The 57,671-nt window shown below is 38.8% G+C and carries 33 protein-coding genes and 3 pseudogenes; 25 read left to right on the top strand and 11 right to left on the bottom strand.

Annotated elements, in window-relative coordinates; all coding sequences use genetic code 11:
* The first annotated feature begins 188 nt into the window (after positions 1-188).
* Positions 189-1,205 (top strand): protease SohB, encoded by a 1,017-nt coding sequence (gene sohB, locus I6F45_RS11295; RefSeq protein ID WP_197119209.1) that lies wholly within the window; start codon positions 189-191, stop codon positions 1,203-1,205.
* Between the two features lie 96 nt (positions 1,206-1,301).
* Here the strand turns inward: sohB and I6F45_RS11300 are convergent, their stop codons facing one another.
* On the bottom strand, positions 1,302-2,636 hold the full coding sequence (locus I6F45_RS11300) for a dicarboxylate/amino acid:cation symporter (RefSeq protein ID WP_007582590.1): 1,335 nt from the start codon (positions 2,634-2,636) through the stop codon (positions 1,302-1,304).
* Positions 2,637-2,829: 193 nt separating this feature from the next.
* Between I6F45_RS11300 and I6F45_RS11305 the strand changes: the two genes are divergently transcribed.
* Together I6F45_RS11305 and topA are read left to right on the top strand one after the other, a co-directional pair.
* Entirely contained in the window at positions 2,830-6,153 is a 3,324-nt protein-coding gene (locus I6F45_RS11305; protein ID WP_165741797.1) for a hypothetical protein, read from the top strand.
* Positions 6,154-6,401: 248 nt separating this feature from the next.
* Positions 6,402-9,110 (top strand): type I DNA topoisomerase, encoded by a 2,709-nt coding sequence (topA, locus tag I6F45_RS11310; protein ID WP_165727402.1) that lies wholly within the window; start codon positions 6,402-6,404, stop codon positions 9,108-9,110.
* Positions 9,111-9,426: 316 nt separating this feature from the next.
* Here the strand turns inward: topA and I6F45_RS11315 are convergent, their stop codons facing one another.
* Complete coding sequence (locus I6F45_RS11315; RefSeq protein ID WP_007582596.1) at positions 9,427-9,669, bottom strand: hypothetical protein; 243 nt, start codon at positions 9,667-9,669, stop codon at positions 9,427-9,429.
* 239 nt (positions 9,670-9,908) lie between these two features.
* On the opposite strand from I6F45_RS11315, the gene I6F45_RS11320 reads away from it, so the two are divergent.
* The gene (locus I6F45_RS11320; RefSeq protein WP_165741611.1) at positions 9,909-10,454 is read left to right on the top strand and encodes a TIGR00645 family protein; all 546 of its coding nucleotides are present in this window, start codon (positions 9,909-9,911) and stop codon (positions 10,452-10,454) included.
* 92 nt (positions 10,455-10,546) lie between these two features.
* Here the strand turns inward: I6F45_RS11320 and I6F45_RS11325 are convergent, their stop codons facing one another.
* Positions 10,547-12,169, bottom strand: a complete 1,623-nt coding sequence (locus tag I6F45_RS11325; protein ID WP_165727403.1) for an alpha-glucosidase family protein — start codon at positions 12,167-12,169, stop codon at positions 10,547-10,549.
* A 662-nt stretch (positions 12,170-12,831) separates the two neighbouring features.
* On the opposite strand from I6F45_RS11325, the gene I6F45_RS11330 reads away from it, so the two are divergent.
* The 6 genes from I6F45_RS11330 to I6F45_RS11355 all read left to right on the top strand — a co-directional run bounded on the left by I6F45_RS11330 (position 12,832) and on the right by I6F45_RS11355 (position 24,944).
* Entirely contained in the window at positions 12,832-15,615 is a 2,784-nt protein-coding gene (locus tag I6F45_RS11330; RefSeq protein ID WP_165740487.1) for a TonB-dependent receptor, read from the top strand.
* A 109-nt stretch (positions 15,616-15,724) separates the two neighbouring features.
* Entirely contained in the window at positions 15,725-17,215 is a 1,491-nt protein-coding gene (locus I6F45_RS11335) for a tryptophan halogenase family protein (protein ID WP_165740484.1), read from the top strand.
* 2 nt (positions 17,216-17,217) lie between these two features.
* Positions 17,218-19,068, top strand: coding sequence for a glycoside hydrolase family 13 protein (locus I6F45_RS11340; protein ID WP_165740482.1), 1,851 nt, complete (start codon positions 17,218-17,220; stop codon positions 19,066-19,068).
* A 90-nt stretch (positions 19,069-19,158) separates the two neighbouring features.
* Entirely contained in the window at positions 19,159-21,018 is a 1,860-nt protein-coding gene (locus I6F45_RS11345; RefSeq protein ID WP_197160506.1) for an alpha-amylase family glycosyl hydrolase, read from the top strand.
* Complete coding sequence (locus I6F45_RS11350; RefSeq protein WP_010555040.1) at positions 21,011-22,516, top strand: MFS transporter; 1,506 nt, start codon at positions 21,011-21,013, stop codon at positions 22,514-22,516. The genes I6F45_RS11345 and I6F45_RS11350 overlap by 8 nt, the downstream gene beginning before the upstream one ends.
* Before the next feature lie 10 nt (positions 22,517-22,526).
* Positions 22,527-24,944 carry a glucan 1,4-alpha-glucosidase gene (locus I6F45_RS11355; RefSeq protein ID WP_165740479.1) on the top strand — a complete coding sequence of 806 codons (2,418 nt, stop codon included), beginning with the start codon at positions 22,527-22,529 and terminating at the stop codon, positions 24,942-24,944.
* 338 nt (positions 24,945-25,282) lie between these two features.
* On the opposite strand, the gene I6F45_RS11360 is transcribed toward I6F45_RS11355, so the two are convergent.
* The 3 genes and pseudogenes from I6F45_RS11360 to I6F45_RS21390 form a co-directional block, all read right to left on the bottom strand.
* The gene (locus I6F45_RS11360) at positions 25,283-27,190 is read right to left on the bottom strand and encodes an alpha/beta hydrolase family protein (RefSeq protein ID WP_197160507.1); all 1,908 of its coding nucleotides are present in this window, start codon (positions 27,188-27,190) and stop codon (positions 25,283-25,285) included.
* A 73-nt stretch (positions 27,191-27,263) separates the two neighbouring features.
* Positions 27,264-30,449 carry a TonB-dependent receptor gene (locus I6F45_RS11365; protein ID WP_197160508.1) on the bottom strand — a complete coding sequence of 1,062 codons (3,186 nt, stop codon included), beginning with the start codon at positions 30,447-30,449 and terminating at the stop codon, positions 27,264-27,266.
* 318 nt (positions 30,450-30,767) lie between these two features.
* Positions 30,768-31,112 (bottom strand): annotated as a pseudogene (locus I6F45_RS21390) (substrate-binding domain-containing protein); the annotation flags it as partial.
* 756 nt (positions 31,113-31,868) lie between these two features.
* Between I6F45_RS21390 and I6F45_RS11370 the strand changes: the two are divergent.
* A complete protein-coding gene (locus tag I6F45_RS11370; RefSeq protein ID WP_197160509.1) occupies positions 31,869-34,796 on the top strand; it encodes a TonB-dependent receptor in 2,928 nt (975 codons plus the stop codon).
* 206 nt (positions 34,797-35,002) lie between these two features.
* Here I6F45_RS11370 and I6F45_RS11375 read toward each other — a convergent pair whose 3' ends face one another.
* Positions 35,003-36,019, bottom strand: coding sequence for a LacI family DNA-binding transcriptional regulator (locus tag I6F45_RS11375; RefSeq protein ID WP_165727413.1), 1,017 nt, complete (start codon positions 36,017-36,019; stop codon positions 35,003-35,005).
* Between the two features lie 291 nt (positions 36,020-36,310).
* Here I6F45_RS11375 and glk point away from each other — a divergent pair, with 291 nt between their 5' ends.
* The 6 genes from glk (at position 36,311) to I6F45_RS11405 (ending at position 43,529) form a co-directional block, all read left to right on the top strand.
* A complete protein-coding gene (glk, locus tag I6F45_RS11380) occupies positions 36,311-37,303 on the top strand; it encodes a glucokinase (protein WP_165740594.1) in 993 nt (330 codons plus the stop codon).
* A 38-nt stretch (positions 37,304-37,341) separates the two neighbouring features.
* Positions 37,342-38,355 (top strand): LacI family DNA-binding transcriptional regulator, encoded by a 1,014-nt coding sequence (locus I6F45_RS11385; protein ID WP_165740595.1) that lies wholly within the window; start codon positions 37,342-37,344, stop codon positions 38,353-38,355.
* Positions 38,356-38,691: 336 nt separating this feature from the next.
* Positions 38,692-40,542, top strand: a complete 1,851-nt coding sequence (edd, locus tag I6F45_RS11390; RefSeq protein WP_165740596.1) for a phosphogluconate dehydratase — start codon at positions 38,692-38,694, stop codon at positions 40,540-40,542.
* 33 nt (positions 40,543-40,575) lie between these two features.
* Positions 40,576-41,196, top strand: a complete 621-nt coding sequence (gene eda / locus I6F45_RS11395; protein WP_002959756.1) for a bifunctional 4-hydroxy-2-oxoglutarate aldolase/2-dehydro-3-deoxy-phosphogluconate aldolase — start codon at positions 40,576-40,578, stop codon at positions 41,194-41,196.
* Between the two features lie 9 nt (positions 41,197-41,205).
* Complete coding sequence (gene gap / locus I6F45_RS11400) at positions 41,206-42,210, top strand: type I glyceraldehyde-3-phosphate dehydrogenase (RefSeq protein WP_165727417.1); 1,005 nt, start codon at positions 41,206-41,208, stop codon at positions 42,208-42,210.
* A gap of 194 nt (positions 42,211-42,404) precedes the next feature.
* The gene (locus I6F45_RS11405; RefSeq protein WP_165740598.1) at positions 42,405-43,529 is read left to right on the top strand and encodes a sterol desaturase family protein; all 1,125 of its coding nucleotides are present in this window, start codon (positions 42,405-42,407) and stop codon (positions 43,527-43,529) included.
* A 93-nt stretch (positions 43,530-43,622) separates the two neighbouring features.
* On the opposite strand, the gene I6F45_RS11410 is transcribed toward I6F45_RS11405, so the two are convergent.
* The 4 genes from I6F45_RS11410 to I6F45_RS11425 form a co-directional block, all read right to left on the bottom strand.
* The gene (locus I6F45_RS11410) at positions 43,623-44,912 is read right to left on the bottom strand and encodes a leucine-rich repeat-containing protein kinase family protein (protein WP_197160510.1); all 1,290 of its coding nucleotides are present in this window, start codon (positions 44,910-44,912) and stop codon (positions 43,623-43,625) included.
* 79 nt (positions 44,913-44,991) lie between these two features.
* Complete coding sequence (locus I6F45_RS11415) at positions 44,992-45,705, bottom strand: YebC/PmpR family DNA-binding transcriptional regulator (RefSeq protein WP_024592923.1); 714 nt, start codon at positions 45,703-45,705, stop codon at positions 44,992-44,994.
* 265 nt (positions 45,706-45,970) lie between these two features.
* Positions 45,971-48,049 (bottom strand): M13 family metallopeptidase, encoded by a 2,079-nt coding sequence (locus tag I6F45_RS11420; protein ID WP_197160511.1) that lies wholly within the window; start codon positions 48,047-48,049, stop codon positions 45,971-45,973.
* A gap of 555 nt (positions 48,050-48,604) precedes the next feature.
* On the bottom strand, positions 48,605-50,383 hold the full coding sequence (locus I6F45_RS11425) for an ABCB family ABC transporter ATP-binding protein/permease (RefSeq protein ID WP_197160512.1): 1,779 nt from the start codon (positions 50,381-50,383) through the stop codon (positions 48,605-48,607).
* 108 nt (positions 50,384-50,491) lie between these two features.
* Here I6F45_RS11425 and I6F45_RS11430 point away from each other — a divergent pair, with 108 nt between their 5' ends.
* From I6F45_RS11430 to I6F45_RS11460, 8 genes and pseudogenes are all read left to right on the top strand, one after another.
* Complete coding sequence (locus I6F45_RS11430; protein ID WP_197160513.1) at positions 50,492-50,953, top strand: hypothetical protein; 462 nt, start codon at positions 50,492-50,494, stop codon at positions 50,951-50,953.
* A gap of 110 nt (positions 50,954-51,063) precedes the next feature.
* The gene (gene secD / locus I6F45_RS11435) at positions 51,064-52,902 is read left to right on the top strand and encodes a protein translocase subunit SecD (protein WP_197160515.1); all 1,839 of its coding nucleotides are present in this window, start codon (positions 51,064-51,066) and stop codon (positions 52,900-52,902) included.
* Entirely contained in the window at positions 52,895-53,839 is a 945-nt protein-coding gene (gene secF, locus I6F45_RS11440) for a protein translocase subunit SecF (RefSeq protein ID WP_197160517.1), read from the top strand. Before secD ends, secF begins: the two co-directional genes overlap by 8 nt.
* Positions 53,840-54,025: 186 nt before the next feature.
* A complete protein-coding gene (locus tag I6F45_RS11445; RefSeq protein ID WP_197160519.1) occupies positions 54,026-54,502 on the top strand; it encodes a GreA/GreB family elongation factor in 477 nt (158 codons plus the stop codon).
* 149 nt (positions 54,503-54,651) lie between these two features.
* Positions 54,652-55,728 carry a hypothetical protein gene (locus tag I6F45_RS11450; protein WP_197160521.1) on the top strand — a complete coding sequence of 359 codons (1,077 nt, stop codon included), beginning with the start codon at positions 54,652-54,654 and terminating at the stop codon, positions 55,726-55,728.
* On the top strand, positions 55,728-56,234 hold the full coding sequence (locus I6F45_RS11455) for a hypothetical protein (RefSeq protein ID WP_197160523.1): 507 nt from the start codon (positions 55,728-55,730) through the stop codon (positions 56,232-56,234). Before I6F45_RS11450 ends, I6F45_RS11455 begins: the two co-directional genes overlap by 1 nt.
* A gap of 84 nt (positions 56,235-56,318) precedes the next feature.
* Positions 56,319-56,595 (top strand): annotated as a pseudogene (locus I6F45_RS21620) (hypothetical protein); the annotation flags it as partial.
* A 201-nt stretch (positions 56,596-56,796) separates the two neighbouring features.
* Positions 56,797-57,292, top strand: a pseudogene (locus I6F45_RS11460) (transposase); the annotation flags it as partial.
* Positions 57,293-57,671 lie beyond the last annotated feature (379 nt).

A 57,671-nucleotide genomic window follows, 5' to 3' on the forward strand; every position in this document is an offset into this window, starting at 1 on the left:
AGAACGAGTGAAACGTTATATTCTTCCAGAAAAAAGAAAACGGCCCAAAAGTAGGACCGTTCGAATTTCAAAAACTCGGTACACCATTAAGTCAAAGCATGCTTAACTGAATGGTGTTAACTGAAAAGTGGCTTTTTTTTGCTTTAAAGCATGCTAAATTAGCTGAAATTTATAAATGGAGAAACCAGTTGGAATTTTTATACGAATACGGTTTGTTTTTTGCTAAAACAGTTACTTTTGTTATCGCTATCGCAGTTGTTTTAATGCTAATAGTTGGCGCTGCAGTTAAGCCAAAGGCCAAAAAAGGTGAAATACAAATTGATGATATATCAGAGCAGCTAGTTGAACTTAAAGAAAGTTTTTTACAAAATACGTTGGGTAAAAAAGAGCTTAAAGCGCATCAAAAACAACTTAAATCAAAGAGTAAAAAAGCAGATAAAGATGAGCCTAAACCTCGTTTATATGTAATTGACTTTGTGGGTAGTATGGACGCTCACGAAGTAGAAAGCTTACGAGAAGAAATAACGGCTATTATCTCTATTGCCGATCCAAGTAAAGACAAAGTACTTATTCGTTTAGAAAGTGGTGGCGGTGTTGTACATGGCTACGGACTTGCTGCATCTCAGTTACAGCGTATTAAAAGTGCGGGTATTCCTCTAAGTGTTGCAATTGATAAAGTGGCAGCAAGTGGTGGTTACATGATGGCGTGTGTCGCGGACGAGATACTTGCAGCGCCTTTTGCAATAGTTGGATCTATTGGTGTGATAGCTCAAATACCTAACTTTAATAAAATATTAAAGAAAAATGATGTTGAATTTGAGCAAATAACAGCAGGTGAATTTAAACGCACACTTACTTTATTTGGTGAAAACACAGATAAGGCCCGTGAAAAATTTCGTGAAGAAATTGAACAAACACATGGTTTATTTAAAACGTTTGTAAGCACTCAACGTCCAAGCTTAGATATAAACTTAGTTGCGACAGGTGAGCATTGGTTTGCAACTCAAGCAATTGATAAAGGCTTGGTAGATGTTATAAAAACAAGTGATGATGCATTGCTAGAGCAGCAACATGAGCGCCAAATTTATAAGATTAAATACAAAGTTAAAAAAGGGTTGAGCGATAAGCTAGCTCTTGGCTTGAGTAGTGGTGTAAATAAAGTGGGAATAAACTTACTTTCTAAGTTTAAGTTGTTAAATCCTTAGATTAGAATCTTTTTCAGGATTCAGTTAAATTATTTTTACTCGAAAAAAACCTTGATGGATTGCATCAAGGTTTTTTTATAGCTGTATAAATGTAGCTTATGAGTCAATAGATTTATGATAATCTTCTAAGTCTTTAGCTGCATTAGGGTCGTTAAAAATGCTCTCATCTAGCTCACCTTCAGACTTGGCAACAACACAGGTAACCATACAATCGCCGGTTACATTAACTGCTGTACGTGTCATATCAAGTAATCTATCTACACCGATAATAATTGCAATCCCTTCTACAGGTAAGCCAACTTGGTTAAGTACCATTGCCAGCATTATTAAACCAACACCAGGTACGCCTGCTGTACCTACAGAGGCAAGTGTTGCTGTTAATATAACCATTAAATAATCAGATATTGTCAAATCGACACTAAACACTTGTGCAATGAACACGGTAGCCACACCTTGCATGATGGCAGTGCCATCCATGTTAATGGTAGCACCCAGTGGGATAGTAAATGAGGCAACCGAGTTATTAGCACCTAACTTTTTAGTAGCAGTTTCAAGTGTAATAGGCATAGTTGCGCTTGAGCTCGAGGTACTAAATGCAAATAAGCATGTGTGCTTCATTTTTGCTAAGAAAATAAGCGGGTTTAAGCCCGTTAATATTTTTAAAAGCAATGTGTAGTTTACAAAAGCATGTAATAACAGTGCAAGCACTACAACGCCAAAGTACTTCGCTAAGCTCACAATTAAGTTAAGCTCAATTGTTGTAAACAGTTTTGCCATTAAAAAGAACACGCCATAAGGGGCAATATTCATTAAAAGCGTAACTAGTTTTAAAATCACAGTGTTTAAATCTTCAAATACGGTAGCAACACGTTTTCCTGCTTTACCACTTAATGCCATTGCTACACCAAATAAAAGTGCAAACACAATAACTTGAAGCATATTGCCTTTGGCCATTGCTTCAAAAGGATTTGTAGGAAACATATCTATAATTACACGTGCAAGGGTAGGTGCTTCTTTAGCATCGTAGGTTGCATTAGATGGCAAGCTTATACCTTCACCCGGGCTAAATAATAAGGCAAGTGTAATCGCCACTGTTATAGCAATAGCTGTAGTTAATAAATATAAACCAATAGATTTACCACCTAGGCGGCCTAGTTTTTTAGGGTCACTTAAGCTACAGGTACCACAAACAAGCGATACAAAAACAAGAGGCACAACTAACATTTTCAAGCTGGCAATGAATATTTGACCACCAACATGGAAAATACCATCAACAAAAAAGGCTTTAATTGGCAAAGAGAATAACCCAAGTGGTATTAGATAATCGTCTTCACCAGCTAATATAGCCTGAAATATAAAACCTACAGTAACCCCAAGCGCCATACCAATCATGATGCGAGTGGTTAAACTCATTGAACGGATTTTTGACATATTTCCTGATCTACATTTTATAAATTTGCCATAGACTACCAGCAAGGAAATATTTACTACAGAAAAAGTTAGTATTTATTTAAAAATATTTTGCACAAAAAAGTAATAAAAAACTGTGATTTTAGACTAAGTTATAGGTTAATATTAAGTGTAAATTAATTTTAATTATAATAACAACGCTAGGGAGAGGTTCATGCCTTTAATGCGACTGCTCGGCATTTCATTGCTAAGTTTTTTACTCACAGCCTGTGGTGGCGGTGGGTCACTTGAAAAAGACGGTTCTATAAGTGATGGTGATTCCACTACAGAGGCTGCTACATACTCGGTTTCATTAAAGGGGTATTCTCAAACAGACGCAACAGAGTCAAATTCTGTTACCGCTACCTCCTCTTTAGATTTACGCGCAATTCTTACTCAAGACGGTGTAATTGTTGCGGGTAAGCGCATTACGTTTACATTAGAAGATGAGATTGGTGAACTGTCTCCATCAAGTGCATTAACTCAAAACGATGGTATTGCAACGGTTGAACTTACAGCCGGTGCTCAAGCCGGTGCTGGAGAAGTAACCGCTACCTATACAGTCGATGGTGAATCTTATACAAGTACTTTTGCTTTTCAATCAAGCGGTGGGCAGGGTGATGATACTGGTGTTAGTGGGTCAACAACTCTAACAGTAAATATTGTCGATGAAAATGGTGCTAAGTATTCGGATACAAACCCGGTTACAACTGACAACTTAGGCACGGTTACAGCGACTTTAAAAAATGATGGAGTTGCACTTAGCGAGCAGCTTGTTACTTTTACTACAAACTTCACAGGTAAAATAACGCCAGACTTAGGAACTGCAATTACAAACTCAGCGGGTGAAGCAAAAGTAACTCTCTCTAGTGGTAGTTTTAAAGGCGCAGGTCAAGTTGTTGCAACTTATAATCCTACTAACTCAACAGAAGTGAGTAATACAGCTGTATTTTATTCATCAGGTGATTCTGCACCAGTTGATCTGGCACAATTCTCTATATCAGTAAAGCTCTTAACAGGCTGTAACGCAGGCTGGGACGATAATCGTTCTAGCGTAAAACTTGACCCTACACAAGCAGCATCGGGTTGTACGGTAGCTAATACTATCTCTTCATCAGAACTAGGTGAATTATTTGTTGAAGTCATTGATGAGCAAAGTGGTGAAGGTAGTAAAAATTCGCTAGTTAATATTTCAACAAATTTAGGTTCTGTTCTCCCTTCATCTGGGACAGCCCTTACTGATAACTTTGGTATTGCTTTACTAAAATTGCAACCTGGTAATACTGGTGGCGCAGGTACTGTTACTGTAACGTCTGTAGGTGAAAGTAATTCAACTAATTTTGCTGTAGGTATTGCTGATTTAACCCTAGAGGTTGATAACGGGCTAAATAAAGATTCTTCAGGAAATGTTATTCCTTTAAAAGCAGGTGGTAGTACAGTTATTGAAGTAACACTTTTAGATGAAGATGGTAATTTATACTTAACTCCAACAGATGTTGAGTTCAGCTCAACGTGTGTAATTAGCGGCGACTCAGTAATTGATGCATCAGTAAAATCATCAAGTGGTATCGCAACATCAACATACCGAGCTACAGGTTGTAGTATTGACGATGATATTAATATCACGGTTGAGACAGGCGGTAAAAACTTTACTGCTACTACGATTATTCCTGTGGAAACATCAGCGGTACAATCAATACAGTTTGTTGATGTCAGTGAAACATTTATTGCATTACCTCCAGGTGAAGGCGGCGCCCCGACTCAATCGATCGTTAGATTTAAGCTAATAGATGCGGATGGTCTTGCATCTACGCAGCAACGTATTGATTTCAAGTTAACAGATTCAGTGGGGGCAGCTAAACTGTCACTTAGAACAAGTGATACAAATAATGAAGGCTTTGTTCAGACAACGGTTGAATCTGGCATAGTGCCTGGTCCATTAGTGGTAAAAGCGTGTTTTATTTCTAAAGAAGATGTTAATAATTTACCTGAAGGTGATGATTTAACGTGTTGGGTTGATGATGTAGAACTGTGTACATCAGAACCAAGCAATGAAATTTGTCCAGACGGAACACTTACTTTAGTACCATTGAGCGAGCAGATAAGTTCTGTATCGGCTCAATTAACGCTCGCTTCAGGCGTAACAGACCAAAACAGTTTTGATGCAAGCCCAAATACGTTCAATACTAACTCACTTAATTATAACGGTGTTTTAAATGATATTACGGTATATTTTGGTGACCAATTTAATAATTATAACGGTGACGGTGTAGAGGCAACTATTTTAGCTGAAGCTGGTGTCATTGGCTCATCTAGCAATGAAGTTACTTGTAAAACTGACGATGCTACTTGTGTTGTAACCTGGCGCTCTCAAGGAGACCGTCCATTTTATGATTACAAATGGGGTAACCGAATTGGCGATATTGACGGGGACGCAACAACTACAGAAGGTATTAATCCAAAAACAGGTATTATAAATTGTGACCCATATTTTGGTATTGCAGCTCCTTGTATAAATGGTATTACACGCGCTAAAAATAATGCTGATGGCGTTGTTATGGGAGGACGTGTAAGTGTTCTCGCTGTCACTAAAGGACAAGAGAACTTTGTAGATGAGCAAACCACTGATGATGTTAAACGCACCAATGGCTTGTTTGATATTGGTGAGTATTATACTAGTTACGATTTACCTGAAGCATTTATAGATCACAATGAAAATGCAGCCTTCGATAAAGCAAACTGTAGTGATGCAGATGCTTCAAATTATGACCCGTCTACGGATGAATGTTCTGAGTTAATTTCACGAGGTGGTCATAATGAAACATGGCGAGACCTAGATAATGACGGTATTTATGACTTTGCTGATGGTAAATATAATGGCTTATTATGTAGCGAAGCCGCTGAAAATGCAGGTGAGTGTTCTCGAGAGCTAATTGAAGTGCGTAAACAAATTGAATTGGTTATGTCTGGAGATAGTCCATATGTTCGTTTTTCTGTGTTGAAAACAACGGATATTCTTGATGCACCGTATCCTGTTTATGTACCAGCAGATTGCTCTGTTTCAGTTACAGCAGTACTTGAGCCATCCGATGTATCTGAGCGTTGTGATATATCAGCAGTTGATTTATCAAATGTTTTTGCAGATAACCCTGAATATGATGAAACGGATCCAGATGAAACTGATCCTCAACTATTGGAAGTTGGCTTATCTGGTATTACAGTTCGTATTCACTACACAGATGAGTTTGGTAATCCACTACCAGCGGGTACAACTGTATCTATAGCCTCTACAAATGGCGACTTATCTATTATCGAAAATAACGCTATTATTCCAAGTACGAATACGGATAAACCAATGTATTCAGATGTTCGTATTTCTCGTGAAGCGGATGGTAATGATAAATTTGACGGTGTACTTTCAATAACATTTGAGTTTACTACTCAGGCTGGTGGCACTAAAACAGTCTCCAAAGGAATCGAAATTTACGATAGTAAATAAGGCTTTATTTTAAAAATGCCAACCTTTAGGTTGGCATTTTTGTTTCTGTTCTATATATTCCACATCAATTAATCTAAAAACACTAGTTTGTTTAATTTAACGACAAAAATTGTTCGTTTATTCAGTAAATACTGAAAAGTTTGTATTAAAAGCTTGTAACAACTAGTGTTTGTAGATATACCTATAAATATTCGCGCCGCTTATGTCGGCAAAACACATTTTCAATATTTGGTTAGAAATAGGCAACTATGGGCAAATCGCTAGTAATTGTAGAGTCTCCTGCTAAGGCTAAAACAATTAATAAATATTTAGGTAATGACTTCATCGTAAAGTCCAGTATTGGGCATGTACGAGATTTACCTACTTCAGGTTCGAGCAAAGCTAAAGTGCCGGCAACTAAAACGCCAGCAGAAGTTCGTAAAATGGAACCTGAAGAGAAAGCAGCGTATAAAAAGCAACGAGATTATACAAACTTAGTCGCGCGTATGGGTATAGACCCAAACCAAGGCTGGGATCCGCATTACGAAATACTGCCTGGTAAAGAAAAAGTTGTTCAAGAATTACAAAAGCTGGCTGAAAATGCAGACCAAATATATCTCGCAACGGATTTGGATAGAGAAGGGGAAGCAATTGCTTGGCACCTTCAAGAAATCATTGGTGGTGATCCTGCTAAATATAAGCGCGTAGTTTTTAACGAAATTACTAAAAACGCAATACAGCAAGCGTTTGAAACACCTGGCGAACTTAATACTGATATGGTTTACGCTCAGCAAACACGTCGCTTTTTAGACCGTGTTGTTGGCTTTATGGTATCACCTTTATTGTGGGCTAAAGTGGCCCGCGGACTTTCTGCAGGACGAGTTCAGTCTGTTGCTGTACGTTTATTAGTAGAGCGTGAACGTGAAATTAAAGCATTTATTCCAGAAGAATTTTGGGATATTCACGCTGACGTTAAAAATACTGAGTCTGAGTTACGCTTAGAAGTAGCCAAACAAGCAGGAAAGCCATTTAAGCCTGTAAATGAAGCTCAGGCTAGCGCAGCGGTTAAAAGCCTTGAGAATGCAGAATATAAAGTAATTAGCGTTGAAGAAAAACCAAGTAAAAGTCGCCCAAGTGCGCCATTAATTACTTCAACCATGCAGCAAGCGGCAAGTACACGTTTAGGTTATGGCGTTAAAAAGACCATGATGCTTGCTCAGCGTTTGTATGAAGGCGGTTATATTACGTATATGCGTACCGATTCAACTAATCTTTCAAAAGACGCGGTTGAAATGTGTCGTGAGTATGTAACAAACGAGTTTGGTGCTAAATATTTACCAAAAGATCCAATTAGCTACAGCTCTAAAGGTAATGCACAAGAAGCGCATGAAGCAATACGTCCTTCAAGCGTTACCGTGTTATCTGGGCATGTTGAAGGTGTAGATGCTGATGCTAAAAAACTGTACGAGCTAATTTGGCGTCAGTTTGTAGCGTGCCAAATGGTACCTGCTGAATACGATTTAACAACACTAACTGTTGCAGCTAACGACTTCCAGCTTAAAGCGAAAGGCCGTGTGCTCCGCTTTGATGGTTGGACAAAAGTACAACCTGCGATACGTAAGAAAAACGAAGAAGATCAATCACTACCGGCTGTTAAAGAAGGTGAAGTCCTTACTTTAATCGAACTTGATCCTAAGCAACATTTTACTAAACCGCCAGCGCGCTTTAGTGAAGCAAGTTTAGTAAAAGAGCTTGAAAAACGCGGTATTGGTCGTCCATCTACTTATGCGTCAATTATATCAACGATTCAAGATCGTGGTTATGTACGTGTAGAAAATCGCCGTTTCTTTGCTGAAAAAATGGGTGAAATAGTTACCGATCGTTTGGTTGAAAACTTCACTGATTTAATGAATTTTGATTTTACAGCAAAAATGGAAGGCCGTTTAGATGACATCGCTGAAGGCGAGCGAGTATGGACTGAAGTTCTTGATAAATTTTATGCTGATTTTTCAACGCAATTAACTGTCGCTAAAGATGAGCCAGAAAATGGCGGTATGCGTCTCAACGAGATGGTTGAAACGGATATTGAATGTCCTACGTGTAGCCGAAAAATGGGTATACGCACAGCATCAACTGGTGTTTTCTTAGGGTGTACTGGCTATAGCTTACCACCTAAAGAGCGTTGTACAACGACAATGAACTTAGTGTCGGGCGATGAAGCGGTTGCAGCCGATGTCGAAGACGAAGAAACTGAAAAGCTAATGCAGATGAAACGTTGCCCGATTTGTGAAACGGCAATGGATTCATACCTAATTGACGAAACCCGTAAATTACATGTGTGTGGTAATAATCCAGCATGTAAAGGGCATATAGTTGAAGAAGGTACCTTTAAAATTAAAGGCTATGACGGACCAATTATCGAATGTGATAAATGTGGCTCTGACATGGAGCTTAAATCTGGTCGCTTTGGTAAGTACTTTGGCTGTAATAATGACGAGTGTAAAAATACACGTAAACTACTTAAAAGTGGCGAAGCTGCTCCACCAAAAGAAGACCCTGTTCACATTACTGAATTAGAATGTGAAAAGTCAGATGCGTATTTTGTATTACGTGATGGCGCCGCGGGTATATTTTTAGCTGCAAATACTTTTCCTAAGTCTCGTGAAACACGTGCACCTAAAGTAGAAGAGTTAAAACGCTTTAGAGACCGTATTTCGCCTAAGTTTTATTACTTAGCAGATGCACCTGCTAAAGATCCTGATGGTAATCTTGCTGTTGTACGCTATAGCCGTAAAAATAAAGCTCAGTATGTTATGACTGAAGTTGACGGTAAAGCTACTGGCTGGACTGCTCATTATGAAGCAGGTAAATGGACAGAAGAAGCGAAGAAAAAGGCAGCACCTAAAAAGAAAGCTGCTGCAAAAAAGGCACCAGCTAAAGCAAAGCCTAAAGCGAAAGCTAAAAAAGAAGATGAATAAGCACGTTATCGCTTATTCATAACTTTTTATAGGTTTTAAAAAACCATAAAAAAACCGGAACGCACAGCTTGTGTCTATTCCGGTTTTTTTGTGCTTAGTTGAATGTTTTCGCAACGGCTTTATTAGCAGTACATTCAACTAAGCGTATTGGAGATACCAATTTTATTAAAAAATGGTCATTATATTGCACTAAATAACCCACTCACTGCGTTAAAAAACATTCATATAAAACAACTATATGTCATGCTATTTCACTTGCTATTGAGCTATTTTCTTAGCGGTATAATAGAACATTAATTTAATGCAATTGGTATGATTAAATCTTAACAGAAGATACTTTTTTATAGCCTTCAGATTCAAGCTCATCATTTACGCATTTTAATACGTAGGCATTTAGCTCTTCATTGCTTACGTCATCATCTTTAGCCCAGTTAACACACATTTCTGTGTATTCTTTTACCATTTCGGCTGAAGCTGTTGGCGCATCGTCTGCTACCGCGTAAGTCGCAGATACTGCAAATAGTGGAGCTACGATTAATGCTAGCAATGCTTTTTTCATTCGTTTATTCCTAAAAAAATGGTGTGATGACTGATTTACCCAGTTTAAGATTAGGTTTAAACCAGTAGTGCCCAATCCAGAACAACTCTGTTGGTATACTGATTTTTAAACGAAAACGAAATAAAAGATAACGAAATTTTTTTATCGTGAGGATGAGTAATTTACTTGTCAGGATTTCGCAGCATTGTGTTGCAGTGGTTTATAAGCTAAGGTCGCTTTTTTAATTAAAAGACAAATCAATGTCATCACACACCCCTAATAAAAAACCACGCCAAGCTAATAAAGTAGAGCATGCATTAGAATCTTTTATTTTTAAAGGGCGTTGGCTACTAGCCCCATTTTTTGTGGGTTTACTATTTGCAGTTGTACTGTTGTTAATAAAGTTTTTTAAGCAGCTTTATTTAATGGGTATTGCGACATTTACAGCAACCAATCAAGAGTTACTTGTCGGTATTCTAACTTTAGTTGAGACAGCATTATTAGCGGGGTTATTGCTGATCATTACATTTAGTGGTTACGAGAACTTTGTTTCTAAGCTTAATATTGATAATCACGAAGACAGACCATCTTGGATGGGAAAGGTTGGTTTTTCAGGTCTAAAGATGAAATTAATAAGTGCGATAGTCGCTATTTCTGCTGTTGAGTTATTAAAAGTATTTATAAACTCAGGCGCATATCCAAGTGATGAGCTACTTTGGAAAGTGACTATTCATGTCACGTTTGTAATGTCAGGCGTTTTATTTGCTTTAACTGACTACTTAAACAGTAAAACCCAAAGTCATTAGAAAAATTAAATGCACAAAAAAGCCCAAGTAATTTACTTGGGCTTTTTATGTTTAGAACTCAGCTGTAATATTAAGTGTAATTCTTGATGTCATTAACACTTTGCATAAAAGCAAGCGAAAGGCTCAAGCGTAAGTGTGTCTTGGCTTAATTTTGCGCTGTGGTGGCTAAGCTCATTGTATTCTTTAACGATTGATGTTGGCATATCAATACTTGTTTGTTGAGAGTTTAGATTAAATATGCACAGCATTTTTTGCGGTCCAAGCGTTCTATAAAAAGCAAGCACAGGCTCAGGCGTTTCAATAAACTCAATATCACCCTCAAGTAAAACAGTTTGGCTCTTGCGCCACGCCATAAACTCACGGTAGGCGTTTAAAATTGAGTTGCTATCATTAGTTTGCACAGCGACTGATTGCTGTTTGTGTGCATCATCAACAGGTAGCCAAGGTTTTACGTCACTAAAACCCGCATGAGGTGAATCAGCTTGCTCCCAAGGCATTGGCGTTCTACAGCCATCACGCCCTTTAAAATTAGGCCAAAATGTTATGCCATATGGGTCTTGTAAGTCTTCAAAGGCAACACTTGCCTCACCTAAACCTAATTCTTCACCTTGGTACATACATACACTGCCACGAAGGGAAGCAAGTAGGGCGGTTAGCATTTTACATTGCTGAGGGTTTATTTCGCCATTTTCACTCCAGCGACTTGCTACGCGCTCTACATCATGGTTGCTAAATGCCCAACACGGCCAACCCTCAGTCATACGTTGTTCAAGAGTTTGAACCGTAGTTCTAATATATTCACTTGAATAATCATTTGTTAAGAGCTCAAAGCTATATCCCATGTGCAGCTTATCGCCACCTTGGGTGTACTGCGCCATTGTCGCCAATGAATCCTCTGATGAGATTTCGCCAAGCGATACAGTACCTGGGTATTTATTAAGTAATGTGCGAATGTCTTGCATAAACTCAATATTTTCTGGCTGAGTGTTGTTGTAGTAATGATACTGAAATGCGTATGGGTTATCTTCACTAAAACCACGACCCTGGCGCTTATCTTTTGGTTTAGCTGGGTTATCGCGAAGTTGTGCATCGTGATAACAAAAGTTAATAGCATCTAATCTAAAGCCATCAACGCCTTTTTTAAGCCAAAACTCTACGTTATCAAGTACAGCTTGTCTTACGTCAGGATTATGAAAGTTTAAATCGGGTTGTTCGGTTAAAAAGTTATGCAAATAATATTGCCCACGGCGAGGTTCCCACTGCCACGCGCCACCACCAAAAATAGACAGCCAATTATTAGGTGCTGTGCCGTCATCTTTAGCTTCAGCCCAAACATACCAATCCGCTTTATCGTTATTTTGATTTTCGCGGCTATCTGTAAACCATTGGTGTTGATCTGATGTATGGCTTAGTACTTGGTCAATTATAATTTTAATGTTGCGATCGTGGGCTTGGCTAATAAGTTCATCAAAATCGTTTAAATCACCAAAAAGCGGGTCAATGTCACGGTAGTCACTAATATCGTAGCCAAAGTCTTTCATCGGCGATTTGAAAAAAGGTGAAATCCAAATTGCATCAACGCCTAAGCTTTTAATGTAATCAATACGATTAATAATCCCTTTTAAGTCACCAATACCATCGTTGTTGCTATCTTGAAAGCTACGCGGATAAACTTGATAAATAACCGCACCTTTATACCACTGCTTTTGGGTCATGCTTTTCTCCGTCATTCCACACAGTATTTAGACTATTCTTTATTGTGATTACGATTAATCACGTTATTTTCAAAAAGCATACGTGAAGCCTGTAATTCTGTAAAAAGTCTGCATACGTATGCACTAAAAATAATGCAATAAAATTATTTAAAATAAGCGCTTAGCGCATCTTTAGCGGTGTTCGTTTTGTGTGTTTAATGTTTACCAATTATGTTATTCATTCATATTTTAGTTAAATTTCACCTAACAGTTTGTACTATAAAGGAAATATACCCTTGGTTTTACTAGAAATGGTCTGACCAATTTAACACTTAGTGAGTGTGCAATTATTTAAACGTTATATAACAGCGCTAATTAATTTCATCTTGTTTACATTCAAGTAGGGAGGCTATTAGTTTTCTACAGAATAGATTTAATATATCATTCCCTTTCAGTGTTTTTTGTTTTGTTTATTTTTAATAAAATCATATGGTTAAAATTATATTCGTGTAATGTATGTTAATGTTAGGCTATATTGAGATTGTTGAATACGTATGCATAAAGTTGTTAATAAAATAAATCTGGCGTTAATATTCATCCTGACAACAAAATTAGCTCGCCTTGTTTAACTATCACTTAAGCATTGAACGCGGGTATCACAATATGGGTAACGGGAAAACATTATGTCTATGTTCAAACCAAGTATATTAACTTTGGCATTAACAGCTGCAGGCTTATCAAGCTTTGCTACACAGGCTGCTCAAGAAGATACAATAAAAAAAGATGATGTAGAAGTTATCGAAGTTAAAGGCTTTCGTGGCAGTGTGGTTGAGTCTATTAACACAAAACGCTTCTCTACACAGGTTGTAGAATCTATATCGGCTGAAGACATTGGCAAATTGCCAGATTCTTCAATTGCTGAATCAATTGCACGTTTACCAGGCTTAACAGCTCAGCGCTTAGACGGGCGAGCAAGTCGTGTCTCTATTCGTGGTTTTGGCGAGAATGAAAGTGGCACAACGTTTAACGGTCGTGAGCAGGTATCGATTGGTGATAACCGTGGTGTAGAGTTTGACCTTTATCCATCAGAAATAATGAGCGGTGTAACCGTTTATAAAACGCCAAATGCAAGTATTGATGCTGAAGGTATTGCCGGTGTTATTAATATGCAAACCGTGCGCCCTTTAAGTAAAGGCGAGCGTGTTGTGCAAGTAAATGGGCAGTATGAGCAAACCAGCTTTGGTAAATTAAATCCAGACGGTAATGATGACGGCTATCGAGGCACTATCTCATACATTGATCAGTTTGCTGACGATACAATTGGCGTTGCATTTGCTTTAAATACAATGAGTTCACCAAATCAAGAAAAACGTTGGAATTCATGGGGCTACCCAGAATTCACCGAAAATGGTAACGATTATTCAATTTTAGGCGGCGCTAAACCATTTGTACGTTCATCAACCCTTGAGCGTGATTCGGCAATGCTAGTACTTGAAGCAGCCCCTACTGACAAATTAAACATGACGTTTGATGCGTTATATGTAGATTTTACAGATGAAAAAATTCTACGCGGTATTGAAGTTCCATTTGCATGGGGTCAAGGTAGTATTGATGCAAATAGTGTTGTAGTTGATGAAGCATCTGGCTTTATAACAAGTGCAGTAACACAAGGCCAACGTGTAGTAGTTCGAAACGATTATGAAGAACGCGAAGCTGAACTTACAGCTTTTGGTTTTAATACTAAATATGATATTGACGATTCGTGGTCAGTAGAGTTTGATGCAAGTTATTCACAAGTAGACCGTAAAATCTGGAGTGTTGAGAGCTATTCAGGTACAGGGCGTGGTGATGCTCGCGGTGTTGCAGATAACTTAGGTTATACATTTAATGGTGGAAATACCGGCGCAAGTTTTACTCATGACTTAGATTATAGCGATTATGGTTTAATACAGTTAGGTGGCCCGCTATCGTGGGGTGCAAGCTCTGCACTTAACGATAAATATGGTTTAACTGGTACTGAGTATGAAAACCAAGCGCAAGATGGTTTTATTAATGCACCGACCATTGAAGATGAGCTATCAACATTAAAAATAGCGGCTTCAAAGGTATTAGAAAACGAGTACATAAGTTCTATTGAATTTGGTATGTCTTACAAAGAACGTGAGAAAACAAAAGATTCAGAAGGTTACTTTATGACGTTATCTAGCTTTTCGCTTAATAACCCAGGCATGCTTAATGTGCCAGAACAGTACCGTAACGGAAGTGTTGATTTAGGTTTTATAGGCATGGGCGATATGATTGCTTATGACGTAAATGGCTTAGTTAACGACGGTTATTACGACTTACTGGCAGAGAGCTTAACAAATACAAGTCATGCGACTAAATCGTGGACTGTAAAAGAAGAAATTACTTCTGCATTTGTTCAAGCTAATATTAATGCTGAAGTAAGTGGCCTTGCATTAACGGGTAACGTGGGCGTGCGTTATGTACAAACTGATCAATCATCACAAGGTAATGCATTTAGTACTGTTGATGGTGTGGTTGTTACATCACCTACAAACATAAGTCATGATTACTCGCACGTATTACCTAGCTTAAACTTGTCACTTGCGATTGATGAGCAACAAACGATACGTTTTGGTGCTGCTAAAACAATTTCTCGTGCACGCTTAGATGAAATGAATTCATCAGTTAATGCTTCATATAATCAAACACCTGATGAAAATGGCAACTATTGGTCTGTATCGGGTGGTAACCCAAATTTAGAACCTAAAGAAGCAACCGGCTACGATTTTACTTACGAGAATTACTTTAGCGATGAAGGTTACTTCTCTGCTGCGTTTTTCTATAAAGATTTAACTCAGTGGATTTTTGACGGCACGTATGCAATTGATATGTCAGGCGTAGCTGACCCTTCAACAGGTGAAGTTCCTGCAACATCATCAGGTACAGGCAGCGGTAAAATAAATGGCGGCGGTGGCGATTTATATGGTTACGAGCTTTCACTGGCGTTACCATTTAAAATATTCCATCCATCTCTTGAAGGTTTTGGTTTAATTGCCAGCCATACTGGTATTGAGTCTGATATTGAAGATCAAAACGGTAACGATTACGAGCTACCAGGTCTTTCGGATAAAATTCAAAGCTTAACAGTTTACTACGAAATGCATGGTATGCAATTACGTACCAGTATGCGCAAACGCAGTGCCTTTAAAGGTGATGTATATGGTTTAGGTTTTAACACTGAACAAGTTGATATTTTAGGTGAAACTATTTGGGATGTTCAAGCAGGTTATGACTTCTCTGAGGCCGGCATTGAAAGCCTTGAAGGTTTATCAATTCAGTTTCAAGTACAAAACTTGACAGAGGAACCGTTTACGTCGCTTTCAGGCGATAATGCTCTACAAGTACGTGATTACCAAGATTACGGGCGTACTTACTTGTTAGGCTTTAGCTACAAGCTATAATAAAAACTGTGTGTAGAAGCCCTTGTAATTTGTGTTACAGGGGCTTTTTTATAGCTAGTTTACCTAACTTTTTAACCGTACTTAAATTTAATAAAACGTGGATAATAATATGAAACCAATAAAACACGTGGTAATTGCAGGCGGTGGTACCGCAGGTTGGATAACAGCAGCCTTGCTTAATAAAGTGTTAGGTAAAGTAATTAATATCACATTGATAGAATCATCGTCTATTGGGTCCGTGGGGGTTGGCGAAGCCACTATACCGCCGATTGTTCAACTTAATAACGCGCTGGGTATAAACGAGCAAGATTTTATTAATGCCACTAATGCTTCAATAAAATTAGGTATTGAGTTCGAAAATTGGAAAACGCCAGGGCATAGCTACATGCATGCGTTTGGCTCGTTTGGTAAAGACTTTCCTTTTTGTGATTTTTATAATTTTTGGTTAAAAGGCCAAGTTACGGGGTGCGAAGACGAACTATGGGATTTTTCACTCAATTACCAAGCGGCTAAACAGCATAAATTTGCCCCTTTAAATACCATTCCTAATACCCAACTACCTGGGCTGAGTTACGCATATCATTTTGATGCGACGCTTTACGCTGAATACTTAAAAAAGTTGGCTATATCGCGCGGTGTTAAACACATAGATGCAAAAATAAGCCATGTTGAACAATGCGATACAGGCAATGTTAAAAGCCTAGCACTTGATAACGACAGTCAAATTAGTGGGGATTTATTTATAGATTGCACCGGGCTGCGTGCACTATTAATTGAACAAACACTAAATACAGGTTTTATTGATTGGTCTCATTACTTACCATGCGATAGTGCAGTAGCCGTACAAACAAAAAGTACTCATGAGCTTAAGCCCTATACGCGATCTATTGCACATAGTGCTGGTTGGCAATGGCAAATACCACTGCAAAATCGTATTGGTAATGGCCTTGTTTATTGCAGTAGATACTTGTCAGATGATGATGCTAAGCAGTTACTGCTAAAAAGCTTACCCGCTGAGCCAATTACAGAGCCCCGTATTATAAAATTCAAAACAGGTCGGCGTTTAAAGCAATGGCATAAAAATGTGGTGTCGGTTGGCCTCTCAAGTGGTTTTTTAGAGCCGCTAGAGTCAACCAGTATTCATTTAATTCAAACTGCGGTTACGCGTTTAATTAAGCTATTTCCACACAACGGTATTAGCGATGCGTTAGTAACGGAGTTTAATAAACAAAGCGTTATTGAATTAGAGCACATACGTGATTTTATTATTTTGCATTATAAACTCACCGAGCGAGAAGACTCCTCATTTTGGCGCCAATGTAGGCAAATGGATATACCTAACTCCCTGAGCCAAAAAATGAATTTATTTAAGCAAACAGGCAAGGTAGTACGCGAAGACGACGAGCTATTTGCTGAGGTTGCTTGGCAGCAAGTAATGATAGGGCAAGGGCTTATCCCTGATGACTACAATAGTATTGTGGATTCGTTAAGTGATGAGCAACTGAGCGATTTATTTTCTACCTTAAAAACATTGATAAACTCAACAGTTGCGCAGCTACCAACTCATCAAGATTTTTTAGCCAGTATTAAAAAGGTTTAATAATGCGATTTTTAAACACACTTTTACTAGTAAGCGCATGTAGCTTACCAAGCTTTAGTTATGCACTTAATGTAGAGCCGGCCAATTGGTGGGTCGGAATGAATAAAAATAACATTACAGTACTCGTGCATGAGCAAAATATAGCTAACGAAGAATTTAAATTAGATAAGTATAAAGGGGTTGAACTTAATAACGTAACACGTACCGACAACCCTAATTATGCTTTCCTTCATTTAAATATTAGCGATAACGCCAAAGCAGGAACGCTCAAGTTTAACAGCACTAATACAGCGCATAGCTTTGAGTTTCCTTTATTTACTCGAGATAAAAATAGCGCGCAACGCCAAGGTTTCACAAGTGCAGATGCTTTATATTTAATTAACCCAGATCGCTTTGTAAATGGCGACTCCACAAATGACACCGTTAAAAGCATGCTAGAAGCTGCAAATCCAGGCTTTAAAGGCGGGCGACATGGAGGGGATATTCAAGGTGTTATTAACGCATTACCGTATTTAAATAATTTAGGCGTGACACAGCTTTGGCTAACGCCAGTACTTGAAAACAACATGCCAGATTATTCTTATCATGGTTACGCGATCACAGACTTTTATAACGTTGATCCACGTATGGGTTCAAACCAGTTGTACAAAACGTTATCTGTAAAAGCAAAAGAGCAAGGCATAGGCCTTGTTATGGATATGGTACTTAATCATTTTGGCTCTGAACATGTTTGGGTTAAAGACAAACCCACCCAAGATTGGATTAACTTTAATGGCGAATTTAAAAATGGTAAAAATGCGACAAGCCATGCGCGCCAAACAATTCAAGACCCGCACGCTAGCAACTACGATAAACGCCAATTTAGCGATGGTTGGTTTGTTGCTAGCATGCCTGATTTAAATCAGCGCCAACCATTATTAAGTGAATATTTAATTCAAAATGCTATTTGGTGGATTGAATACGCGGATTTGAGTGGTATTCGTGTTGATACTTACTCTTACTCAGACAAAGCATTTTTAAGTGATTGGACAAAAGCCATTATGGACGAATACCCACACTTTAATATTGTTGGTGAGGAGTGGACTTCAAACCCTGCAATAGCGTCGTATTGGCAGCGCGGTAAAGTAAATCAAGATGGGTATGTGTCAAGCTTACCCAGTGTGATGGACTTTTCGTTGCAAGAGGCGGTAATTCGAGCTTTAAATGAAGATGAAAGTTGGAGCACAGGCTGGGTTAAAGTATATCAGTCATTAGCTAACGATTTTTTATACCCAGACACCAATAACATTATGGTGTTTGCTGATAACCACGATATGAGCCGTGTATATACGGAGCTTGGGCAAGACTTAGCTAAAACTAAAATGGCGATGACTTTGTTTTTAACAACGCGCGGCATTGCTCAAATATATTATGGAACCGAAATATTATTGGATAATACGCCGAGTAAAGATCATGGTGATATACGCATTGATTTTCCTGGTGGGTTCAAAAATCAAAACGCTAATGCGTTTACTGGAGTCGGGTTAAGTAAAGATCAGCGCGATATGCACGAAACTATAAGCACGCTACTTAACTTTAGAAAGCAAAGCCCGGCGCTTGCAAAGGGTAAGCTCGTTCATTTCAGTCCGAATAATGGTGTTTATAGTTATGCTCGCGTTAGTGATACGCAAACAGTATTAGTTTTTATGAATAAAAACAAAGTAAAACAAAAGCATAATCTTGATTACATGCAAGAAGCCATACCAAAAAATGCCAATGCGCAGGCATTATTCACACAACACACTTTTAAACTAACTAACAGTATTAACTTAGAGCCAATGGCTGCTACGGTATTAGTGATTAATACGCCGTGAATGTTTAAGTGAATACGTATGCAGCAACTGTATGCTTGCTGCAGTTATCTTTAGTATAAAGCTATAACACTACTGACAAAAAGACACACAATGAAAAAATCAGTTTATGTACCCGCATTACTGTGTAGCGCACTTATAACAAGTGCGTGCTCAGACAATAATGAAATCGAACAACAGCAAATGCCTAAACAGGCGCAAAATGAGTTAACAAAGCCTGTTGTATACCAAGTGTTTACACGTTTATTTGGTAACACACAAACCGCAAATGTACCTTGGGGTACAAAAGAGCAAAATGGTGTAGGCAAATTTGCTGACTTTAACGATGCTGCATTAGCTGGCATTAAAGAGCTAGGGACGACCCATGTTTGGTATACCGGTGTTTTGCACCATGCGTTAGTGGGCGACTATACACAGTACGGCATTAGCCAAGACGATCCGGATGTAGTAAAAGGCCGTGCAGGTTCACCTTATGCAATCAAAGATTACTACGACGTTAACCCCGATTTAGCCATAAATGTGACTAATAGGTTGGGTGAGTTTAGTGATCTGATTGAGCGCACTCATCAACATGGTATGAAAGTGGTTATTGATATTGTCCCTAACCATGTTGCGCGTGATTATAAATCAGTAGCAAAACCCAAAGGAGTAAAAGACTTTGGTGAGCAGGATGATAAAAGTAAAGAGTACGATAAAAATAACAACTTTTATTATGTACCTGGGCAGTCTTTTCAGGTTCCAGCGTCAGAAAGTTACCTCGTTTTAGGTGGTAATACGCATCCATTAGCTGATGGTTTTTTTGATGAAACGCCAGCAAAATGGACGGGGAATGGGGCGCGAGCACCAAAACCTGATATAAACGATTGGTATGAAACCGTAAAAGTTAACTATGGTGTAAAGCCAGATGGCAGCTATGACTTTCCTGCATTACCTAAAGAGCTAAAAAACCAAGATTATCGCGCTCATTACGCTTTTTGGCAAAATAAAGAGCTTCCTAATAGTTGGTATAAATTTAGAGATATCACTTTGTACTGGCTTGATAAAGGCGTTGATGGCTTTAGATACGATATGGCCGAAATGGTGCCAGTTGAATTTTGGAGTTTTTTAAACTCATCAATCAAAATGCAAAAACCGGATGCATTTTTATTGGCTGAAGTTTATAACCCGAAAATGTACAGAGCGTATATTCAGCAAGGAAAAATGGATTATTTGTATGACAAAGTCGGCTTTTACGACACATTAAAAGCCATTATGCAGGGTAAGCAAGCTGCTAATACGATTTTTGCAGCCCAAAGCCACGTTAACGATATTGAATCGCACATGTTGCACTTTTTAGAAAACCACGACGAACAACGCATTGCGAGCCCCGATTTTGCAGGTGATGCACGCTGGGGGAAACCAGCAATGGTAGTTTCTAGCTTAATTAGTCGCGCACCTACTTTATTATATTTTGCTCAAGATGTGGGGGAGGACGGATCTGAAAACGCAGGTTTTGGCACATCTACTCGCACCAGTATTTTTGACTACATTGGTGTACCAGCGCATCGAGCATGGATGAACAACGGCAAATTCGACGGCGCTAACTTGTCAAGCGAGCAAGCATCACTTCGTGATTATTATAAATCAATAATGGCTCTTAATAGTTTACCCGCTGTTGTAGGTGGAACCATGTCAGAGCTTTCACTTAGCAATAGCGAACGCGTTGTTGGTTTTGTACGCTCGCTGGGACAGCAATCTGTTTATGTTTTTAGTAATTTTAGTGAGGAGCCACAAACGGTATTAATTAATTTAACACCAGAGCAAGCTAATACCTTTGAGCGAAATAAACCGCTACACGACTTACTTGAACAAAACACGGTAAAGATCATCACTGACAAAGAAGTTACAAAGCTTATGCTTTCGCTAGATGCATTTAGTAGCGCAGTTTTAACTAATAAGGCTAATCATGAATAATCAAAATAATAATTATGACAGCAACAAACCAAATCTAAGTTTTTGGCAAATATGGAATATGTGCTTTGGCTTTTTGGGTATTCAATTTGGTTTTGCACTACAAAACGGCAATGTGAGCCGTATTTTTCAAACCCTAGGCGCACAAGTGGATGATATTCCTATTTTATGGGTTGCAGCACCGCTAACGGGCTTAATAGTGCAACCAATAATTGGTTATTGGAGTGATAAAACATGGGGGCGTTTTGGTCGTCGTCGTCCATTCTTTTTCATAGGGGCGGTACTTACTACTATCTCACTCTTTATCATGCCGCATTCACCAACCCTTTGGATTGCTGCAGGTATGTTATGGATTATGGATGCCTCAATCAATGTCACTATGGAACCTTTTAGAGCACTTGTAGGCGATAACCTGCCAGAAAAACAACGTGCTACGGGCTATGGCTTGCAAAGCTTTTTTATTGGTATTGGTGCGGTATTAGCCTCAGCGCTACCATGGATGATGACCAATTGGTTTGACGTAAGTAATACCGCTGCGCCAGGGCAAATCCCTGAATCTGTTAAATATTCATTTTATTGGGGTGGGGTCGTATTGCTAGTCGCAGTTCTTTGGACAGTTATGCGAACCAAAGAATATAGTCCTGAGCAATTAGCTGCTTTTGAAAACCACACTGCCAAACCGACTAATACCGCATTAGTAGATATCAACTTTAATAAAGGTGCCATTATTTTTGTGGTGCTAGGTTTAGCAACCCTTGCATTAGTAATGGGTTTATCGCTTGAAAAAGAGTTATACCTACTTGCTGGTGGCTTACTAGCGTTTGGTATTGTGCAGTGGATAGCAAGCGCATTAAAGGCTGCTAACAAAATACAAGGCGGTTTTTACCAAGTAGTACAAGATGTATTTACCATGCCAGAGGCAATGAAGCAGCTTGCTTGGGTGCAGTTTTTTAGCTGGTTTACGTTATTTGCTATGTGGATATACACCACAGCCGCAGTAACAAGCTTTCATTACGGCAGCAGTGATGCAACAAGTAAAGCCTTTAACGATGGGGCTGATTGGGTCGGCATTTTATTTGCAGCTTACAATGGCTTTGCGGCTATTGCCGCTATGTGTATTCCATTCTTAGTTAAAAAGATGGGCTTAAAAGGCGCACATTGCTTTAACTTACTACTAGGTGCATTGGGCCTTGCGAGCTTTATGTTTATAACAGACCCAAAAATGCTTCTTATTCCAATGATAGGCGTTGGTTTTGCATGGGCTTCTATTTTATCACTTCCTTATGCAATGTTAAGTAATGCACTACCGAGTAATAAAATGGGCGTGTATATGGGGATTTTTAACTTCTTTATTGTTATACCGCAATTGCTTGCCGCTAGTATTTTAGGGCTTATTTTACGCCACGTATTTTCTAACCAGCCTATTTACGCATTATTAATTGGTGCTGCATCATTCGTTGTTGCTGCGATTGCTGTAATGCGCGTTAAAAATTCAAACTAAGGGTCACACAATGAAAAAATATAACCTTATTACTACCGCTCTTTTAACTTTGGGCTTAACAGCCTGTGGTGCACAAAATACGAATAACGAAAATATTGACGCTACAGTTTCAGCAGCTCCTGGCGCACCAGGTGCACCAGGTGCTGAACCATATTGGGCTTACGCGGGTAAAACCGGAATTGGTACTTCTTTTGAGCAATACCAAAACGGCCAATATAATAACAATGCTGCGACAGGTGAAGTATCAAAAGTATGGTTTTCAATTGCCAAAGGTATGATCACCGAAACTATGTTTGGACTCATTCACCAAGCTCAAATTAAAGATATGCAGTTTGTAGTAACCGGTAAAGATTTTACAGTCACTGAAGCTGACGACTTAGACGTTACAATTGATTACTTACATAAAGACGATAAAGGCAGACCACTATCGCTTGCTTACAAAGTAACAAGTACAGATAAGAAAGGGCGTTTTACCCTCGAAAAACACATATTCACCGACCCTGACGGACAAACATTGTTTGTACGCAGTATTTTTAATACATCACTTAAAGGCGTGAAAGCGTATGTTGCTGTTAACCCTTATATAAACAACAACGGCTTAGGTGATTTTGCAAAAACCACTGAGCAAGGCTTAGTAGCATGGGAAGATGATAATTTTTTAACGTTGCAATCATCTACGCCATTCAAAATGCAAAGTGTAGGCTTTACAGGTGTGAGCGATGGCATCACCTCACTTAAAAAACAAAACACACTAAGCAAACAATATTCAAACACTGGCGATAAGGCCGGTAACGTCACTCTGCTGGCAGAGCTTGGTAATATCGATAGTAATACCACATTTGATTTAGCACTAAGCTTTGGTAAAACGCAGCAGCAAAGCCAGCAACAAGGTGCACAGAGCTTATCTAAAGGTTATCAAAATGTGCTTGATGCCTACAACGGTAAAGGTGAAGCGCTAGGCTGGGAAGATTATTTACAAAGCCTTGAGCCATTAAATACAATGGTTAAGCAAACAGCCGATGACGGTAAGCTACTTTATACCAGTGCAATGGTACTAAAAGCGCAAGAAGACAAAACTAATGCGGGTGCGCTCATTGCCTCACTTTCTAATCCTTGGGGTGAAACTGTTTCAGCCAAAGAGGGTTCGACTGGTTACAAAGCGGTATGGGTTCGTGATTTTTATCAAGTAGCTATGGCATTTATGGCCTTAGGCGATACAGCGACTGCAAAAACGGCCTTCGAATACCTTGAAAAAGTACAAGTTACTAGCAAAACCCCCGGTAACAATGGTGATACAGGATGGTTTTTACAAAAAACACATGTTGACGGTGAACTTGAATGGGTAGGGGTACAGCTAGATCAAACGGCTATGCCGATTATGCTTGCGTGGAAGTTACATCAAGCAAACGTACTAAGTGATAACGAACTTAAAGATTGGTACGCACGCATGCTAAAACCGGCAGCTGACTTTTTAGTTGATGGCGGAAGAGCTAAAATTTTATGGAACGACATGCAAATCACTCCACCTGCTACACAGCAAGAGCGCTGGGAAGAGCAAAGTGGTTATTCTCCCTCTACAACGGCTGCCGTTGTTGCTGGCCTTATAACAGCCAGTGACATAGCAACACTCAGCGGTGATACTCAAAATGCAGATCGTTATTTAGCAACGGCTAAAAAGTACAACAATGATATAGAATCGCAAATGTTTACCACCGAAGGTAATTTAAAAGGTGATAGCACCGATGGCGAGTATTTTATTCGTATAGGTCAAGACACCGACGCTAACTCTAATACTAAAATTAACGCCAACAATGGCCGTGAAGGTTTTAACAAAAAGCAGATTTTAGATGGTGGTTTTTTAGAATTAGTCCGCTATGGAGTAAGAAGTGCCAACGATTCAAGTATAGTTAAAACCCTACCTGAGTATGACGACGAAACGCTTGAAGATAACTTACAAGTTAAATACAGCTTTAACTTTACCGATGGTAGCGGCACATTTGCAGGCTATCGCCGTTATGGCAACGACGGTTACGGCGAAGATGAAACCACAGGTACTAATTACGCCGAAAGCAGGAGCAACACGCCAGGCCAACGTGGTCGTGTATGGCCATTTTTTACAGGTGAACGCGGACACTATGAAATAGCGGCCGCAAACGCAAATAATACGCTAGATGATGCAAAACAAGCGGACATTAAAAATAGTTACGTAAAAGGGCTAGAGCAATTTGCTAATAGCGGCATGATGCTACCTGAGCAAGTATGGGATGGCGTTGGCGTAAATAAAGCAGGTTATGAATTAGGCGAGGGCACAAACTCAGCAACACCTCTAGCTTGGACACACGCAGAATACATCAAGCTTGTACGCTCACTCAGTGATAAACAAGTTTGGGATTATTACCCTGTGGTTGCCGAATCGCTTAAAGACTAATATATAATACCAATTCGCTTAATTAAGTGAGCTATTTTGAGGCAGGAAAAACGTGTTGTTAGCTAGGCAAAAAATTCGCTATTTAGTTGTTCTCGGCAATTGCTCCTGCATTGCTCTACCTTCTGCATCCATGCAGTCGTAAATGAGAATTTTTTAACGCAGTTAGCGACACGTTTAGCCCCGCAAAATGATTAAGTATTATTGCGGATTGGTATAAAATGCTGTAGTTATTAAAAAAGGCTTCTAAATAAATTTAGAAGCCTTTTTGTTATGTACTCACTTAATATTAAAACAAAAGAATGCTCTTCAAATAAAATGAGTGTCACTTTTTAGTTACATTATTTGAGACCACACTTATTATCAAACCATGATAACAACTCGGTATAAAATTCTTTTTTATGATCGTAGAAAAGCGTATCAGAAAAGTGATCAGCATCTTCAAGCTCAATATATTTAAAGTCTTTTTTGTACTTCTCAAGCTCAGATACGAAGTCTCTACTGTGTTTTACTGGAACACGACTGTCGATATCACCATGCACAACTAGTATAGGAATATTTACTTTATCTACTTGCTCTACAGGAGAGACACCTGTAATCGTAGGGCGTTGTAAAATACTTAAAAAGCGATTTTCGTTAAGAGTTGCATTAATACGGCTTAAATCACTTACCCCTGCACCGGCAACAACACATTTATATATGTTGTTTTCACGCATAGATGCAGCAAATGCAGCATAACCGCCATAACTCCAACCAAATAAAGCAAGCTTATCTTTTGTTGCTAAGCCTTTATCTATTAAATATTGTGCCGCGTCGTCTAAATCATCTTGTTTTTTCAAGCCCCAGTTATTATCACCGGCTATCCAATGCTCCAGACCGTACCCCGTAGATCCACGATAGTTTGGTTGAATAACTACGTAACCATGATAGGCAAGTAACTGCGCCCAGTCATCAAATACAACAGAGTCACGCACCCAAGGACCACCGTGAGGAAGTACTATCGCAGGGTAAGGACCTTTAGTCGCAGGGATGGTTACATACGCTTTTATTTTGCGTCCATCTCTTGCTTTATAAGAGATATATTTAACGGATCCTAATTTACTTTTATCAATAAACGGAAGTCGGTCACCAATTTTAGTCAGCTTCTGCTTATTAGTAACAATGTAATAGCTGCCTGGGTTATCGTCAGCAGATACTCTCACCACTAATACGTTATCGTTATCAGAGCTACTAATGATTTGTACAAACTTATCTTTAAATAAAGAAGCAACAGATTCGTTAAGTGCTTGAAGGTTTGGGTCTGTGAAATAAAACTTAGGCTGCTTGGTTGTATAGCGAAAGCCTTGTAAAGTGCCGTCGGTATCAAGTATAACACCGTCTGTATCTACAGATTTAAGACCAAATTGACGTTCAGAATACTGACCTGTTTTAATATTGTAAATATAAATGCCAGTCGTATTTTCGCCTAAGTTGGCGTTAACATAAACTTCGTTAGGATTACCTTTTGCAAATCCTAATATCTCAAAGTTTTCACGCTTTTTAGGACTAACTTGCTTAATTACTTTCCAATCATCATTGCCTTTATCTCGGGCATAATAATCGATTGCGTTATCAGATTTATTCCAACCTTGGGCTATTCTTATTTCACCATCGTAGTCAGAAACAAACGAGCCTGATACTTTTTCATTTCCGCGCATTACAGTAACGCTTCGTCCAGTGTTAATATTAAATCTCACTACATCTGGAATGTAGTTATTATTAATATCAACTTCTACAAGTACTTCATCTTTTTTGTCTGGAAGTATATTTATTATATTAAATTGAACATTTCGCTTTTTCTTAAATGGTAATAACCAGTCGCCTTTACCATCTGCATCAGTTATTGCAAACTTATTAACCCAGTATTTGCGACTTCCATCTTCTAGTATTTGTCTAAACATAACGCCTATTTTTTCATCGTTTAACCATACGATGGAAGATATCAGCATTTTATCAGCGCCCAACCTTACGGGGTCTGCTTCTAGGTTATTTGGATCTCTTATCTCAATTATATAGTCACCATTTTTGGTAGTCGCTCTTAAAATAGCAAGCTTCTTACCATCAGGTGATGCTACAACACTACGAATAGCAGATGACATTAAGAAAGCATCGATACTGCTCACTTGTGTCGCATCTTCAGTTTCGCTATTAGCGAAAGAAGATAGGCTTAGTAAGGTAAATCCTACTAACATTCTTTTTTTAAGTTTCATTTTTTATTCCCTCAAAAAAAATGGCCTAAAATTTTAGGCCATCTGGATTGAATATATACTCAGCCAATTCTAATTAAAAAGAAGCTGTAAAACTGATGTATGGGCTACGTCCTGAAGTATCATAACCAACACCTAGAGGGATGTTAGTATTTGAGAAAGAACCATTTGGGTCTACTTTTGGTGGAGCTTCATTAAATACGTTACGTACACCAAAGTTCACTTTATAAGCATCGTTAGACCAAGTCATACCGATGTTATGTACAAAGTAGTCATCAGTGAAACCAACAGGGCGACATTTAAGTGGAGCACCATTTGCGTCAGTTAAACCACGACAACCTGCAGTACCTTCTTCGAATTCACCTAAATCATCTTCATCTTCACGACCTTTACCGATGAAACGTGTTTCCCAGTTAAACCTAAAATCAGAATATTTAAGTTGTAAGCGTGCTGTACCGCGCCATTCTGGTGAATCTGGCTCACCCATATTGTCATCAATAGTACCAAGTACATCAAAAACTTGCTCTGTCATGCGCGTGGCTTGAAGGTCTAGTGTAATACCTAAGTTTTCTTCTGCAATTACCGTATCTGTTTCAAAGTAGATATTGTAATCAAAACCTTTAGAAGAGATTAAACCAATATTGATAAAGCTAGCATCAACTAAATCAATTTGACCATTTTCGTCACGGCCGATACGGCTACAAAAAGCATCATTACCATCAGCAGAATAACACTGACCAATACTGTAGAAAGCACTTGGCTCTGCAATACTATTTGTTACTTCAATATCAAAACGAGTTAATGACATTGTTAAATCAAATGCATCAGTGAACGGTTGTTCAAAGATAAAACCGTATGTTTTAGCCACTGATGTTTCAGCACTAAGCTCAGTTGTACCGCCAGTTTCAATCTCAGCGCTATAAGTTCCAGTATATGAATCAGTCCCACCTTGACCTAAACCAAGAGTAGTTGGATCAATACCTGATGCTTGACAAGCGTTTAATACCGCTGTATCGCGTGTTTCTTCAGCTGCATTATATGTAGCTGCTGAACCTGGGTTCAATGGGTCAATATTACGAGCATCTTCCGGAACAACACATGGATCGGCAACTGTATTAAAACCAGACGTACCGTTTAAGAAACGTTCACGTAAGTTTGGCGCTCTATAAGAAGTACCTTTTGTAGCACGAAGAGTAAACCAATCAACAGGACGGTAGATAGTTTTAAGACTATAAGTTGATTCAGCATCGTAGAAAGATTCTTCAGAAACACGGCCAGAAGCTGTAAATGTAAGTTCTTCAGCACCTTTAACTCCTTTAAGTAAAGGGAAGTCAACTTCTGTGAATATTTCTTTTAGATTACGAGAACCATCAGCGCCTTGGTCAGCAAAGTAGCCCCATAGTAAGCCTTGTGATGCTGCTGCATTAGGATTTGATTCAATCTCATCACGACGATATTCAATACCAACGATACCTGCAACAGTTTCGTTATTCCATGGTAGTGCGAAGAAGTCACCCCCCATGAATGCATTAAAAACAAACTGGTTTACTTTAGTTTCGATGTCGCGGTCAATAAATAAATAGGCCGCTTCTTCAGGTGAAAGCGTACCGCCACCTTCTTGGTAAATACTGTCTGCAAATAAATTAACAGGAACACATCCATCAGAACCGGTACCACAGGTAACAGTACCATCATCATTAAGAACAGCGGTTTCTAATGAGTTAATTAAGCGTTCTTCATCAATACCAACACGGTGGTCAGTACCTTTAGATGCGCTGTACGATACAGACGCGTCGTAGTACCAATTGTCTAAACCAATGTTTTCGAACATACCAATATTACCAGTAACACCGGTAACTAAACGATATTGTGAAACTTCAACTTCAGTTTGATCACGGTCACCACGAATATTGATGATTGGCTGAACGGCCTCAGGTCCACCAGGGCCCACACCTAACACGCCAAAACAGTCAATACCGTTTGTACCACAAGGGTTATATGGGTTTGATGCCGCTACTTGTTGAAATATTTGTGCACCAGGGCTAAAAATTGGAGATTTACGACTAGCGTATAAACCTTCATAGTAGAAAGTTGTGTCGTTATCGTCTTGGAAGTTGTATTCACCATTAAGCATTAGTGAAATACGTTCATTTTTACTTCTGTAATCACCACTTTTGTAGTAATCAGATTGTTGGAAAGCGTATAGAGGGTCTTGGAAATCAACGTCACGAAAACCATCTCCGTTACCATCAACAAATACACCATCATTAATACCATCGCCATCGAAATCGCCAGCTACCCATGAAGGTAAAAATCCTTCAAGACTTGATGGTACAGTTGATTCGCTGAAGTTTGGAATACCAGTGTTTGTAAAGTTAGGAGTGTAATAAACACTACCAAAGAAAGAAGGTACGCTAATACGATTTGTTAGAGGGAAAATATCACATGAATCTTCACCACTCGCCACAGGACCATAGCCACTGTTTCTCGTTACGATACTGCCATCTTCAGCTTCCCAAATACGCTCTTCACACCCTTTAACAAAAGGGTTACCAGATAAAGATTGAGATTTTTGTTCTGAATATTCAACGCCTACAGTGATAAAACCATTATCCATGGTTTTGCCCCACATACCCGAAAGTACAGTTTCTTCACCGCCTTCACCTTTAGGTTGACGATAAGATGCATCAAAAATAAAACCTTCAACATCTTTTTTTAATATTACGTTAGCTACACCCGCTACCGCATCAGAACCATAAACGGTTGATGCGCCATCAAATAAATTCTCTACACGCTCAATCATTACGCCAGGTATTAAGTTCAAATCAGGGGATGTTGGTGCACCACCAACGCCAGCAGGAGCCATTCTTCGGCCATTAATAAGTACAAGAGTTCGTTCAGCACCTAAACCACGAAATCCGATTGTTGCAGCGCCCGGACCGTTATCTAGTACAAAACCACCAAATGTATTATCTATTTGAGCACCAGCCGCTTGGCTGGTCGATTGAAGCATTGAGCCTGCATCAAATAAACCCATTTCACGAGATAAGTCGCCATTGATAATTTGAATTGGTGATGCATTTGAAAATTCAGCTTTTCTTATACGTGAGCCTGTTACAACTATTCGTTCAGGTGCTTCTTCTTCTAATTCTACGTCTGAATTCAAGTCATTTTCTTGAGCTAGCGCGTTAGGCGCTAAGGCTACAGAGCCTAGCAATAAAGAGTATCTTATTGCATTTGATAGAGCTTTAGTTTTAAACATATGTAAATCCCTGAGATATTGTTGTTATTTAGGCTATAAAGTTACAGATCAAGATCATAGCGGTACAATAAATTTACATTATAGAAACAAAATAGTAAATGCAGTTAACAAATTGCTGTTGCTAAGGAATGTGTAATTGATGTTTTTTTGATGAAAAAGTATAGTTTTTTGGGTGGTGTTTTTTTTAATATATTGTTTATTATATGATTTTATTGTTTGTAAATGAATGTGAACAGATGTAATCAGTATTTGCTTAATTAAGAAGGCTCAGCTTGACCTTCTAGAAGTGAGAATAGGATTTAATAGGGCACTTTGTACTTATTCACCACATATCAATTTTAATAAGTTCTCTACTACATTTGCCCAGCAACAGTGGTGTTTCGATCTATTGTAGTTAGTTGTGAGTTTACGTAATTTGCAATGACTGTAATAACAAAGCCGATGCAACAAATTTTGGTACGTTAATATTAGCTTCTTTAAGTGCACGTATAGCGCCAATAGCAATTAAGTCGCTTGCAGCAAATAAGGCGTTAAATTTAATATTATTAGCGATAAGTGAACGGCGTGATACCTCAATTATTCAGTGGGTATAGTATTAGCCATTTTTCGCTCTCTTATTTTAACGTTATTAGCAAGTAATGCGCTAAATGATGTAAAACAAGCTGATATTAAAAATAGTTATGTAAAAGAGTTAGGGTAATTTGCTAATAGCGGCATTTTTTTACCAAAATAAGCGTGGGATGTATAGGTGTAAATAAAGCAGGTTATAAGTTGGGTGAGGACACAAACTCAGCTACACCTAAAGTTTGGATACATGCAAAATATATTAAGCAGGTACGTTTACTCCGTGGTAAACGGGTTGGGATCATTATTTGGTGGTTTTCGAGTCATTTAAGTAATGATTTAGAAATTATATGACATAAAAAAAGATTTTAATTAGGCGTTTTTTTTTCTAAATTAAATTCCGTTTTTTGCAACGGTATAGGGTTTGTGAAGTGTGATGTGAATATTTATGCTAATTAAGTGAGATAGTATTTTGATAGGGGTTTTAAGTCAATTGTATAAGAGTTGTTCTTTAATGGTGTTTATGGCGCTGTTTTTATAAATAATGGAGCCTGCTTTTTATTCATTTTGTTGGTTTTGCAAACAACTAATAATGTAAATTATATGTTTGTTTTTTTTGTTTTTATTTTGTTTTTTGGTTTTATCCTTGGTTTTTTGTTAATTTATTGTTTTTTATGGTGATTTTCCTGTTAATTGCTGTCGCATTTTGTTGGCAAGTTTGTTTTTATTGTGTTATTAATTTGTTTCTCCTTACACGTTGAGGGGGTTAAATACTTTAAATTAGTAGGCGTTATATAAAGTATTTAACGTAAGACATAAAAAATAATAATCTAATTATCTAGGGATAAATCAAAAATGAACCATAATTTTTCTAAGACATTTAAACGCTCATTCACTGCTGCAGCAGTTGCAATGACGTTAAGTGCGGCAATGCCAGCAATGGCAGATAACGTTAACGGCGCTATCAAAGGTAGCTTAACTGCTCAGTCAGGTGTTTCATTAGCGGGTGCATCAATAACAATAACAGATGAAAGCAAAGGTTATTCTAAAACACTAACTGCTGATGCAAATGGTGAGTTTGATCTTAAGCAAGTGCCAGTAGGTAAGTATGATATTACAGTATCCCAATCTGGTTTTGACCAAGCTCAAGTTAAAGATGTTGTTATAGGGGTAGGTAAAACAGCTCTCATTCAAATTCCACTAACTACAGGTAATATCGAAAGAATTGCTGTTGTAGGTGGCTCTATTCGTGCAATAGATGTTTCTGCATCAGAGTCTTCATTAAATATTAGCTCTGAAGAATTATCGCTACTACCTATATCTCGCTCAGTAACTTCAGTAGCATTGCTTGCGCCTGGCGCAACTGAAGGGGACAGTCGTTTTGGCGACCAAGCTTCATTTGGTGGTGCTTCTGTAGCTGAAAATGCTTATTACGTGAATGGTCTAAATATGACTAACTTCCGTAATGGCCTTGGTGGTGCAACAATCCCATTCACCGCGTACGACAGCTTCCAAGTTAAAACGGGTGGTTATTCTGCAGAGTTCGGGCGTACTACTGGTGGATTAATCTCATCAGTTACTAAATCTGGTTCTAATGATTTTCACTTTGGTGTTGAAACGATTTATTCATCTGACTCGTTAAGTGAGCAAGCTCCTGATTCACTTTACAAGCAAAATGATCGCTGTGAAGACGCGGATGGCCATTGTATTGGTGATTTATATGTTAATAACCAAGACGACTACGACAATTCATTTGAAACAAGTATTTATGCTTCAGGTGCGATAGTTGAAGACACATTATTCTTCTATGGTATTTACACTGCAAGAGATAATGACTACGAATACGGTAATGCATCTCAAACAGATTTAACAGTTGAAAAAGATGATGACCCATATTACCTAGCTCGTTTTGACTGGAATATTAACGAAGATCATCAGCTAATGCTTTGGGGCTTTAGTGATAAACGAACTTATTCTGAAAAAACAATTTCAGACCCTCAAGGAAATGGTAATTACACTGAAGATGGTGGTACAGCTTACCATAAGCGAGGCGGAGAAAGTTTTGCAGTTCGTTATACTGGTAACCTAACAGATGATCTAAGTATGTCAGCAATGTTTGGTCAGGTTAAGTTTTCAGAAACTGATTACTCAGACTTTGATGATTGTCCTACAGGTTATGATGCCGATTTAGGTGAGGATACTACGTGTTATGTAAACTTTACCGTTGGTGAAAATGAAGATAAACGTGAGCAATTGCGCGTTGACTTTGATTATTACCTAAACGATGAGCATACGTTAAAATTTGGTTATGATTCTGAAACTAATACAGCTGATTCAACAACACAAAACTCTGGTGGCGTTTACTACTATTATCGTACATACGAAGAAGGCGCTAGACTGGCTAATGGTTATGTCTTACCTGAAGAAATGAAGACAACACGTGTACGCGATTATAAAAATGGCGGTTCGTTTGAAGTAGAAAACTGGGCTATTTATATTGAAGATCAATGGTCAGTTACTGAAGATTTAACATTAACATTAGGCCTTCGTAATGATAGTTTTACTAACTACAATGCAGATGGCGAAGAGTTTGTTTCTATTGATAACCAAATTGCCCCTCGTATAGGTGGTTCTTGGGATATTAATGGAGATGGCGATAGTAAGTTGTTCTTCACTGCTGGTCGTTATTACCTACCAGTTGCAGCTAATACTAATATCCGTTTAGCTGGTGCAGAGACTTATATTCAAACATGGTATGCGTATGAAGGCTTAAACGCAGACGGTACTCCTGTTGGTTTAGGTACTCAGCTAGGTGATCCTGCTATTTCTAATGGTGGTGACGGTACTGCAAAACCATCAAATACCTTATCTGATAAAGATCTTGAACCAATGTATAACGATGAGTATATGATTGGTTATCAAGCAGCAATTAATGATGATTGGTCATGGGGTATCAAGGCAACTTACCGTGTTTTAGGTAATCAAATTGATGATGGTTCTTATATCTTTAATGATGAAAATGGTGAATATTTAGGTGAGAACTGGTTCTTATTTAATCCTGGCAATGGCGCTACTTTCAATTTTGATCTTGATGGTGACGGCACCACTGAAGAATATAGCTTTACAGCACAAGAGTTAGGTTACCCGGAAGCTAAGCGTAAATACGCATCAGTTGATTTAACATTAGAAAAAACATGGGATCAGGTTTGGTCTTTAAAAGCGCTATACACATGGTCTCACAACTATGGTAATACAGAAGGTTTTGTTAAATCTGATAATGGTCAAGATGATGCTGGTCTTACGCAAGATTGGGATTACCCTTATTTAATGGATGGTGCTAATGGTAATCTACCTGCAGATCGTCGTCATAACATTAAAATTTATGGTGCTTTTGCTGTTACAGAAGACTTCTTAATTGGTGCTAATGTTAATATCGCATCTGGACGTCCTTGGACTGCTTTAGGTCAAGGTTATACTCCAGACCCTGATCAATACGTATACGGTGATACTTACTATGTAGGTGACAAACGTTTCCCTCGTGGCAGCATGGGTACTACACCATGGACAGCACGTTTAGATCTTAACTTTACTTATAACCTTCGCTTTAATGATCAGAAAGTTCGTTTAGCTATGGATGTATTTAACGTATTTGATGCTGCTACTGAAACTCGTTACGACGAAGCTGCAGAAATAGCTGCTGGCGATGGAAATGCTACATTTGGTTTAGCTCAGTCTTACCAGTCTCCTCGTAGAATTCAATTATCAGCGTCTTACGATTTTTAATAACTTATTAGTCTGAGTTAAAAAAGAATTTAGCAAAAAGCCTCATTAGAGGCTTTTTTTATATTTAAATTTTGAATTTTATGAGATAGGAATACATCAGAACGAAAAGTGAAATAAATAGATAAAAGTATAGAGAATAAAATTTAAGTAGTTGTAACTGCCAATTAGAATGGTTTGTTAATTTTGCTTTATTTTATCAGACAGGCTCAGCTCGACTTTCTAGGAATCAAAATAGGAGGTAATAGGGTGCTTTGTACTTCTTCACCACGTATCAGTTTTAATAAGTTCTCTACGAGCATTTGCCCTGCAACAGTGGTGTTTTGCTCTATCGTCGTCAGCGGTGGGTTTACATAACTAGCAATGGCTATGTTATCAAAGCCGACTACCGCAACATCTTTTGGCACGTTAATATTTGCTTCTTTAAGCGCCCGTATAGCACCAATAGCAATTAAGTCACTTGCAGCAAATAAGGCGTTAAATTTAATATTATTAGCGATAAGAGAACGAGTGGCGTGATACCCAGATTCTTCAGTGGATATAGCGTTAGCCATTTTACGTTCGTTTATTTTAACATTGTTAGCCAATAGCTCATCTTTGAAGCCCTGAAAGCGACTAAAAAATTCAGGGCTGTGATCAGATGCATCTCCAATAAAAGCGCAATCAGTTCTGCTATGAGCAATAAAGTGCTCAGCGGCAAGCTTACCGCCACCGTAGTTGTCACAACAAACAGTTAAATCGGGTCGATTATCAACGGTTGCACCCCAACAAACAAACTTCGTGTTTTGTTCAAGTAAGGTGCTAAATTTTGGTTGGTAATCAATGTAATCGCCATAACCGAGTAAAATAATACCATCAGCTCTGTGGCTATCTTCGTAGTCTGCTTGCCAATCAGCACTGGCCGATTGAAATGAAACTAATAAATCGTAACCTTCTTTAGCGCAAGCACGAGTAATGCTGCCAAGCATGGCTAAAAAGAAAGGGTTAATTTGTGACTCGTCAGAAGTGGGGTCTTCAAATAAAAGTAATGCAAGCGTACTACTTTGCTGTGTGCGTAAGTTACTGGCATTTTTATCAACTTTATAATTAAGTTTTTTAGCTATATCAAAAACACGCTTACGTGTTTCCTCATTAACAAGGTGGCTGTTACGTAAAGCGCGAGATACAGTTGATTGAGATACCCCTGCATAGTGGGCAATATCAAATGAGGTGGCTTTACCTTTCATTGTTACAACTTAATTAGTTTGATAAATAATTGTGTCATTTTCGTTTATTAATGAATAATTTCAAGCTTTTTGTGAATTAACGTATATTTTTATTGATAAACGGCTGACACCGGTGTCATAATGTCAATGTTTTATCATTTTGTTGTCAAAACGTATTCGCTGTCTATATCTTTATAGGCAGCATTTTTTTACTGTGATAGCTACTTTGAGGTGATAGCTCAAAGTATAAATAACAATGGTACACCATTGTAAAATAATAAGCATGAGTCGCTTAACAAAAGAGATAATACTATGAGCCCAAACGCTTCTGCACAATTTGATCCCATCTTAGTTGCTGATGTTGGCGGCACTAATGCCCGCTTTGCTTTAATCACTGCTTTTAATGAACACACCAACCAATTTGTAATAGAGCACATTAATATTTTCCCTAGTGCTAATTTTGGCTCACTTCAAAGTGCGCTTGAGCAATATTTACAAACAGTCCCGCATATTACACCTAAACGCGCATGTTTAGCCGTTGCAGGTCCAATAAAAGCTGGGCAAGTGCATTTAACTAATTTAGGTTGGCATTTTAGCGTCAGTGAATTTAAAACTCATTTTGATTTACAACAACTAGAAGTCATAAACGATTTTGCTGCCTTTGCATACGCCGCCCCTTATTTAGATCCTAAACAAAATGTCATTGTTAAATCGGGTCAAGCTGATGACAATGCAAACATTGGTGTTATAGGTCCAGGTACTGGCTTTGGTGCAGCGTGTTTAGTTAGAACGTCGCAATCTACCGCTGTTTTAAGTTCAGAAGGAGGGCATATATCGCTTGCACCTGTTAATGAGCTCGATACCTTATTATTAAATGAGTTACGTAAAGATCATCCGCATGTTTCTATCGAAACAGTATTTTCAGGCCCTGGTATTGCGCATTTGTACAAGGCCATGGCTGCAGTTAAGGGTGTAACAGCTAAAAATTTAGACGCGGCGCAAATAAGTAGTCTAGCAAATAGCGGTGAATGTACTGTTTGTGATGCAACGCTTAACCAATTTTGTGATTGGATCGGCAGTGTAGCCGGCGATTTAGCCGTTGTTTACGGCGCTTTAGGCGGATTATTTATCGGCGGTGGAATACTGCCTCGTATGCAAGCAAGACTTCTAGAGAGTCGTTTTGTTGAACGATTTTCGCAAAAAGGTATTATGTCGCAGTACGCAGGGCAAATCCCTGTAACACTTGTAACACAAGACAACATACCGCTTATTGGCGCTGCTGCGTGTTTACACAATAGCAAATAGGGCTTTGGCCTTATTGGTTGTATTTGGATAATGGATAGATGAAAAAAGTAACCATAAATAGTGTAGCAAGCCATGCTGGGGTTTCTAAAAAAACCGTTTCGCGTGTTTTAAATAATGAGCCAAATGTAAGTGCCGCTACCCGAGAAAAGGTACTCGCGGTATTTAAAGAACTTGATTACACACCTAATCCTATTGCGCGTGGCCTTGCACAAAATCGTAGCTTTATTATTGGTTGTTTATACGATAATCCCAGTAAAAGTTATATCACTCGGGTGCAAACGGGCGCTTTAGAAGCATGCAAAGAAAATAACTATAACTTATTGATACACCCTTGTGAGTTTCGTGGTGAAGCCCTTATAAATAATATTGAGCAATTACTACAGACTTCTCGATTAGATGGCATTGTATTAACACCTCCTTTTGGTGATTTTGCCGAGCTGGTTTCATTTTTAAAATCTAAAAAAATTCCTTACGCAAGAGTTGCGTCAGCTTTACTTCAAGATGATTCTATTTCAGTTCGTAGTAATGATGAACAAGGCGCATTTGAAATTACGGAGCATTTAATTAGTCTTGGTCATAAATCAATTGCGTTTATTAAAGGTCATCCAGATCATAGTGCGACGCAACAGCGTTTTAAAGGCTACAGGCGTTCACTTGCAAGCCATGGAATAGAATTTGATGAGCGCTTAGTAGAGGAGGGTAACTTTAGTTATCACTCAGGTGTCGACAGCGCGCGCAGTATTTTAGACTTATCACCTAGGCCAACAGCTGTATTTGCATCAAATGATTACATGGCGGCAGCGGTGTTAAAATTAGCTACCCAGCGCCAACTTAAAGTACCTGATGATATTTCTATTGCGGGCTTTGATAACGCACCTATTGCGCGTCATATTTGGCCTGGTTTAACGACTATTGCACAACCGGTTGAGGAAATGACTAAACAAGCCGTAACTCAACTTATTTCACACATAGCTCAACCGCAAGAACAGCCGTATCAGGTAACGCTTGAGTCGCGCTTAATTACACGTGAGTCTACCTCTGCGATAAAATAGTGAGTTAAAAACACTTTCACAGTAGCCCGAATATGAGTGACGCTTATTCGGGCTTTTTTTTGCTCTGAACTTGCTAAAATATACTTTGTGCCTAAAAATCAAATAGGTCATTATTCGGTCATGTTAAAATATTAAACTATTTTTGTTACCTAGGGTTGACACCGGTGTCATTGCTATGCGTTAATACAGTGACACCGGTGTCAGGGTTGTTGTGAGAGGCTCCCTGGTAGCGTACCTTTGAACGGGTAAATCAAAGATGCTCAGTACAGTTATTTACGTGGAGTCTGTAGTTGCTACTGAGCCTTTATCCTCTAACTAATAGAGATGAGTTAAATTATGTTACATCCTCGTATTCAAGAAGTTACCCAGCGCGTTATCGAACGCAGTAAAAATACCCGTCAAGATTATTTAGAACGTATTTCGCACGCAAAAAAACAAACAAGAGTTCGTGCCGGTTTAGGTTGCGGAAATATAGCCCATGTTATGGCTGCTTGTAGCAGTGATGACAAAGCGCGCTTAAAGGCTGATGAGCAGCCAAATCTTGCTATTATCAACTCATATAACGATATGCTTTCGGCTCATGTGCCATACAAAGATTACCCAGATTTAATTAAAGACATTGCTACCAAATTCGATGCTACAGCACAAGTTGCTGGTGGCGTTCCTGCAATGTGTGATGGTGTTACGCAAGGGCGTGACGGCATGGAACTTTCGCTTTTTTCTCGTGATGTAATTGCTATGTCTACGGCAATTTCTCTTTCGCACGATGTGTTTGATGGCGTTTTTTGTTTAGGTGTTTGTGACAAAATAGTCCCGGGTTTATTAATTGGTGCATTGTCGTTTGGTCATTTACCTGTGTTCTTTTTACCAGCAGGCCCAATGCAGTCAGGTATTCCTAATAAAGAAAAAGCACGTATTCGTCAAAAATTTGCACAAGGTTTAGTAAGCCGTGAAGACTTATTAGAAGCTGAAAGCGCGTCTTATCACAGTGCAGGTACTTGTACGTTCTACGGTACTGCAAATTCAAACCAAATGTTAATGGAAATAATGGGCTTACACCTTCCTGGTAGCTCGTTTATTAATCCTTACACTGAGCTTCGCGATGGTCTTACAGGTAATGCTGTAGAAACTATGCTTAAGCAGCTTACAGATGATAAAGAAAGCCCATGTTTAGCTGATGTGATCAGCGAAAAAACGATTATAAACGGTTTAGTAGGCCTGCTTTCTACAGGTGGTTCTACTAACCATGCTATTCATATTGTTGCGATAGCAAAAGCGGCGGGCATTCAGGTTACGTGGAAAGACATGTCTGATTTATCAGAAGTTGTACCACTGCTTACACGTATTTACCCTAATGGTTCAGCTGATGTAAACCACTTCCAAGCAGCGGGCGGTATGGGTTTCTTAATGCGTGAACTAGCAAGCGCCGGTTATTTACACACAGACGTTAAAACAATGCTAGGTGATGGTTTAGCGCCATACATGACAGAGCCTCGTTTAGATAAAGACGATAGCCTGATCATGAGCAACTCAACCGGCCCAACTAAAGTTAAATGGGTAGATTGCCCAGCAAACTCACATGATGAAGAAGTGCTTCGCCCTGTGAGTAACCCTTTTAGTAAGCAAGGTGGTCTGCAACTTCTAACAGGTAACTTAGGTAAAGCCGTTATCAAAGTGTCAGCGGTTGCTATTGAGCATCAGGTTGTTACTGCTCCAGCAAAAGTATTTAGTTCACAAGGTGCTTTGCAAGATGCATACACGCGTGGCGAATTAAACCAAGACTTTATTGCCGTGCTAAAAGAGCAAGGCCCTAAAGCGAAAGGTATGCCAGAGCTACATAAATTAACGCCAGTAATGGCAACGCTTCAAGATGAAGGCTTTAAAGTAGCTATTGTTACTGACGGCCGTATGTCGGGTGCATCAGGTAAAGTACCAGCTGCTATTCACTTAGCACCAGAGGCAGTAGAAGGCGGCATTATTGCTAAAATCCGAGAAGGTGATTTAGTGACGCTTGATGCGCCAAACGGAATATTAAAAGTACACGTTAGCGACGAAGAACTTGCTAAACGTGAAGCAGAACTTAGCCAACCAAGTGCCACATTTGGTACAGGCAGAGAATTATTTACTGGATTTAGAAATATCGTAAGCAGTGCCGATTTAGGCGCGAGTGCTTTTGGACTTGAATAAATATTAGCCATACTGGGTAATGAGGAACAAGTAATGAGTATTGAAAAAATCTTAGCATCGGCACCCGTAGTGCCAGTGGTTGTAATCGAAAAATTAGAAGATGCAGCACCACTTGCAAGAGCGTTATATAACGGTGGCTTAAAAGCCTTAGAAATAACACTACGTACACCTATTGCTGCAGAAGCTGTAAAGCTGATGAAAGCAGAAGTACCTGAAGCCTATGTAGGTACTGGTACGGTAGTAGATAAAGCAAGTTTTGATCTTTCGGTTGCCGCTGGTGCAGATTTTATGGTGAGTCCAGGTGTGAGCGATGAGCTTATTGCTTTGGCTAAAACATCAGATATACCATTTTTACCAGGCGCTGCAACTGCAAGTGAAGTTATGCAACTTGCGTCGCACGGTTTTAAGTATTTAAAATTCTTCCCAGCAGAAGCTGCAGGCGGAACAGCCATGCTTAAATCAATCGGTGGCCCATTACCACATATTACTTTTTGCCCAACTGGTGGCATAAGCTTAGCAACCGCACCTAATTATTTAGCGCTTAATAACGTTATATGTGTTGGTGGTACGTGGATGCTAGATAAACAACTAATTGAAAATAAAGACTGGCAAGCAATTGAAGCGCTTGCTCGCCAAGCAAGTGAACTTAAATAGGAGTCTAAAATGATTAATGTAGCAATTAACGGTTACGGCCGTATCGGTAGAAATGTTTTACGTGCACTTTATGAGTCAGCTCAAAACAGCGAAATTAAAATTGTAGCAATTAACGATTTAGCACCTGCTAACGTTAATGCACATTTAACGCAGTATGACTCAGTTCATGGTCAATTTTCTAAAAAAGTAACACTTGAAAATAACACCATGTTAATTGACGATGACGTAATAACGTTAACGCAAGAGCGTGACCCTGCAAACTTACCGTGGAAAGCACTAAATGTAGATATCGTTTTAGAATGTACTGGTTTTTTCACTAAACGCGAAGATGCAGCTAAACATATTACTGCAGGCGCTAAAAAAGTAATCGTTTCTGCTCCAGGTAAAGATATGGATGCAACAGTGGTTCATGGTGTAAACAGCGATGTAATTAACGCTGATAGCCACATCATCTCAAATGCTTCTTGTACTACTAACTGTTTAGCACCGCTTGCAAAAGCAATTAACGACACAGTAGGTATTGAAAAAGGTAGCATGACTACTATTCATTCTTATACGAATGATCAAAATTTATCTGACGTATACCACCCTGATCTATACCGTGCTCGTAGTGCAACTCAATCTATGATCCCAACTAAAACAGGTGCTGCGGCAGCTGTTGGTTTAGTATTACCAGAACTTGCTGGTAAATTAGACGGTATGTCGGTACGTGTACCAACAATCAACGTATCTTTAGTTGATTTTACGTTTATTACTAAGCGCGATACGACTGCAGAAGAAATCAATGCAATCATGAAAGAAGCGTCAACGGGTTCAATGAAAGATATTTTACAATATAATGAGCTTCCGCTTGTTTCTATCGACTTTAACCATAACCCTGCGTCATCTATCTTTGATGCTACGCAAACTAAAGCCGATGGCAATCTAGTAAAAGTAATGGCTTGGTACGACAACGAATGGGGTTTCTCAAACCGCATGTTAGACCAAGTTAAAGCATTAGGTGCGTTTTTATAATACAGCCCTAATGATGTAAAGTTTTAGCTTTATCCAACCAAGCCACGCATTCGTGGCTTTTTTGTGTTTGGCTTATCTGTATATTTGCAACTCAGACTATGGAGGGAACTATTTATATTTTTTATATCCTAAATTTTGTTAATATTGGGTCATGGAAATCTCGTTATATTTAAACGACGCAAGGAATAATAACAATGATCAAAGCTTTATCACGAAAGATATTTCGCACAAATCATCTACAAATAGGTGAGGGCAACATAAGTGGCTACATAGCCTGCTTTTTAGCAATACTGAGTTGCTTAGGCGTATTAGCGTTTCACTTTCCTGAATATTTAACCACACCAGAACTACGCAAAAGCTACAGCGTCGACTTTTTACGCCAACTTATGTTTGCATCATTATTGGTCTCGGGCAGTTTAGGGCTACTTAACTTTGTACGTAATACCAATAAACGCTTAGGAGCTACAGCGTGGTTTTTTATTATTCTGGCAATTATGTTTGGCGGACCAAACGTTGAGGTAAACGAGTTTGCAAGCGACACACCTTACATAGGGCTTGATTGGTTTATTTTAGATTTGCTCGGCTCAACGCTTATATTTATCGTGATTGAAAAGCTACTACCACATCGTAAAGATCAAAAAATATTACGTAGCGAATGGCGGGGAGATTTAAACCACTTTTTTGTAAATCATTTAATTATTGGTTTTGTATTACTCGTTACTAACCACTTTGTGCATTATGGCTTTGGCTGGGCTGTATCAACGACTATTCAAGGTTATATAGAGCAAACACCATTTGTAGTGCAGTTGTTTTTAATTATACTCGTGGCCGATTTAATGCAATATTGGGTGCATCGTGCTTATCACGAAGTTCCTTTACTATGGCGTTTTCATGGTGTACATCACAGCGCCAAAGAAATGGATTGGTTAGCGGGCTCTCGCCAGCATATTCTTGAAATACTGGTTACTCGCAGTTTAGTGCTCACGCCCATATTTGTACTTGGGTTTTCACAGCAAATAATTAGTTTATACGTCATAATTGTGGGTTTACAGGCTGTGTTTAACCATGCAAATGTACGCGTTAGGTTTGGCTGGCTTAAGTACTTTATGGTTACACCGCAGTTTCATCATTGGCATCATGCGTCAGATAAAGCCGCGATTGACCGCAACTACGCTGCGCATTTTTCGTTTTTAGATTACGCGTTTGGTACTGCTGTTAAAGGCCAAAAAGAGTGGCCAGAAGCATACGGTGTAGTCGGGGATTACATGCCGGTAGGTATGCTTAAACAACAGGTTTACCCGTTTAAGCGCACTAAATAAATTCGAAAGTTCGAATAAATACACAATATAAACTAAAAGGGAGCAACGCGTTATACGTTGCTCCCTTTTAGAATTTATTTAATTAATACTGAATTATATATTTAGCTCTTCTAATAATTCAGTAAATGTAGGTCTTTGATTTAATACAGGTTGCATAGCGCGTTTTGCCATATCGGACATTTTATCAAATAGCTCACTTTGCCTATCATCGCCGGTTACCGTGCCTAATAAGTCTTCAATTAAACAGCCCAAGGCTCTTACTTCTATAAGCTCTAACTGCTTTTGTTGATACTCACTTAACATGGCTAAATTAGTAGCAGCACCAAAATCACCAAACAAAACATCATGGTCTTGGTTAATCATAGTATTGTGCGCATAAATGTCACCATGGCTCACTTTATTAGTATGCAAGTGGTGCAGTGTGCTTGCCATTTGTTTTGTAATTTTTAAAATAGCGTGAGTTGAGTAATGGCAATCATTATTAAAGGTATCACGCGTACAGGTTTCGAGGCTTGGAGGCAGGCCTAAATTAGCGAAGCTTTTATCTATTAGTTCCATCACTAAACCTAGCTGATCACTTTGTTCAATATAAGCAAGTACCTTAATTAAACTAGCGTGGTCGCCTGCTTGTAAGCAGCAATTTACTTCATCAAGCGGGTAGCCGTCGCTGGTAATTGCACCTTTAAATAATTTAATTGCTACAGCGCTATCAGCCGATTTTGCTAAATGAATAACGCCCGAGGCACCTTGACCAATAACATGGCTAAGAGTGTAATCGTTAAGAGGCTTATTTTCTAAGCTGCACTTTGTAAGGCACTGGGGCTTATTAAAATCGTTACCGGCAAACGCCAGCCAAGTAAGTTTAGGCAGTTCAAAAAGCCAGTCGTCTACGTGTGTTAAGTTATTAGCAGAGAGCCTAACAAGCTCAAGATTTTTACACTGCGCCATGCTACTTGGCAGCTGCTTAATTTGATTGCCCGCAAGCGCTAACTTTTTAAGCTGTGTAAATTGGCCAAAACTTTGAGGCAGCTCAGTAATATTGTTGTCGGTTAGTATGAGCCATTCAATTTTTTTTGGTAAACAATAGTCACTAAACTCAGTTATTTTACAGCCTTTAAATGCAACCATTATCAGAGCAGGGCACTTAGCTAAAATCTCAGGAATATGCTTAAACTGATTAAACGACAAAAATACTCGCTTAAGGCGTGTTAAACAGGCAAATTCATCAGGTAGTGTTGATAAGTTATTATTTGATAAATCGAGCACTTCAAGCGTGTCAGCTAAGCTAAAAATTTCTTCAGGAAATGTGGTTAGCTCTTCTACTAATTGCAGGTGAGTAGCACCAACAAGCTTGCCACTTTTAAGCTCTTTAAGGGAGTTCATATATTTATACCACGTTCTAAAAATGAAAAAGCCAACATAGCTGTTGGCTTAAAGTCGTTCTAACTTACTAAATTGTTCTTTAGAATTGCGCGTTATGGTAAACGTTTTGTACATCGTCGCAATCTTCTAGCATGGCTAAAAAGCGTTCCATAACTTCTACATCTTCGCCTTCAATAGGCGTTTCAATTTGTGGCACAAAGCTAATTAGGTCTTCGTCAAATTCAGTCACGCCCATTTCTTCAAGCGCTGTACGTGTGTTGTTGTACTCTGTGTGAGGAGCAAAAACAGTGACTTTACCGTCATCAACTTCTACGTCAGTTACATCAACATCAGCCATCATTAGTGCTTCAAGTACCGTTTCATCGTCATCACCGTCAAATACAAAAATAGCAAGGTGATCAAATAAATGTGAAACAGAGTTTTGAGCGCCAATTTTAGCATTTGCTTTAGTAAAACAAACACGTACATCAGCAAAGGTACGCTTGTTGTTGTCAGTTAAACAGTCAACAATAATCATACAGTTACCAGGGCCGTAACCTTCGTAACGAGTTGCTGAGTAGTCTTCACCGCCGCCGCCTTTTGCTTTGTCTATTGCGCGGTCAATAACGTGTGCTGGAACTTGGTCTTTTTTAGCGCGCTCAATTAAACGACGTAATGATAAGTTACCATCTGGGTCTACACCGCCGTTTTTAGCACAAATATAAATTTCTTTGCCGTACTTAGAATAAACTTTAGTTTTAGCACCCGCAGTCTTAGCCATTGAATCTTTTTTGTTTTGGTAAGCTCTTCCCATCTGCGTTTCGCCTTAATATATGTAAATAATAGAATAAAATTATAGTACGTATTCTAAAGGTAAATGCATTCAAGGGCTAGTAAGTATTAAAGCTGATTAAAACTGTCGCGTTTAAAAGCCATCTAAAGTGCATGTTATTAAGGGATTTTAGGGAGGGCTAAAAGGTGGTTTTCAGAGCAAATTTAACTAAATAAAAAGGCAACTCATTTAATGAGTTGCCTAAGGGTAATAAAATTAAACGAGACTAACTAAAGCCCCATTTTATTTACCAAATGCGTACACGTTCATCTTCAGGAAGGTATAACGCATCGCCTGGTTTTACATCAAACGCTTTGTACCATGCATCGTGGTTACGTGGCGCCTGTGCTCTAAAGCGACCTGGTGCATGTGTGCCACCACGAAGTTGGTTAAGCATGCTTTGTTCAGTACGTTTTTCTTTCCATACTTGTGCCCATGCAAGGAAGAAACGTTGATCGCCAGTCACACCGTCAATAACAGGCGCTTCTTTACCATTTAAACTTAGCTTGTAAGCATGATAAGCCATTGATAAACCACCTACATCACCAATGTTTTCACCAAGGCTATTTCGACCATTTACAAAGTTACCTTCGATTGGCTCGTACTTACTGTACTGGGCAGCAAGTTGGTCTGCTTTTTTGTCAAATGCAGCGCGATCAGCATCAGTCCACCAGTTACGTTGCACACCGTTTTCGTCTGATTTTGAACCTTGATCGTCAAACCCATGACCCATTTCATGACCAATTACAGCGCCAATACCGCCATAGTTTACAGCCGGATCGGCATTTGGATCGAAAAATGGCGGTTGTAATATCGCAGCCGGAAATACAATCTCATTAAATGAGCTGTTGTAGTAAGCGTTTACGCGTTGTGGCGTCATGCCCCAGCGGTTACGATCTGTTTTTTGTAGCTCTTTTTCAACACTTTCTGCGTGGAAAAACTCACGCATGTTTTTCACATTACCGATTAAATCGTTTTTGGTAATGCTTAAACCGTCATAAGACTGCCAAACATCGGGGTAACCAATTTTTGGTACAAATGCAGCAAGCTTAGCGCGCGCATTTACTTTTGTGGCATCGCCCATCCACTCTAGGTTATCAATACGTTCACCCAGGGCTGTACGTAGGTTTTCAACCAGCTCAGACATTTGCTGTTTTGATGACTCAGGGAAGTAACGCGCTACGTATATTTTACCAATAGCAAAACCAAGAGAGGTCGTACCCGACATTTCGCTTATTGCACGTTTCCAGCGAGGGCGAGGTTCTTGTTGTCCGTTTAGTTCTTTACCAAAAAAAGCAAAGTTAGTATTAAATACGTCCTCTGATAGTAAACCCGCGTTACCGCTAATAGCGTGATACGTTAAGTAATCTTTCCATACTGCAATGTCTTCTTGATTGATTAGCTCAATCATCGCTTTTATTGGCTCAGGCTGAGACACATTTAACTGAGGTACTTTATAACCTGTTTGTGCAAAGTATAAATCCCAGTTAAAGCCAGGATAAGCAGTGCTTAAATCGGCACGTTCAACTTGGTTTAGGGTTAAGTCGCGATTACGACGTTTTTCACGAGGCCAATGACCTTGTGCAATCTTAGTTTCAAGATCAACAATTGCTTGAGCACGCTCAGCGGTATTTTCAGTGCCTGTAAATTCAAGCATATCAGCAATGTGGGCAACATAGGCTGCACGCGTTTTAACAAAGCGCTCAGCGTCTTCAAGGTAGTAAGAGCGATCGGGTAAGCCTAAACCACCAGCACCGAGTGACATTTCATATTTATTAGGGTCTAGGCGATTGAACCACATGCCGCCGCCAAAAGGGGCTTTATTACCGGTTAACCAAGACTTTCCAAACATTTCAGCTAAATCGTCAGTTGACGATATATCACTAATTTCACTTAACAATGGTTTGATTGGCGCCACACCTAGCTTATTAAGCGTTTCGGTATCCATATACGCATTGTAAAAATCAGCAACGAGTTTTTCTTCTGCGTTTAAATCTTTACGCGCCGCTATTTCTTCAATAATAGCTTTAACATCGTCTTCGCTGCGCTCAGCTAATCCTGAAAATGCACCGTAGCGAGTTTTATCTGCAGGCATTTCATAGTTGTCATACCATGTGCCGCTGGCATACATAAAAAAGTCATCGCCTGGTTTAACGGCTTCGTTACGCGCTGTTAAATCAACACCAAAACTACCTAATTCGGCTTTTTCTGCCACTGTTGCTGTAGCTACTTTAGGTTGTTGCTCGTCTGTTTTTGTTGTTTGCGGCTCTGAACAACCGGTAATAAATGTGGCAGCTAATGCTGCGGCAATTAAACTCTTTTTCATTATGTTCCCCTGAGGAGCTTTTTTGATTCAAATAGGTATGAATCATTTTTATTGTTACGAATATTTAACTTATCGATTGTTATTGATATTAATCAGACAAACAAACCTTTTGAGGTGAATCACCACAGCGCTCGATAAAACTTAGATTAAGTAAGAAGAGGCCAAGCCCAAAGCGAGAGGTAAACTCACGCCTACGCTTTAACAGCAATGTTTAGGTTTATTCATGGGGCAGGGCTTAAATTTATCTGTAGGCGCGGCTTTATGCCGCGCTTGTTTAAATTAGCTTAAAAGCGCGAGGTAAACTCCCGCCCACAGTTAATAGCGATGCTTAGATGTATTCATGGACTGGGGCTTTAATTTATCTGTAGGCGCGGCTTTATGCCGCGCTTGTTTAAATTAGCTTAAAAGCGTGAGGTAAACTCACGCCTACGGTTTAATAGCGATGCTTAGATGTATTCATGAGCTGGGGTTTAAATTTATGTGTAGGCGCGGCTTTATGCCGCGCTTGTTTAAATTGGCTCAAAAAGCGCGAGGTAAACTCACGCCTACTATCCCTTATTTTTTATGCTGAAGCTCCCACATACGGGCGTATTCTCCGGCGAGAGTAAGTAACTCATCGTGCTTACCTTGCTCAATAATTTGTCCGGCTTTGAGCACAATAATGGTGTCTGCATCGGTAATAGTAGAAAGGCGATGAGCAATTACAATACTCGTATGGTTACTGGCCACTTCACGCATTGCTGCGAGTATTGCTTGCTCAGAATGAGAATCGAGAGCAGAAGTTGCTTCATCAAAAATTAAAATAGGGGACTTTTTCAAAATAGCGCGCGCAATAGCAATACGCTGTTTTTCGCCGCCGGATACTTTTAAACCACGTTCGCCAACCAGTGTTTTATCGCCTTTATCAAGTGTGGCTATAAAGTTTTTTAAATGCGCCATAGCAATGGCTTCATCAATTTCTGCATCGCTTGCTGATGGCCTACCGTAAGCGATATTTTCACGAATAGTGGTATTAAACAGCACGGTATCTTGCGGCACTATTGCAATGGCTTTTCGTAAACTATTAAGTGTTACTGAATTTATAGCTTGATTATCAATACTAATTTCACCACCGCTTACGTCATAAAAACGATAAAGTAGTCGGGCTAATGAGCTTTTACCAGCTCCACTGGCTCCAACAATGGCTACTTTGCTGCCTGCTTTAACACTAAAGCTAAGGTTATTAAGAATAGGGCGATGCGCATCGTAACTAAAGCTTACATTGTTAAATGTTATTTCACCTTGGCTAATATTGAGCTCTTTTGCATTAAGTGCATCGGTTATTTGTGGTTTTTTGTTAAGTAGCCCAAGCATATTTTCAAGGTCGGTTAGCGCGCGTCTTATTTCTCGGTACACAAAACCTAAAAAGTTAAGCGGTAAAAATAGCTGAATCATATACGCGTTAATCATTACCAGTTCACCAATAGAGAGCTTACCCGCAACTACTTCGGTTGAGCCCAACCACATTAACGCGGTAATAGCACAAGCAATAATAAGTGCTTGGCCTGAGTTAAGGGCGAGCAACGACATTCTATTTTTTAAACGGGCTTTTTCCCAGTTTGCTAAAAAGGTGTCGTACGTTTTTGCTTCAAACTGCTCATTATTAAAATACTTTACAGTTTCATAATTAAGTAGGCTGTCTATGGCGCGGGTATTACTTTGATTGTCGGCAGCATTTGCTTCTCTAATAAAGCGGTTTCTCCACTGAGTAACCACCACAGTAAAGGTAATATAAATAGCAACTGCCAGTAATGTAATAAGCGCAAACCAAACAGAAAACAACGTGCCAAAAATAATTGCTACGGTCAGTATTTCAAATAAAGTAGGCACAATGTTAAACATTAAAAAGCGCATTAAAAAGCTTAAGCCACTCGTACCGCGTTCTATATCGCGGCTAATGCCACCGGTTTGCCTATCTAAATGAAAAGCCAGCTCAAGTGAGTGCAAATGCTTAAATACTTTTAAACCAATATCACGCATGGCGTGCTCGGTTACGCGCGAAAATACAGCATCTCTTATTTCACCTAAAAATACGCTAGCAAAACGCAGTGCACCGTACATCAACAACAATAAAGCGGGAATAACTAACAGTGGGTTAATCGACTTATCAACCGAGTCTATAATTTCTTTAAGCGCCCAAGGCATCAACAAAGTGGCACCTTTAGCACCAATCAGCGCTATTAACGCTATAAATACTCTGCCTTTAAATTTTGTAAGGTAGGGCCACAGTGTTTTTACGCTTTGGCGTAAATTCATGGCGTCTGGTCGTTTTTCACTGCTTTGTCTGGGGCGCATTAAAAGTCTCAGTAAAATTAAATTAGATAGTAAATAACTAAGGGCTATTGTATTTCAAATACTAGCCCTTATATACTGTGCATCCCTTATTTTAGTTTTAAAACGTGAATGTTTAAATTTAGAGTGTTTTTAACTGCCTTTTTGCTATTTGCTGCACTTTTTAGTGTGCAGAGCAATGCTGTGGGCGCCTCACAAAATTTAAATATCAATATTAGTACGCAGGTTTCGCTTACTGATATTGGCGATTTAACTAAAATACAGCCTATTAGTAAGTCTGTAGATACTACGCAGCATAAAAAAACGCATCAAACCGATTTTGACGCGCACCAACCACGGTTAACTGCCAATAATTCATCATTGTTTTTGCACACTGTTCAAAGTGAATCTGAATACGATGTTGTTTTTGAATTTTTTGCTCAAAACCTTGTTAGGCATATATTTTTAAAACCACGCGCTGTTAATCCTATACAGCCTTGGTACACGTTTGTTACTAATAGTAAAAAGTCGCGTTTAAGTGGCTGGAAAGACGTTAACTTACTCTACAGAGCTGTCACTACCTACCACGCTTAATTTTCCTTATTTAATTTTATTAGGTTTTAACTTTTAAAGTTTTAGCCTGCAGATTAATTGTGCTTTTAAAAAGTACGTTATCAGCTAATGGCTGATAGTAAGGATTAAACATGTTAAGTTTTAAAAAAGATAAAAAGCCGTCTACGGCTAAATTCAAATTAAGCTATATAGCCATGCTAATAGTATTGGTTTTATTAGCTATCAGTGCATTACCAAACCTATATCCAAATAAATCGTGGTTGCACATCAGTGCTGCTCCGCACAGCGAAACACAATCTTTACCGAGCACTAAAACCCTAGTTACCTTTTTAAATAACCAAGGGCTTGAGGTTGAGCAGGGCTTAGATAAACAATCAACTATTAATGTACTTTTAAACGAGCCAACTAAAAGCGCTCAGGCGCAAGCGGCTATAAAAGCGCAATACCCAAACACGCAAGTTAAAATTGTTGAGCATGCAACCAGCCCAACATGGTTGCAAGATTTTGGCTTATCACCAATAAAGCTGGGCCTTGATTTAAATGGCGGTGTGCTATTTGTACTAGACGTAGATTTAGATAAAGCCGTTGATGAGCAATTAGTCAGTGCGTATCAACAAGCTAAATCAATTATTATTAAGCAAAAAGCACATGGCGTAAAAGCGCAGCAAACTCAGCACGGGTTTGAAATAAACGCATTGCCTAATGCAACCGACAAGCTAACCCCCGTTATTGAAGAGCTACAAAGCCGATTTGCTAATTTAGCCGTTGTAACAAGCAATAACGGCAGCGTTAAAACTGCCAAATTTAGTTATTCAGAGCAAGGGCTAAGCAGCTTTGATAAAGAAGTTATGGGGCAAACCCTTACAACTCTTCGTTCACGTATTGAAGAGTTAGGTATTACCGAAGCGGTAACACAGCAACAAGGCAAACATCGCATTCGTATAGAGCTACCAGGCGTGCAAGATCCAACCGAAGCTAAGCGTATTATTGGTGCAACTGCATCGCTTGGTTTTTATCAATTAAAAGAAATTGGCGGACAAACATTTAATATGCAATCGGGCGGAACGATAAAGCTCGATCCTGTACCAATTTTTACAGGGGATCATATTAATAATGCAAACATAGGCCGCGACGATTGGGGTAAACCACTTGTTCAACTTAGCCTAGACGGCCAAGGCGGCGATGCAATGTCGGCGTTTTCAAAAGCCAATATTGGTAAGCCAATGGCAACGGTTTACTCTGAGTATTCTCAAAACGCTAAAGGCGAAGTAGTTAAAAAAAGTGAAGTTATTAATGTTGCCAATATTGCTCAGCATTTAAGTTCGCGTTTTAGTATCACCAATATGAAAAGCCAACAAGCGGCAGCCGATCTGGCATTGTTACTACGTGCAGGCTCGCTTACAGCACCCGTTACAATTGTGCACGAACAAACAATAGGGCCAAGCCTCGGCAGCGAAAACATTAGTAATGGCTTAGCCGCGCTTATGTTAGGCATGGGTATTACCCTTGCATTTATGGCGCTTTGGTATCGCCGTTTAGGTCTTATTGCAAACGTAGCACTTATATTAAATCTAACGTCGCTTGTGGGCTTAATGTCATTATTACCAGGGGTTGTGTTAACGCTGCCGGGTATCGCAGGCCTAGTACTAACCATTGGTATGGCGGTAGACACCAACGTAATAATATTTGAACGCATTAAAGAAGAGCGTCGCCAAGGCCGTGCACCATATCAAGCTATTCAAGAGGGGTATAAACAAGCCGCAAATACAATATTCGATGCCAATATAACCACCATGATCACCGCACTTATCTTATACGGCATAGGCTACGGGCCCGTTAAAGGTTTTGCTATTACACTCGCACTGGGGCTTTTAACATCTGTATTTACAGGTGTGTATGTATCAAAAATATTAAGCCAAACGTTGTATTTAAAAATGGGTAAAAAAGCAGGAGTAAAAACACATGCTTAACACTTTTTTGAAAGGTGAAAAGGGCACACGTTTACGCTTTATGGGCATGCTTTTAAGCGCCATCTTAGTGCTACTATCCGTATTTACGCTTACGCAAAAAGGTCTAAATTTTGGCCTAGACTTTACCGGCGGTTATTTAACTGAGTTTACAACCAGCCAAAGTGTTGAACTAAAAGAGCTTCAATCGTTTATTGCTAAAAATCACAACGGTGAGTTTGAGCTAACCGCGCAAGGTAATAGCCATTTTCAATTAAGAGAAGCGCCAAGTGCATCAACTACATCAACAACAGCTAATAGCCTTGATTGGCAAAGTGCTGTTACACAAAACGATGATATAAACGCACAGGTGTTATCGTCGGCTTATATTGGCTCGCAAGTAGGCGATGAGTTATTTGATCAAGGCTGTTTAGCCATGTTTGCTGCAATGATTGCGGTAATGCTTTACCTTGCAGTTCGCTTTGAATGGCGTTTAGCTGTTGGCTCTGTGGTTGCGCTAGTGCACGATTTGATACTCGTACTTGGGTTATTTTCACTATTACAAATTGAATTTAACCTAACCGTACTGGCAAGTTTACTAGCTATTATTGGTTACTCACTTAACGACTCAATAATAGTAGGGGATAGAGTACGCGAGCTTTTACGTGTTCAATCAAACAATGTACTTAGCCCTGCGACTATTATTAATAATGCGATTAAAAGTACACTAACGCGCACCTTAATAACGTCGGGTACCACACTTGCAACGGTTGCGAGCGTTTGGTTACTTGCAGGCGCACCACTGCAAGGTTTTGCTATTGCATTATTTACCGGCATTGTAGTGGGTACGTTCTCGTCTATTTGTATAGCGGCGACTTTACCGGAGCTAATGGGTTTAAGTGCTAAAAACTACGAAGTTAAAGTAGATGCTCACACGCAAACATTATTAGATATGCCATAAGGTTTTAAATAAAACACAAGCAAAGAGCCGTACCAACCAATCAATGGTTCTTTGCTTGTTTAATGTTTATTTAAACCCGGCTAGTATTCCAACCAACCTTGCGGGGTTTAAAACAATGGTTTTAAGCCCCGCAAAAATGTTAAACTAGCTGTCTTATTTTTTACAGCCTGTATTGTATTAATCCCCATGAATAAAACCCACGTTATCGAACACCTTCGTTTTGCACTAGAAGCGCAGCTTACAACAGCAAAAGTAGCGGCAAAAACCGCGCACGACACTGCCACACATGAAGAAAACATAGCCGAAAACAAATACGATACCTTAGGGCTCGAAGCCGCATATTTAGCACAAGGCCAAGCCCAGCGCGTAAACGATTGCTATAAAAGCATAGAATTGTTTGAGCCTGTTTTTAACGAAAAACCAACCGACAAAATAGCTATCGGTTCGTTGGTATGTTTAGAAGATGATAATGCAGCGCAAAAATGGTTTTATTTAGGCCCAGCCGCTGGTGGTTTAACCGTAAATGTTAAACAGCACTCCATTGCTGTAGTAACTCCCGGCGCACCAATGGGTAAGCAGTTATTAAATAAACAGATTGATGATGAAATTACGTTAACAATCGCAGGTAAAGTCCACGAATACGTGGTGGTAGAGATTTTATAATAATTGAAAGCGTAGTTATAAAATACTTGTTGATAACAGTTTGTAATCAATTAAATCTATGAACAAGTATGAGTTGTAGCTACTTTTTAATTATAAATTAGTGTGTTAAGTTGGGCTAAAAAATTAATAACTAAAAAAAAGAGAAAATTATGGGAAATGGATATTCAACGACTACTCATGTAGATTTCACATTGTTTGATGTAAAAAGGTGTGGATTATATAAAAAATGGGATAAACCACCATTAGCCCTTAGTGTAAAAGAACTGATAGAACAAATTAAGAAGTGGGGTATTATAAGTCAAAAACCCCTCATAGAAACAAGTGTCTACTCTAACGAGAAAATTTTATTACCTGCTTATTTGTGGGGAGTTGAAGAATGTCCTATAACAGGAAATTCTATCATAGCTTTATGGAATGAAATTGAAAACCACAAGGGAGCAATAAATTATGTGTCAGGGAGTAAGCCGGTTGGGACTGGCACTATTGATGCAACTAAAGCTAAAGCAGGACAAATTCCTGGGTTTATGAGTATTTTCTGGGTAATTCCATCAAGGAATATTATTGTTGCAATAAACACAGAAGATCATTCAAGTCTTGGTATCATTCAATTAAGAAAATACCTCAATGGATTTTTAAATGGCTTTTCAGAACAAATAATAAGAACATCAGCCGAAAATGGGGAACATACAGCCTTCACATTACAACAAAGGAATCTTAATTCATCAACTGATGATAGGATACCTGATTCGAAATTGAAACCTAGTATACAAATACAACCCTTGAAGCTTAAAGGTGAGATCAAATTTATAAAATCTAATGTCGTAAGTGTTCGTAAATTGATTCGTAAAGTGCGGGTTAGGATCAATCATAAGGAAGAGTATTGGCATGGGATAAAAGACAAAATTGGTTTCTTATTTCATAGTAACGAACCTACTGATAATAGAGAAATTAAGATCGAATACCCAACAACAATTAATGCTAAAGATGTTGATTTCTTTGTTGAGCAATATATAGATAATAGCTATTCGAATGCCTATGATGTAACATTTGTTTTCACTGGAGATATACCGAATAAATCTTTGAGCGGAATTAAAGCTGAAGAGAAGTTCCCTGGTTTGAAAATAAAGTACTCAACAGACAACACCCCCGTTTTGTTGGAGTTATTAATAGAATTAGATGCTAATTTTTTAAGTAAAGTTGATGGTATGTTATCGAAGAGGGCATAATGAAATATTTTATCTATGTTATTCATGTGATTATCACGATTGTTATTATAGCTTTATCGGTAGTTGTCAGTGAAGAGCTAGATAAATCGGACTACAATACCTTATATAATTCATTGATATCTATATCGGCAATAATTTTCGGAGTATTAGGAGCTTGGATCGCTTTATTAAAAAATGATGCTGAAGTTAGAATTTTAGATATAAGAAATACAAGAGAGAAAAGGCAAGTTAGAGTAGATCAAATTAAGTCGTTGGTTAATCCGATGATGATTGCGTGTTTGATGATTTGTATCTGTATTATTTATAATGTATTTTCTTCAATAGTACCAAAATTTAGTTTCTATTTAGAATATAGTTATTTGTTTAAGTTTTTAGCTTTATCCTTATTTGGGATTCTATCATACTTACAAGTTGCTTCTCTTTTGAGAATAATAATAACTGGTGTAGATTCTGTAATAGGGCTGCAACAGTTAGCCGATGAAGTTTCTAGTAATGCGCAAAGATAGCGATATGAACAAAATTAGGATGACACCCATCCTAATTATTACGAAAAAAGCCAACAAAAACAGCATAAAAAGTGCATTATTATAAATAATGCATCACGCAAAAAGATGAGCTATGTAGACAAAATGAAAGTAACAATAGACAGCCTTATAGGTCGACGATAGCTGTTTATTAAAGAATGGCAAACGACTAGGCTGTATTGAGCCGGCTTTCCTTTAAATAAAAAGCGGAACATTACAGTGAACAAAGGTATGAATAAATTGACCTTAAGAGGTCAAGCGAAAGTGAATGCCTTACTTGACGCTGCGGCAACTGTATTGCCTTGTTCATAATATAGAAAAACTGCAAAACACGATGCATTAAGAAGGGAAGCCCTTTTAACCTAAATAAAAGCCACTCAACCACTCGTAATCACTTCCCAAACGCCAATTTAAACAACACCAAACACTTCTTTATATGCTGCGTAAAAATACAGAAAATTAACCAGACACCCACTCTAAATTTTGCACTTTTCGAAGTTAGAGGCTAGCCTTTATGTAGTGTGAAAAGTAAGCAGGATGTCTTATGGCAATTGCAAGGAAGCGTCAAGTAAGTTTGGTTGATACAAAGTACTACCGCTGTATATCACGTTGTGTACGCCGTGCATTTTTATGTGGTGAAGACCGTTTTACAGGCAAGTCTTACGAGCATCGTAGAGGCTGGATTGAAGCAAACTGCTTGAGTTAGCCAAGGTATTTTGTATTGACGTCTGTGCTTATGCTGACATGAGCAATCATACACACTTAGTGTTGTATGTTGATGATAAAAAAGCGAATAGGCTAAATAATAAAGCGATTGTTATTCGCTGGCATAAACTGTGTAAAGGCACCGTACTGACGCAAAAATATGTACAAGGTGAAAAGCTAAGTAAAGCTGAACTTATCTTTTTAATCAAACAGTAAAGGAATACCGAGAGCGCCTATTAAGTATCAGTTGGTTTATGCGTGAATTATCCGAATTTAGGAATGAAGACATTGCCCGCAAAGCAAATAAAGAAGATAACTGCACTGGCCGGTTTTATTCGCAGCCGTCCATGGCACTCACCCTAAATTTTATATTATAGCTTCACATTATGAAGATAGTGTTCATACTTTTTGTCTAACAATAAAGTTGATAAGAGAATAGAAAAAATTATTCAGCTTATAGAACAGTGAGATTAAATCAATGGGCCCAGTACACTTGATTTGGTAATTCAGAGCAAAAACAGGCGCTCTGCTTTCATTGATTGTTGTCCTTTCTGAGTATCTAATTAAATTAATAACTGGACTGCAAAAAGCTAAGCGATGCAAACAGTTTTCTCTCAAAACTGACTAAAGTTATTCTATATCATTTAAACTTTAATTTGTGCGAACAAACATTTGACTGAAAAAAGTCGAAGAGTATATTTTAACCTACTTATT

The organism is Pseudoalteromonas sp. SWYJZ19, from assembly GCF_015864375.1.
Classification (GTDB): domain Bacteria; phylum Pseudomonadota; class Gammaproteobacteria; order Enterobacterales; family Alteromonadaceae; genus Pseudoalteromonas; species Pseudoalteromonas arctica.

Coding starts and splice junctions, on each gene's coding strand:
- I6F45_RS11300 (WP_007582590.1), bottom strand. CDS start 2,636: ATGTCAAAAATCCGTTCAATGAGTTTAACCACTCGCATCATGATTGGT.
- I6F45_RS11305 (WP_165741797.1), top strand. CDS start 2,830: ATGCCTTTAATGCGACTGCTCGGCATTTCATTGCTAAGTTTTTTACTC.
- topA (WP_165727402.1), top strand. CDS start 6,402: ATGGGCAAATCGCTAGTAATTGTAGAGTCTCCTGCTAAGGCTAAAACA.
- I6F45_RS11315 (WP_007582596.1), bottom strand. CDS start 9,669: ATGAAAAAAGCATTGCTAGCATTAATCGTAGCTCCACTATTTGCAGTA.
- I6F45_RS11320 (WP_165741611.1), top strand. CDS start 9,909: ATGTCATCACACACCCCTAATAAAAAACCACGCCAAGCTAATAAAGTA.
- I6F45_RS11325 (WP_165727403.1), bottom strand. CDS start 12,169: ATGACCCAAAAGCAGTGGTATAAAGGTGCGGTTATTTATCAAGTTTAT.
- I6F45_RS11330 (WP_165740487.1), top strand. CDS start 12,832: ATGTCTATGTTCAAACCAAGTATATTAACTTTGGCATTAACAGCTGCA.
- I6F45_RS11335 (WP_165740484.1), top strand. CDS start 15,725: ATGAAACCAATAAAACACGTGGTAATTGCAGGCGGTGGTACCGCAGGT.
- I6F45_RS11340 (WP_165740482.1), top strand. CDS start 17,218: ATGCGATTTTTAAACACACTTTTACTAGTAAGCGCATGTAGCTTACCA.
- I6F45_RS11345 (WP_197160506.1), top strand. CDS start 19,159: ATGAAAAAATCAGTTTATGTACCCGCATTACTGTGTAGCGCACTTATA.
- I6F45_RS11350 (WP_010555040.1), top strand. CDS start 21,011: ATGAATAATCAAAATAATAATTATGACAGCAACAAACCAAATCTAAGT.
- I6F45_RS11355 (WP_165740479.1), top strand. CDS start 22,527: ATGAAAAAATATAACCTTATTACTACCGCTCTTTTAACTTTGGGCTTA.
- I6F45_RS11360 (WP_197160507.1), bottom strand. CDS start 27,190: ATGAAACTTAAAAAAAGAATGTTAGTAGGATTTACCTTACTAAGCCTA.
- I6F45_RS11365 (WP_197160508.1), bottom strand. CDS start 30,449: ATGTTTAAAACTAAAGCTCTATCAAATGCAATAAGATACTCTTTATTG.
- I6F45_RS11370 (WP_197160509.1), top strand. CDS start 31,869: ATGAACCATAATTTTTCTAAGACATTTAAACGCTCATTCACTGCTGCA.
- I6F45_RS11375 (WP_165727413.1), bottom strand. CDS start 36,019: ATGAAAGGTAAAGCCACCTCATTTGATATTGCCCACTATGCAGGGGTA.
- glk (WP_165740594.1), top strand. CDS start 36,311: ATGAGCCCAAACGCTTCTGCACAATTTGATCCCATCTTAGTTGCTGAT.
- I6F45_RS11385 (WP_165740595.1), top strand. CDS start 37,342: ATGAAAAAAGTAACCATAAATAGTGTAGCAAGCCATGCTGGGGTTTCT.
- edd (WP_165740596.1), top strand. CDS start 38,692: ATGTTACATCCTCGTATTCAAGAAGTTACCCAGCGCGTTATCGAACGC.
- eda (WP_002959756.1), top strand. CDS start 40,576: ATGAGTATTGAAAAAATCTTAGCATCGGCACCCGTAGTGCCAGTGGTT.
- gap (WP_165727417.1), top strand. CDS start 41,206: ATGATTAATGTAGCAATTAACGGTTACGGCCGTATCGGTAGAAATGTT.
- I6F45_RS11405 (WP_165740598.1), top strand. CDS start 42,405: ATGATCAAAGCTTTATCACGAAAGATATTTCGCACAAATCATCTACAA.
- I6F45_RS11410 (WP_197160510.1), bottom strand. CDS start 44,912: ATGAACTCCCTTAAAGAGCTTAAAAGTGGCAAGCTTGTTGGTGCTACT.
- I6F45_RS11415 (WP_024592923.1), bottom strand. CDS start 45,705: ATGGGAAGAGCTTACCAAAACAAAAAAGATTCAATGGCTAAGACTGCG.
- I6F45_RS11420 (WP_197160511.1), bottom strand. CDS start 48,049: ATGAAAAAGAGTTTAATTGCCGCAGCATTAGCTGCCACATTTATTACC.
- I6F45_RS11425 (WP_197160512.1), bottom strand. CDS start 50,383: ATGCGCCCCAGACAAAGCAGTGAAAAACGACCAGACGCCATGAATTTA.
- I6F45_RS11430 (WP_197160513.1), top strand. CDS start 50,492: ATGTTTAAATTTAGAGTGTTTTTAACTGCCTTTTTGCTATTTGCTGCA.
- secD (WP_197160515.1), top strand. CDS start 51,064: ATGTTAAGTTTTAAAAAAGATAAAAAGCCGTCTACGGCTAAATTCAAA.
- secF (WP_197160517.1), top strand. CDS start 52,895: ATGCTTAACACTTTTTTGAAAGGTGAAAAGGGCACACGTTTACGCTTT.
- I6F45_RS11445 (WP_197160519.1), top strand. CDS start 54,026: ATGAATAAAACCCACGTTATCGAACACCTTCGTTTTGCACTAGAAGCG.
- I6F45_RS11450 (WP_197160521.1), top strand. CDS start 54,652: ATGGGAAATGGATATTCAACGACTACTCATGTAGATTTCACATTGTTT.
- I6F45_RS11455 (WP_197160523.1), top strand. CDS start 55,728: ATGAAATATTTTATCTATGTTATTCATGTGATTATCACGATTGTTATT.